The sequence below is a fragment of the Kluyvera sp. CHPC 1.251 genome, from assembly GCF_036759945.1.
GTDB lineage: Bacteria > Pseudomonadota > Gammaproteobacteria > Enterobacterales > Enterobacteriaceae > Kluyvera > Kluyvera sichuanensis.
In genome coordinates, this window is the sequence record NZ_JAPKIC010000003.1 from 286214 (window position 1) to 342640 (window position 56427).

Genomic DNA, 56427 nt, shown 5'->3' on the forward strand with positions numbered 1-56427 from the left:
GGCCGCTTGATGGCGATTGAAGTGTTAACGATAGTGACCCATCCCTCTCAACCACAAAAACGTATTGCCCCGGATCGTTACTTCGCTGCGGTTTCTATCGGCCAGCGCATCCATGTCATCAAAGAACAGGTGACGATGCTGGCAAAAAGGAAGCATTTCTTTGAGCAAAATAAGGTGCTGGCATCGGTCAACGTCGATGCGCCCACGCTGCTGGAAATGCGTCAGGACAGGATCCTGAAAACGATGATTGAAACGCTGCCCTGGCTACGTTTTGAATTGGTGGAGCACATGGCGCTGCCGCAAGATTCCACGGTGGCCTCACTGTGTGAATTTGGCCCGCTGTGGCTGGATGACTTCGGCACCGGTATGGCTAACTTCTCGGCGCTGAATGAAGTGCGCTACGACTACATCAAAGTGGCCCGCGATCTGTTCATTATGCTGCGCAAAACCCCTGAAGGCCGCAAACTGTTTATTCTGCTGATTGAGCTGATGAATCGCTATTGCGAAGGGGTGATTGTGGAAGGGGTTGAAACGCTGGAAGAGTGGCGCGAAATTCAAAACTCACCTGCCGCCGCCGCGCAGGGCTATTTCCTTTCTCGTCCGGTGCCGATGTCGACGCTGGAATCCTTGATGATCAATCTGGTATGAAACTGGCCTACGTGATGTAGGCCAGCTCAATGATTTTAGAGTGATTCGTGACGCGTTTCGTGCGTCAGCAGCAGCGCAATTAGCGTCAGTGCCGCCATGGCTGCCAGATAGACACCCACGTAGAACAACCCATAGCTACTCTGCAACCAGGCCGCGATGTACGGCGCAACGGACGCACCCAGAATCGACGACACGTTGTAGGAGAACGATGCCCCGGTATAGCGCACTTCCGTTGGGAAGAGCTCCGGCAGCAGCGCGCCCATTGGGCCGAAGGTCAGACCCATCAGGCTCAGACCAACCAGCAGATACAGCATAATCAGCGCCGGATTACCGGAGCCCAGCAGCGGCTGGAAGAAGAACAGCGCGAAGATGATAATCAGGCTGGTGATCACAATCATGCTTGGGCGACGACCGAAACGGTCCGCCAGCAGGCCTGCAATCGGCACCATCACGCCAAACCCAATTACTGCCAGCATCAGCATCCACAGGACTTCGTTACGCGGCAGCCCCAGGCCATTCGGCGCGGCGGCGGTGCTGTAAGTCATTGAGTAGACGGTCATGATATAGAACAGCGTATAGGTCGCCAGCATGATGAAGGTGCCAAGCACCGTCACGCGCACGTGCTTGCTGAGCAGGGTGCCCATCGGCACTTTAACCTGTTTCTTGGCGGCAGCGACTTTGGCGAACACCGGCGTTTCATGCAGCGAGACGCGCACGTACAGGCCGATAATCACCAACACGGCAGAGAAGATAAACGGTACGCGCCAGCCCCAGGTCATGAACTGCTCGTCGGTCAGCAGCCAGGAGAGCAGCAGGAAGGTGCCGTTAGCGAAGAAGAAGCCAATCGGTGCGCCCAGCTGCGGGAAGGAACCGTACAGCGCGCGTTTGCGTGGCGGGGCGTTTTCCGTCGCCAGCAGCGCCGCGCCGCCCCATTCACCGCCAAGACCGAGACCCTGGCCAAAGCGCGCCAGCGCCAGCAGGACTGGAGCCATAATGCCGATGGAGGCATAGCTCGGCAGCAGGCCGATAACCACGGTGGAGATCCCCATGGTCAGCAGCGAAGCGACCAGCGTGACCTTGCGCCCAACACGGTCACCGAAGTGGCCAAAGAGCGCGGAACCAATAGGACGAGCGACGAAGGCGATAGCGAACGTTGCCAGCGATTGCAGCGTTGCCGCCGTCGGATCGCCCTGTGGGAAGAAGATATGCGGGAACACGATGACCGCGGCGGTGGCGTAAATATAGAAGTCGAAGAACTCAATGGCGGTGCCGATGAGTGAGGCCACGACGACCTTATTACGCGAGTTAACCGGAGCGGAAGCCTGTTCGTTATCGAGTGTTGTGCTGGTCATAGTCTTTTCTAATATGTATAGCGAACGAAAGGCCATATTAGACATAGCAAAAGCGACATTTCAATCTGTAACAGGATTGTAAAATGGCGCAAAGAGGGGCAAAAAGTGGATAATTTTTATACCAGTAAATTATCAAACATGAAATGCTTCACATTTTTCGTAGATTAGATGATAAAACTGGTTTTTGGTTAAATAAAAGTTACAGGCTGGATTTATATGCTAATTCGGTGGGTTGGGCTGAAATTTTCAGCCCAACCGGGCGGTTAGCGGTGGGTTTTTCCCGGCATTCTCGGGTCGTCCTTGTATTCTGCCGTGGCAATCCACGCGGCGCAGAACAGCGTCAGACGGGCGAAGAAGTAGAAGAACGCCATCAGGCCGAGCACGGAACCAAACGCGGCGCCGGATGGGGATTTCACCAGCGTCGGCAGCGTCCAGGTCATGATGATTTTGATCACCTCAAAGCCGATAGCCGCGATAAAAGTGCCGCGGATCAGCGCCTTTTTACGCGGGCGGTGGCGGGGGAGTCGCCAGAAAATCCAGAAGAACAGCAGGTAGTTGGCGAAGATCGAAATCGCCAGACCTATCAACCGCCAGGCGGGCTTCAGCCACTCAATGCTGTCGAGATAGAGCGCCGAGATAATCAGTTGCTGCGCTGACCCGGCAACCGACGTAATGGAAAGGGTGACAATCAGCGCAATCAGCAGGCCAATCAGCGATACAAAGTCGCGCAGGTATTTAATCCAGATGGCTTCCTGATCCTGCGGCGTGCGTTCCCAGACGTCGCGAGACTGGGCGCGAATGGCCTCGCGCAGGTTGCCCATCCAGTTGATGCCGGAGTAGAGGGCGATACACAGGCCGACAAGGCCGACGGTGGTACGCTGCTGAACGGCGGTGTTGATGGTGCTTTTGAGGGTGGCGGCGAGCGTCGGGTCGCTGACGTTCGCCAGGATCTTATTGAAGATGTCCTGTAGCAGCGTCGGATGTGAGGCAAGAATAAAGCCGGCGGCGGCGAACGACACCATCAGAATGGGGATCATTGATAAGAATGAGAAGTAGGTAATGGCCGCGCCAAACTGATTTCCCAGCCTATCGTTAAAGCGCTCAGCGGCGCGAATCAGGTGGGCGATGACCGGCTGGCGCTGAATCTTCTGCGCCGTGGTGGTGACGCTGTCCAGCGCCTTGCTAGCCTTTTGCTGTAGACGTTTATCGTTGTTTTCCGACGTCATCAGGGAGATTTTCCTTTTTATTGCTTTTACTTAAGTATAGAGGGTTCCCCGGAGTCGGTGCGTTGCACCTCGTCCGGATCGCCTGATGGCGCTACGCTTATCAGGCCTACAACGGATTATCACCGTTTTGTAGGCCGGATAAGGCGTTTACGCCGCCATCCGGCAAGGGCTGGATCAATCCACATATCCCTGCAACACGCCGGTTAACCACTCCATAAACAAATGAACCCGCCGAGAAAGGTTACGGCGGTGCGGGTAAATTAACGACACCGGCATCGGCTCGGCCCGATACTGCGGGAGAATTTCAACCAGCTCACCGCTGTGCAGCGCCTCACGCACGCCCACGCGCGGCACCTGAATAATCCCCAGTCCTGCCAGGCAGGCGGCATGGTAGGTTTCGGTGCTGTTCACCGTCAGTACGCCGCCGGTTTTGACCCACCTGGTGCCGCCATCTTTCGCCACTTCAAACCCCTGTGGGCGCACGCCGAGATTAGCAGCGTAGTGTACCAGCGCATGGTTGCTGAGGTCGTCCAGCGACTCCGGATAACCAAAACGCGACAGGTAGCCTGGACTGGCACAGTTGATGATGGTCAGCTTGCCGAGCGGTCGGGCAATCAGCCCTGAATCCTTCAACGACCCCACGCGCACCACGCAGTCAAATCCTTCGCGAATCACATCGACTAAACGATCGCTACTGCTGAGCTCAAGCTCAATGCCGGGATAGTGCTGCAAAAAGGTCGGCAGCTTGGGGATCACCACCTTACGCGCGATACCTACCGGCATATCCACGCGTAGCCGCCCGCTCACGCTGCTGGGGTCGCTCTGAAACATGCTATCCAGTTCGTCGAGGTTGCTCAGCAAATCTTTAGCGCGCTCGTAGTAGACCATCCCATCCTGAGTCAGCAGCACCCGTCGAGTGGTGCGGTGTAACAGGCGGCAACCCAGATGGTTTTCCAGCGCCTGAATTTGTCGCGATACGCTACCTTTAGGAAGGCCAAGGGTATCCGCCGCACGGGAAAAACTCTCCAGTTCGGCAACGCGGATGAACAGCTGCATTGCGTGAATTTTATCCATCAGCATGCCCTATTGTTGTTCTGAATGAGACAGTGAAGCGTAATCAGGGATATTTATTGTTCTTTTATCACCTAATAAGCTTGTTCTCAACGAACACACCCACTGAAATGAGGTTTCCCATGACTCAACGTATTGCGTTAGTGACCGGCGGTAGCCGCGGACTCGGTAAAAATGCGGTGCTGAAGCTGGCCGCGCAGGGAACGGATATTATCTTCACCTACAATAGCCAACGTGACGCCGCGCTGGAAGTTGTGGCCGAAATTGAGCAAAAAGGGGCGAAAGCCGTGGCATTACAGCTGAACGTCAGCGATGTCGCCAGCTTTGCGGCCTTCACTCAGCAGGTGAAAGAAGCGCTGAATCAGGTCTGGGGTCGCGAGACGTTTGATTATTTAGTGAACAACGCCGGGATTGGCCTGTATGCCTCTTTTGCTGAGACCTCCGAGGCATTATTTGATGAGCTGATGAATATCCACTTTAAGGGGCCATTCTTCCTGACTCAGGCGCTGCTGCCGCTGATAGAAAATGGCGGACGCATCCTCAACGTCTCGACCGGTCTGGCGCGTTTCGCGCTGCCGGGCTACGCCGCCTACGCCTCCATGAAAGGGGCGATGGAAGTGCTCACTCGCTATCAGGCGAAAGAGCTGGGCGCGCGCGGAATTTCGGTCAACAGCATTGCCCCAGGGGCGATTGAAACCGACTTCGGCGGCGGCCGCGTTCGTGATAACGACGATCTGAACAAATACGTGGCGTCGCAAACCGCGCTGGGCCGTGTTGGGCTGCCGGATGACATTGGTGACGCGATTGCTGCGCTGCTGAGCGATAATCTGCGCTGGATGACCGCGCAGCGCATCGAAGTCTCGGGCGGCATGTTCCTGTAAGGCTGCGATAACGCCTTTGCTTTGCAAAGGCGTTATTTACCTATCGTGCGGAAAATAGTCTTAATCAGGAGTTATTATTCCCTTTACTTCCGCCTACCCCCGTAATAACCTACTTTTCCATTCAATTAATATTATCGTGGCGACACGCTTGTCTAATCCATTTCTTAATTAAAATATGATGGTATATGTGAATGCGTAATGGTGATGTGACGGTTGTAAGTATTCATAATTATGATGTTTAGATCGCTCGATATCTACGTAAAATGACCCAGGCCAAACGGCGAGTTCTTATTTAAGGTTGTGGGGATTACTCTGCACGCCATTAGAATTCGTTTTATTTTGATATGGGGAATCCATTATGCAGGTAGTGATGTTTGACAGGCAGTCAATATTTATTCATGGAATGAAAATCAGCTTACAGGAACATATTCCAGGAATTGATATTTCTGCTGTTAGTCAGGCCGATGACCTGTGGCGACAGTTGTTACAGCATCCGGATGCGCTATTGATTCTTGACGGTGGCCTTGACCACGGCTTCTGCCAGTGGCTTCTGCAGGAAAAACACCAGCAGTTTCCTGAGTCAAAGGGCATTATCATTGTGAATGATTATAACCGCGCCTGGCTGAGCGATATGATGGCCTATAACCTACAGGCCATTATCCCCCGGGATGCCAGCGTTGAGATATTTGTACAGACGATCAAAAGCGTCATGCGCGGCCTGATTTGCCTGCCGGGCGATTGGCGGATGGAATATGAGCGGGAAAAACAGGGGCTGGATAATCTGAGCCAGCGCCAACGTGAGATATTATCGCTGCTGGCCAACGGTGAATCGAATAAGGAAATTAGCCGAACGCTGAATATTAGCGCCGGCACCGTGAAAGCGCACCTTGAATCACTGTATCGCCGCCTGGGCGTTAAAAACCGCACGCAGGCCGCTATGCTGATGAATAATCGGGATGCTTCAGCGCATATCGCCACGGAATAACGTCGCTTCAGCCTGGCGCTGCGTCGCCAGGCTGGTCTGCGACGATCCTTGTTGCTGCCAGAGCGCCAGCGCATCCGCCATATGACCCTGGTTCATCTCACGCACGATGGTTGACTGCTGCACGGCTTCCGGCCCCAGGCTGAAGGCCAGCAACATCAGGGCATCGGATTGGTGCTGGTTTAACGGCACCTGCATGCAGCGGTGCAGCACCTGGTGATAATAATCCACGTCCTGCTGAAACAATAGCTCGGCCTGAGTAAGGGTAATCGGCCCATCAAAACGTTCCTGGTCGCGAATCAAATGCCCGTAGCCCACGATCCACAGCCCATCTGCATCCTGATACTTTTCCAGCGACAGCCCCTGAGAGCGCTTAATTAGCTCTAGCCCCAGCAGACTCGGCGTAGCGACATTTGACATCTTTGGTCCTCATTAAATGAAATGAGGAGTGTAAAAGAGTCGTCCGAACGGGACTATTGGCCGGATGTCCGTGACGTATCAAATTCATGGCTCAGTAAGCCGAAAAGCCAGTCGTTTTGCCACTGCCCGGCCAGGAAGTAGCTTTCACGTAGTTCACCTTCCAGCATAAAGCCCTGCTTTTCCAGCGTACGCCGGGAGGCAAGATTGCCCGCGGTGACCGTCGCCGTCAGCCGCCGTATACCGCCATGCCGGAAGGCGTAGTCGCAGACCGCACGCAGTGACTCGCTGCCATAGCCTTGTCCCTGGGCCTGAGGGGAAAATAAAAAACCAACCTCGGCGCAGTCGCTATCACGATGGATATAGCCGGTGATCCCCAGCGGCGTTTGTGCGGCGTCGCGTACCACCAGACACAGCCAGTGTTCGGCACCTGGGGTCCAGGGATGCAGGCGTGCGTCAAATGCCGCCCGGATCTCCTCCTCGCTCCGGCTATCTGCCACATAGCGCATGACCTGCGGGTGCTGCTGTAAGGCCAGGAAAAAGGACCAGTCGCTTTCGGTAATCAGGGTGCAGCTTAAACGTTCGGTGGTGAGCGCGATCATAATTTCTCATTCTGATAGGTGGCGCGGGACTGTTAATTTGCCTGAATTGCTCTATGGTGTAACGACAAAAATAACAAAGCAGTAACATATTAATCCTAAGGCTAAAAAACCTTGCTGTTGATTAAGGAATGGGAAAATGTCGACGTTATCGCGACAGGTTGGCCAGCAGTATGAGCACTGCCTGAGCGTGATTCGCCAGGCCTCGATGGAGATCCTCACGCTGCTTAAGCTGCGCGTGACGGAGGGCAAAGATCCCCGTTGGTTTCTGGAACAGCTCGATCAGGCGCGACTTAACCTTGGTGGCTGGGGCGCGGTGGCCCAGCGGCTCAATATTAATAACAGCCAACTGAGCGAATTTATGCTCCAGCTGCGTCATCTGCAGCAGGGCATTCCCTCTTATGAACATGGGCAGACGGCCACCGAAAATCAGCTGATTGCGGCCGAACGCTTTGTTGTGACGCTGGAACAGATAAAACAGCAGCAGCCGTTGCTGATGTTTAATACCGGTTACGCCAGCGATGCGGAACAGCTACAGGAACAGGCTGTACGACAGATTCGCGCCATTCAGTTGACCCTGCGCGGGTTGGTGATGCAGGTGTGGCCGGATGCCCCGCATCTTCAGCACGCGCTTAGCGTGCAGTTTGGGGCTCACGAAGTGATGCGCTGGCGCTCGCGCAGCCCGACGGAAAACATACTCGACGGTATGGCGTTTAGCGAGCTGGTACAGCTAGTTGTAGACAAGAAGGCTTTTTCCCGTCACTACTCTTCGCTGTTTAACTCTGCGGGATGGCTGACTTTTCTCGCCGAGCAGCGCCTGACGCTGCATACCTTTCTCGAAGACGTTCGCCGGATGCGTAATAAGGTATTGGCGCATCATCCTCTGACGGAGGTGGAGTGTCTGCTGCTGGATCTCTACGCCCAACAGGTCACTGCTCCTGTACAGCACGCCTACGAACAGGGACGTACACGCGTTAACCCTGCCAGCCTGATGGCGGCGGACGGCAGCGAAACCCAGCGCTTCTGGGCGCAGGCTGCCGACTATGCGCATACCTGGGGTGTGGATGCCAGGCCAATAGCCGACAGCATTGAACGCCTCCATCATAAAGCGCAGGAAAAGGCAGACACTCGCGAACGCATTGCGGCCGTGGTGCTGTGGGGTGCGGTGGGGGTAACGGTGCTGGGGATGGCGCTGGGTGGGATCAGCCTGCTGACCTCTGAGTCGACGCTGCGGCCTTACGTTGAGCCGCCACCGCCGGTTACCGTGGCGCAAGCGGAGGGGACAGCGACGGCTTCTCCTCGCGATCTGCTGGCCAGACGTGGGATCTTATGGGATCGCAACGCGCTGCGGGCGGCTATCGATCGTAATGATCTTGAGGTGACAACGCTATTTTTACGCGGTGGAATGACCTGGCAACTCGCCTGGACGGACTCGGCGATGGCGGCCCAGCATGAAGAGGTGCTGAACCTGCTGCTGCGCTACCACCTGCAAATGGATGAGCTAAAACCCTGCCGACGGTTTATCAATACGCTTACGCTCGAGCTGTCGCGCGGCGCTCAGCTCAGCGCGATTCGAAAATCTTATCTACAGGCGTTTTGTACCACTCCCGCCGTGGTGGCGCGCCAGCGTCTGGCGGTGGATAACGCTCAGCAGCGCAGTAAAGCGATGGGCGATGCCGAAAGCAAAAAATGGCTGACGATTCAGAAGTCGGTCTACGATGTCATCCGTTGAAAACAGGCACCATAACGTGCCCTCTCCCCCGTAGGGAGAGGGCTAGGGTGAGGGGGAAACCTCAAATCAGCCGGTAGTTTGCGTCCGGCGACATTTTTGTCGGTATCAGGTTGTCCTTCATCATCTCCCGCAGGTCTATCTCAATCGCATTGCAAATCGCGTTAAGCGGCAGGTCGTTATCCTCAGTACCGAATGGGTCTTCCAGCTCGGTCGCGATAGCGTCGAGCGCCAGCAACGCGTAGGTGGTGAAGATAGAAAACAGCAGGGTCAAAAAGCCAAAATCATGAATCAGCAGCAGCGGATATACGGCGCAAAAAATGCCTACCGTTCGGTGCAGCAACAGCGAGTAGGCATAGGGAATCGGCGTGTTGCTGATGCGCTCGCAGCCGCCCTGAATAGTGCTCATCTGATTGAGATAATGATTGAAATTGCGATATATAAACTCATTGGGCCGATGCAGATACAGCCACTGCCCAATATTTTGCAGCAGGGCGTTGCAGGGGGTGGTGAGATGCTGATAGTCCAGCGCACGAGAAACCGGCACCGGTCCATGACGTAGCTTGGCTTTTAACGTTGCGCAGTAGGTGACAATCAGATCCAGTACCACCATTTTCTCTTCTGGACTTGCCTTGGTCGTATTGATGACCTCGCGCATTAGCGACCGGCTCACGATGAGCAGGTCGCCCCATAGTTTGCGTGCTTCCCAGTAGCGCAGCCAGGCCGTGTTGTTACGAAAGCCGATAAACACCGATATAGAAATCGAGATACCGATAAAGTAAAACGAGCTCTCCTTGGCGATAATGCCGTGCAGGTGCAAGAGCGGCAGCACATACAGATAGACGATATTCAGCATGATAAAGAAACAGAGCTGGGGAGAGATTTTTCTCATGATGGAACCGCGCCATGAGAATAATTTCCGCAGCCAGGTTTGCTCCGGCCTGACGATCATGATTTACGCCTTCTCTGGGGACAGCGCTAAAATAGTGTCGTAAACCACCTGCAGGCGCTCCAGGTAATGGGCAAACACGCTGGCTTTGTCATTAATGGAAATGTGGCGGTCCAGGTTACCCTGCATGTCGATACAGGCGGATGGAAGTTCAATGCGGCCAAGCTCGGCGGATTCCGCTTCGAAATGGATCTCGATTTCACCAAAAATACGTGAGCGGATAATATTGATGTAGACGCCATCGAAAACGCACACGCAGAGACGGCCTTTTTCGCTGGGCTGAATATAGTGATGATACTGCCGTCCGGTCGTGGTGATTTGCGTGATAAGCTCCATGGAATAGAGATTCCAGTATTTATCCATTTTATTTTTCTGATTAAAAATGAGCAGCGATTTTTCTTCTGGCGAAATAGTACAAATAGTCATTATCTTAACTTATCGAGATGAGTGGTTGGAAAAACAGTTAATATCGCCACGGGAAATTACATGGCATTTTGTATCACGTTATACTGGGTTACAAAGTTGATATAGTCGCGAAGCACCGCAGGGTTATGCGTTTTGCTCTGGTAGATCATCCAGAGATCTATTTTCTGAACATCCCACTGCGGTAATAGCGTGACCAGTTGGGCGCTTTGCAAATACGGCTTAACAATATATTCGGGTAAAATTGCTACCCCGGTTCCCTGCAACGTTTGCTGCAAAATGTAGGTCAGGTTGTCGCTGGTATGGCGCAACGGCATCGCTAATTCATAAGACTCATCGTGCTGGAATAGCGCAATGCTTTTCCAGGTCTGATGCGTAATCAGTTCACAGGACTGTAGCGCCTCAGGGTGCTGAATATCGTGTGCGGCCTTATACTGCGGCGTACAGACGATAAAACGGTTAAACGTCCCGAGGAAGCGGCCAATACAGGTGTCATCAGAAGGCTTACCGATACGGTACGCCACATCAAACTCACTGCCAACGTTGCCATAGAAAGAGTCTGCGGTAATTAGCTGTAGCTCAATATTGGCATGCGTTTGCAGGAACTGATGGTGCACGGCGGGTAAAATGCTCGCCATAAATCCCGGTGGGGCAATAATCTTTAGCTTGCCGCCGGTCTGATTATGCAGAGCCTGCACTGTTTTATCACCGCGTACGCTGGCATCGACCACTTCATGGCAGTAGGCCAGATAGCGCTCACCGTCGGCGGTCAGCGATATTTTCCGCGTCGTGCGATTCAGCAATCTGACGTTGAGATACTCCTCAAGGGCACTAATTCGCTGGCTGATACGCGACTTTGTCATACCCAGTTCAGCGGCGGTTTTGGTAAATGAACCGTTTTCTACGAGAAGCGCAAAAAGCGCCATATCCTGAACGTGCTTGAGCATAACTTAACCTTAATGTACGACAGCGCGAAATTATACGGAGGGGGCATGGCGCTGTATATACCGGATTGTTTAATAAAGAAGACCGAATTGTTTAATTATTTGCGTATACAAAATAACATACTTCAGATATGAGCGGCATGGCAATAAGCATCAATAATAAAGTATTAACCGAATGCCTCTAATGGGTTATAAAAATAATCAATGATGATTATTTTAGCTGATTATTATCCTGGCGGTGATGGTGGGGTTAAAAAACGGTATAAAAGAAAGCGAATAATAAACGCATGTTTCTAAAGCGTAAATAATGTAGGCCGGGTGAGCGAAGCGCCATCCGGCACGATGTTGCACCGTACCGGATGGGCCAGTCTGCCAGGCTAGTTCAGCGCAATACGCGCTACGCTATCCGGCCCCTTCGTCGAGTAGTCTTTATTAAAGTCCTGCTTCAAGGTCACGTACAGCGTGTTGCCATCATCGGAAAGCAGCAGGCTGTTTGGGTGAGTGGTAAAGTCCCAGCTCTGCTTCACGGCATAGCTGGTGGCATCCAGGCGCAGTACCTTCTTCGACTCACGCTGGCTAATGAAAATCTCATTGCGCTTAGCGTCAAACTTGATGCCCAGCGCATCGCCCTCAATGCGTTTAATGACTTTACCGGTGTGCTCATCAAAGACCAGGGTGGTTTTGGCTTTCGAATCATCAGTGACGAACAGACGACCGGTTTTTGGGTCTTCCGCCATATTCAGCAGCAGGTACTCTTTGCCGTCGCCCGGCGTCCAGCGCTGCTCAATGTTATAGCTTTTCGGGTTGATCACCAGCACTTCGCCAGCGCCGTTGGTGGCGTAAATACGTTTTGTCACCGGTGAGTAGATGATGCCGGTAACCCATTTCCCCGCGTTATCAATACGCGCCTTCTGGATCATGGTTTTGGCATCTACCACCGAGATAAAGCCCGGATCGGCCACGCGACCGATAAACAGCATGCCGTTATGGAACAGCACTTCACGTGCGCCTGCCGGGTTGCCGTCTTTGCCTTTTCCATCCAGCGTCAGGCGCTGCAGTACCTTGCCGCTTTTGGCATCAACTTTCGACACGGCACCGTCCAGCGAGTTAGTGACGTAAAACGTTTTGCCGTCGTCATCGACCGCCGTGCCAAAGTTTTTCAAGTCGGTATGGGTGGTACCCGTGACGGCAAGGGTAGTGGGGTCGAGGCGATAAATCACGCCGCCGTTGACGTCTTTAAAGCTCTGCGCGCTGGCAACAAACAGCGATTTCTCACCGGAGAACAGCGCCATTTCGTACAGACCATCCCCCAGCTCATGTTGAGTGACGGAAGCGGCTGTTTTAAGCGCAACGGCGCCTTCGGCAGGCTGTGCATTTTCGGCGAGGACAGGCAATGCAGGGAGGGTAAAAGCGGCGATAAGCGCGGCGCAGAGCGCCGTTTTTCGCGGGCTGAATAACGATACCATTCGAAACTCCATCATTGGATAAACGGTTCCCGACCGGGGTGGAGCGACGGCGGGATTTTTTAATAAGAATGAGAATTGTTATTGTTTATCACAAATAAGGCGTTTCGACGACCGCCATTTTTCGGCGGCGTGGGTGAGGAGGGTTTTTGAACCGCGTTAAAACGAGCGGTTTATCCCTGTCGTGGCTGCGCCACCTGGCGACGAAGCTCCTCCAGAACCTCATCCAGAATAAACTGCACTCGCCACGGCTGATACTCACGTTTGCGGTAAATAGCCACCAGATCGAGCCACCATTCGTACTGTTCGGCGAAGCAGGGGGCGAGCACCCCGGATTGAATATCGGCCTGTACGCTACTTTTCGGAGCAAATACAATCCCAAGCCCGTTGCGCGCCAGTTCCAGCGCTGACTGCGTGTTATCGCAGATATAGTTGCCGGTGACGCGAAAATCACGGATCTCCTGGCTTCCAGCGAGGCTAAAACGCCAGATATTGGCGTCATTAATCAGCATCGAATCCATCAGAATGCAGGAGTGCTTGTCGAGGTCATCCGGCGAGGTGATTGGGTGTTCCATCAGATACTGGGTGCTGGCGTAGGCGCTGACCGCATATTTCGCGATAAAGCTCGCCACCAGAGATTCATTTTTTGGCTGAACGCAGGAAATTAAAATGTCGCAATCATCGGGGAATTCGGAACCTTCATAAAATGATTTTCGTTCCAGATTAAACGTTTTCAAATATAAGCTGATATTGCCGATGTCTTTTATGGTATTTACCACGTTACGTGCCAGATAGGCGTTAATCATTGTTGGCGAGTAAATTGTGACGCGGCCATTTTTCTCATGCTTATAGTCAGCCACGAAATTATTAAGCTGGTTTTCTTTTTCTAGCAGATCGTTAACGTAGGGAAGCAACGACTCACCAAAGCGGGTTAGCGTGAGCTTACGCGAAGAGCGCTCAAAGATTTTAAGCCCAACTTTTGCTTCAACATCAGAGAGGTAACGACTGACATTGGCCTGCGCCATGCCCAGCACGGTGGCGGCGTGGCTGATATTTTCGCTGGCGGCCACCACCGATATTATTTTTAATTCCTGAGGCTTAATCTGAAGTTTCTTCATTGCCCGACTCTATATATAAATTGATATAGATCTATATAAATATTGAGATTGCATCAATATTAATACGAACATTATCATATTTGACATCAGGATATTATATTAGGTTGGAACAACGGGAATGTCAATTAAGCGTAATGCTGCGCTACTTTTATCGCTATCTTTTATTTCAGGTGCATCATCAGCGGCGCTATCGGTTGGGGCGGGTGCAGTATTTAATGAGTCTATTTACCGCGGATATAATGAAAATACTCACGCGGTGCCTATCGTTAATTATGAAGGTGATTCGTTTTATATTCGTCAAACCACGTTAGGCTATGCGCTATTTAAAAATAAGCGCGATGAAGTCAGCCTGACGGCTTCCTGGCTGCCGCTAACCTTCGACCCATCGGATAACGACGATAGCGCGATGAAGCAGCTGGATAAGCGCAATAGCACCGCAATGGCCGGTGCGGCGTGGTACCACCATGAAAAGTGGGGCAGTCTGAAAGTTTCGGCGGCGGCAGATATTCTGGATAACAGTAACGGCTGGGTCGGTGAGCTCTCTTATTTCCACGTGCTGCCAATGGGCAGGCTGGCGATTATCCCTTCGCTGGGGGTTTATTACTATGACGACAGCTTCAACCGTTATTACTACGGCGTGTCGGGGGCGGAATCCCGCCGCAGCGGGTTAGCGCAATGGTCACCAGGCAGCAGCTGGATGCCGTACGTTGGGTTGACGATGAAGTACCCGCTGACCAACAACCTGATGCTGACGGCAAATGCGAGCTATAGCGTGCTGCCGGATGAGATTAAAAATAGCCCGATGGTTGATCGTGATGGGAGTTTTACCGTGTTGACGGGGGTGAGTTGGCGGTTTTAGAGACGGCGGTGCAGTCCCGGCGGCGCTTCGCTTGGCCGGGCTACATTGTTTCGTGCCGAACCACGGGAAACGTCCATAAAAAAAGCCAGACATCCGTCTGGCTTTTTGTCGTTCGGGCAATCTGCCTTAGCGCATGGTGACGAACTCTTCCGCCGCCGTAGGGTGAATCGCTACGGTGTTGTCGAAGTCTTTCTTGGTAGCGCCCATCTTCAGCGCCACGGCGAAGCCCTGCAGGATTTCATCCATGCCGAAGCCAATACCGTGAATACCAACGATCTTCTCTTCCGGGCCAACGCACACGAGCTTCATGCGGCACGGCTGGCGGTGCGAGGTTACGGCGGTGTACATGGCGGTGAAGGAGGATTTATAGACCTTCACAGCGTCGTCGCCATACTGCTCGCGCGCCTGCGGCTCGGTTAAGCCTACGGTGCCGATTGGCGGGTGGCTGAAGACCACGGTCGGGATGTTGCTGTAGTCCAGATGCTCATCCGGCTTGTTGTTAAACAGACGCTCGGAGAGGCGACGGCCTGCGGCCACTGCCACCGGGGTCAGCTCTACCGCACCGGTGTTATCGCCCACGGCATAAATGCCAGGAACGCTGGTGTTCTGGAACTTATCAACGACGATATAGCCTTTATCGTTGGTTTTCACGCCCGTAGCGGCCAGGTTGAAGTTATCGTTCGCCGGTTCGCGACCGATCGCCCAAATCAGGCAATCAACGGTCTGGCTGCGGCCATCTTCCAGCTCCAGGGTCAGACTGCCATCGGCATTTTTAACCACGGCTTTTGGAATGGCGTTAGTGTGCAGCTGCGGGCCTTCGGCGTTCATCACCTCAACCAGTGTCTCGACGATTAACGGGTCGAAGCTACGCAGCGGCGCGTGTTTACGCACGAACAGATGGGTTTCAGCACCCAGGCCGTTGATCACGCCCGCCAGTTCCACGGCGATATAGCCTGCGCCCACCACGGCAACGCGCTTCGGCAGCGCTGGCAGTTCGAAGAAACCATCGGAGTCGATGCCGTATTCCACGCCCGGAATGTTCGGGTGGCTCGGACGGCCGCCGGTGGCGATCAGGATATGATCGGCGGTGATCGTCTCACCGTTCACTTCGATGGTTTTAGCGTCAACAAAGCGTGCAAAGCCTTTGATCACGTCAACCTTGTTCTTACCCAGCACGTTGTCGTAAGAGGTATGAATACGGTCGATGTAGGCGGTGCGGCTGGCAACCAGCTTGTCCCAATCGAAGTTGTTGATGGTGGTGTCGAAACCGTAGTCTGGGCCATACATGTGAATCGCTTCGCGGATCTGCGCGGCATGCCACATCACTTTTTTCGGTACGCAGCCGACGTTAACGCAGGTACCGCCGAGATCTTTGGCTTCGATTAACGCGCACTTCTGGCCATACATGGCTGCGCGGTTAATGGAGGCGATACCGCCGCTGCCGCCGCCAATGGCGATGTAGTCGTAATGTTTGGTCATGGCCGCTCCTGAATGTTCAATGTTGAGCGGGTGAGCATCATGCTACCCGCCAAAATACTCGCGATTGTATACCTGAAGCTGATAGGTTCCACCGATGCCTGCGATTACTCCGGCACGATCCAGTTTACCAGCGTGTGTCCGGTACCTGCCGGAACCAGCTTGCTGTGCAGCCACGGCAGTACGTTGTTCATCTGCGCTTCCAGCTTCCACGGCGGGTTAATCACAATCATGCCTGAGGCGGTCATACCGCGCTGATCGCTGTCCGGGCGTACCGCCAGCTCAATTTGCAGGATTTTGCGAATGCCGGTCTCTTCGAGGTCGCGGATCATACGCTTGATTTGCTGGCGCAGCACGACCGGGTACCACAGGGCATAGGTGCCGGTGGCAAAACGCTTGTAGCCATCGTTGATCCCGCTCACGACCGCCTGATAGTCGGTTTTAATCTCGTACGGCGGGTCGATAAGGATCAGGCCGCGGCGAGAAACCGGCGGCAGCTTGGCTTTCAGCTGCTGGTAGCCGTCGGCACGGTCAACGCGGGCGCGGTTATCTTTCTGGAATTCAGAGCGCAGCAGCGGGAAGTCGCTTGGGTGCAGCTCGGTCATCTGCAGGCTGTCCTGCTCGCGCAGCAGCTGGCGGGCAATCAGCGGGGAGCCTGGGTAGTAGCGCAGCTGGTCGGTGCGGTTGAAGTGTTTGACCACGGAGATATACGGCACCAGCTCTTCCGGCAGGTCGTCCTGTTGCCAGATGCGGGCAATCCCTTCCAGGTATTCCCCGGTTTTTTCGGCGTGCTCGCCACTCAGCTGATAGCGGCCTGCCCCGGCGTGGGTGTCCAGATAGAGAAACGGTTTTTCTTTCTCTTTCAGCGATTCAATGATCAGACTCTGAACGGTGTGTTTTAAAACGTCGGCGTGGTTGCCTGCGTGAAAGCTGTGGCGATAACTGAGCATGGGTGCGGATATTCCGGGAATTAAACAAGATAGCTGACAGTTTACCGCAGATCCGGGCAGATTACCGCTGTAGCGCGGTGTCGTTTCCATTTGTGGCAATAATGTTGCAAAACATGAATGTGTCATAAAAGCGTCAAGTGACGGGTTTAGCGTCAACGGCAGGCAAGGTAATTGTTTGAATAAAAGGAAAATAATGAAACTGCAAATCACACTGCTGGCCGCCGCGATGGCGCTGGCAATGCCGGTACTGGCAAAAGACGTGTCCGTGAATCAGGCGGCAGCTATCGCCACCACCGTAACTCCAACGGCGGTTAGCCCAGCGTTTGACGCGCTGGAAGGGCAATCACTGACGGCGCTGCGTGCGGCGCTGAAAGGGGACGCGTCGGCGCTCACCCGCGACCAGCTGGAAAAAGCGAAACAGAACAAAACGCAGGCCGATAAAGCCTGGCTGAAGGCCAGCGGCTATGACTTCCAGACCAAAGCCAACCAGCAGGCCGGTATCGAACTGCTCTCGGCGTTCAGCGCTCTGCCGGAGACGGTGGTGAAGCAGAACCTGGCGACGGTGACCGAGATTAACCGTGATGCGACCCAAACGGCCCGCCACCAGGCGCTGGCGGATGCGGAAGGCATCAACCACCTCTACTTCCTGAGCGACGCGATGGGCCCACGGCTGGGCAAAGCGTTTATCGCGGCCTACAACAAAGGTGAACTTGGCAAAGCGGCGGCGCTGATTAAAGCCTCTGAAGTGAGCACCAGCGCGGCGAAAAAACACTTCAACAACCCGCGTCCGTTCCTGATTCAGGGCAACACTATCCACCTGGTGCCGGACGACGTGGTGATTAAAGATAACCATCCGTATACCGCTGACGGCGGCTCATTCCCAAGCGGCCATACCAATACCGGCTACACCGACGCGCTGCTGATGGCGGAGATGATTCCGGAGCGTTTTGATGCGCTGGTCACTCGCGGTGCGCGCTATGGCTACTCGCGTATCGTGCTCGGCGTGCACTACCCGCTGGACGTGATGGGCTCCCGTATGGTGGCGCAGCGTAACGTCGCCCACTACCTGAACGACGCGAAGTACCGTGCGCTGTTTAATGAAGCTCGCGACCAGTTACGTGCCGCGCTGGAGAAAGAGTGCGGCACGACGCTTGCCGAATGCGCGAAAACGGCGGGGAAAGATGACCCGTACCGCGCCCCGGCGATGCGTGACTTCTATCGCTTCACCATGACCTATGACCTGCCGCAGCAGAAGGGTGAAAAACAGAGCATCACGGTGCCGCAGGGCGCTGAAGTGCTGCTGGAAGCGGCGCTGCCGAATCTCTCTGCCGCACAGCGTCGTGCGTTGATGGTGAAAAGCGCGCTGCCGGCGGGTTATCCGCTGTCAGGCACCACCGCTGACCAGCAGTTCTGGCAGCGTCTGAATCTGCCTGCCGCCTATGAAATGGCGAAAAAACCGCACTAATTAGCGCAGCATATTGAGGGAAGGCGGTACCGGGTGCGGTATCGCCTTTTTTAAATGTTCATGTAGCTTTTCAATCTCCGGCGATTGCGCCGAACCCTGCGGCCACACCAGCCAGTAGCTATCCCCCGTGGCCACAGCATCGTTAAAGGGTAACGTCAGTAGCCCGCTGGCGAGCGCTTCCTGACTCAACAGTAAATCACCCATGGCGACGCCATGCCCGCCAATCGCCGCCAGATAGCCGTGCTCAAGGGTATCGAACACCTTACCGCGCGCGGTATTCAGCGTCGGGAATTGCCCGGTTCGTTTTAGCCAGCGTCGCCAGTCGCGGCGATCCGGGGAGGGGTGAATCAGCTCGCAGTGCTCGAGATGTTCCCTGGCCTGCGTGGTGAGTTGGGGGGCGCAGATAGGCACCAGCCACTCTTCAAACAGCAACTGACTTTGCGTTCCGGGGCCGAATTGACCGTCGCCTAATAGAATCGCGCAGTCGTAGGGTTCGCGGCTGAAATCAACCGTATCGGTATCCATCCACACGCTGGAGAGCGCGATTTGCGGTGAAGCCAGCGGTGAAAGCGCGGCTAGCAGCCAGCGCATGGTCAGCGTGGAGGGCGCCTTTAAGCGAAGCTCGCGGCGGTGACGGCCAAAGGCTTCGCAGGCCCGCTCCAGACTTTGAAAACCTTCGCTGAGCTGTGTTGCCAGCGTCTGCCCGGCGGCGGTCACGGTGACTCGCGGCCCGTGTCGCTGAAAAAGGGCGCAGTCAAACCACTGCTCCAGCGTACGGATATGGCGGCTTACCGCGCCGGGCGTCACGTTGAGTAATTCAGCGGCTTTGCTGAATGAACCTAAGCGAGCAGCGGCTTCAAAAGCGCGCAGGGCGTACAGCGGCGGTAGCGACATGGCGATCATCTATTGTGAGTTTTACTCACATTGAAGCGTAGTTTTTTCCGTTTTTCAACGCGTAGCCCCCGCCGAATAATGGCGGGTACAGGCTTATTCATCGAAGGGAAAAACCATGAATCTAACGTTACTTGCCGCCTATATGCTGGCGGTACTCTTGCTGCTGGCTACGCCCGGCCCGGTGGTAGCGCTGGTCACGGGAACCGCCGCACGTGAAGGCAGTCGCCGGGCGTTTATCACGGTGATAGGCACCAACGCCGCGTCTCTGGTGCTGATTGTGCTGGCAACCTTGATGCTGCTCGGCGTGGTGGCATTGTCGCCGGTCATGCTATCGCTGCTGGGGGGAGCGGGTTCGCTCTATATCGGCTGGAGCGCTATCAGCAACTTGATGCACAAGGCGCAGGAGGCGCAGATTACCCCTGCGCGCGGCGGCCTGCTGAAGGGCTTTCTGATGGGTATTTCAAACCCGAAAGACATTCTCTTTTTTGTCGCCTTCTTCCCGCAGTTTATTGCCGTCACGCAGGACTTCACGCTGAGCATGCTGACGCTCTCGCTAGTGTGGGTGGTGTTTGATATTACCGTTCTGTCGCTCTATATCCTGACGGTTCAGCGCTTGTTGTCGGGAAGGTATGCTCTCCGCCTCGAACGCCTCTCAACGCTGTTTTTACTGGCGGTTGCGCTGTTCGGCATTGTTTACAACGTCGGTGAAATGAGTACCCACTATCATTGAAATTCCCCCAACTATCCCCCATTCTAGATCTATCGCTAAAGCGCCGCTGAGCGCTTCATTTCTTTCTTAGACCAGGACTGCGCATATGACCAATCCATTACTGACCCCCTTCGACCTACCGCCGTTTTCCCAGATTCATCCCGAACATGTTGTCCCTGCCGTGACCAAAGCACTGAACGACTGTCGTGAGAATGTGGAACGGGTAGTCGCGCAGGGCGGGCCGTATAGCTGGGAAAACCTCTGCCAGCCGCTGGCGGAAGTGGACGACGTGCTGGGGCGCATCTTCTCGCCGGTGAGCCATCTGAACTCGGTCCAGAACAGCCCGGAACTGCGTGAAGCCTATGAGCAAACGCTGCCGCTGCTGTCGGAATACAGCACCTGGGTCGGTCAAAATGAAGGGCTGTACAACGCCTACCGCGACCTGCGCGACGGCGATAACTACGCCACGCTGAATACCGCGCAGAAAAAAGCGGTCGATAACGCGCTGCGTGATTTTGAATTGTCCGGCATCGGCCTGCCGAAAGAGAAACAGCAGCGCTACGGCGAAATTGCGACCCGTCTGTCCGAGCTTGGCAACCAGTACAGCAACAACGTGCTCGATGCCACCATGGGCTGGAGCAAGCTGGTGACCGATGAAGCCGAACTCTCCGGCATGCCGGAAAGCGCGCTGGCCGCGGCGAAAGCTCAGGCTGAAGCCAAAGAGCAGGAAGGTTACCTGCTGACGCTGGATATCCCGAGCTACCTGCCGGTAATGACCTACTGCGACAATCAGGCGCTGCGTGAAGAGCTGTACCGCGCCTACTCCACTCGCGCCTCCGACCAGGGGCCGAACGCCGGTAAGTGGGATAACACCCCGGTGATGGAAGAGATTCTGGCGCTGCGTCACGAGCTGGCTCAGCTGTTGGGCTTTGAAAGCTACGCCTTTAAATCGCTCGCCACCAAAATGGCGGAAAACCCACAGCAGGTACTCGACTTCCTGACGGATCTGGCCAAACGCGCCCGTCCGCAGGGTGAAAAAGAGCTGGCCCAGCTGCGCGCCTTCGCTAAAGCTGAATTTGGCGTCGACGAACTGCAACCGTGGGATATCGCCTACTACAGCGAAAAACAGAAACAGCATCTCTACAGCATCAGCGATGAGCAGCTGCGCCCATACTTCCCGGAAAACAAAGCCGTTAACGGCCTGTTCGAAGTGGTTAAGCGCATTTACGGTATCACCGCTAAAGAACGTACCGACGTTGACGTCTGGAACCCGGAAGTGCGCTTCTTCGAGCTGTATGACGAAAGCAACGAACTGCGCGGCAGCTTCTACCTTGACCTGTATGCCCGCGAACACAAACGCGGCGGGGCGTGGATGGATGACTGCGTCGGCCAGATGCGTAAAGCTGACGGCACGCTGCAAAAACCGGTTGCTTACCTGACCTGTAACTTTAACCGCCCGGTGAACGGCAAACCGGCGCTGTTTACCCATGATGAAGTGATCACCCTGTTCCACGAGTTCGGTCATGGCCTGCACCACATGCTGACCCGCATCGAAACCGCCGGTGTTTCCGGTATCAGCGGGGTGCCTTGGGATGCCGTCGAGCTGCCAAGCCAGTTTATGGAAAACTGGTGCTGGGAGCCGGAAGCGCTGGCGTTTATCTCCGGTCACTATGAAACCGGCGAACCGCTGCCGAAGGAACTGCTGGACAAAATGCTGGCGGCGAAAAACTACCAGGCCGCGCTGTTTATTCTGCGTCAGCTGGAGTTCGGTCTGTTCGACTTCCGCCTGCACGCCCAGTACAACCCGCAGCAGGGCGCGAAAGTGCTCGAGACGCTGGCCGAAATCAAGCAACAGGTCGCCGTGGTACCGGGCCCAACCTGGGGCCGCTTCCCGCACGCTTTCAGCCACATCTTTGCGGGTGGCTACGCGGCGGGCTACTACAGCTACCTGTGGGCCGACGTGCTGGCGGCAGATGCCTTCTCTCGCTTTGAGGAAGAGGGGATCTTCAACCGTCAGACCGGGCAGTCGTTCCTCGATAACATCCTGACCCGCGGTGGTTCTGAAGAGCCAATGGCGCTGTTCAAACGCTTCCGTGGCCGTGAACCTCAGCTGGATGCGATGCTTGAGCATTACGGGATTAAAGGCTGATTGTTGTCGTGAAAATCTGCTTACTTGATGAAACGGGCGCCGGAGACGGCGCCTTATCTGTTCTTGCTGCCCGTTGGGGGCTGGAACAGGATGACGACAACCTGATGGCGCTGGTCATGACCCCGGAGCATCTGGAACTGCGTAAACGCGATGAGCCCAAACTTGGCGGCATCTTCGTCGATTTTGTCGGCGGGGCGATGGCGCACCGACGCAAGTTCGGCGGTGGCCGCGGTGAAGCGGTGGCGAAAGCCGTAGGCGTGAAAGGCGGTTATCTGCCGGACGTGGTGGATGCGACGGCGGGGCTGGGGCGCGATGCTTTTGTGCTGGCCTCCGTTGGCTGCCGCGTTCGGATGCTGGAGCGTAACCCGGTGGTGGCGGCGCTGCTTGATGATGGCCTGGCGCGCGGCTACGCGGACTCGGAGATCGGCCCGTGGTTGCAGGAACGGCTACAGCTAATTCATGCGTCCAGCCTGACAGCGTTAACCGATATCAGCCCGCGTCCGCAGGTGGTGTATCTTGACCCGATGTTCCCGCATAAGCAGAAAAGCGCGCTGGTGAAGAAAGAGATGCGCGTGTTTCAGTCGCTGGTGGGGCCGGATTTGGATGCGGATGGCCTGCTGGAACCGGCACGTCAGTTGGCAACCAAACGCGTAGTAGTGAAACGCCCGGATTACGCACCGCCGTTGGCGGACGTGGCGACGCCGAATGCGGTGGTCACCAAAGGGCATCGGTTTGATATTTATGCGGGGACGGCGGAATAATTTCCCCCTCACCCTAACCCTCTCCCCTGGGGGGAGAGGGGACCGATCGTGCGGTTTGCACTCTCTGTCTTTCCCCTCGCCTTAAGGGGAAGAGGGCTCTGTCTTTCCCCCTCGCCCCTTTGGGGAGAGGGCCGGGGTGAGGGGCTTACACAATCTTAAACAAACGGCGCCAGCGGATCCGCAATCTCAAACGCCACAGCACGATCCGCTTTCGGTGGGTAAATCAGCTCGCTGACAATCGACACTTTCAGCTTCTTCGCCTCTTCACGCTTCAGCTTCACCTGCTGATCCCAGCCTTCACTGTACACCGCACCCCATGCACCCAGATCCAGACAGGTGACATACATCTCCTGGCGATACGGCAGTGGTGCCACGTCCAGCACGCTTGCCGCCGCATTGTTACCCGCAAATTTGCCCAGCAGAATGGCGTGCTGGCAGGTCATCAGCGCATGGTTGCCTTTATCATCGGTGGCGGCGTAAGCCACATCGCCAGTCGCGTAGATATCGTCATGGCCCAGCACCTGCAGATTACCGTTCACGTGCAGACGACCCTGGCGATCGCGCGGCGCATCAATCTGCGCGGTCAGGCCATTAGCCTGAACGCCGACGGTCCAGATAACGGTCTGGGAGGCGATAACCTGCCCATCTTTCAGCGTGACGCCGGACGCATCCACGCTTTCCACTTCCGCATTCACCAGCCACTCCACGCCCAATTCGGCAGAGGCTTCGATAATCACATCGCGTAATTCCTGGCTCCAGCGACCGCCCGGCTGCGCACCGCGCTCAACTACGACAACTCTGGTCTTAGCATCTTCACCCAGAATTTCACGCAGACGGCCAGGAAGCTCCAGCGCCATCTCAATCCCGGTGAACCCGCCGCCGCACACCACCACGGTGTTACGCGCTTCGCTCTCCGGCTGGTCAGCCAGATCTTTCAGATGCTGTTCCAGCACCGTCGCGCTTTCCAGCTGGTCGAGGTCGAACGCGTGCTCGGCGGCACCGGCAACGATATCGCGGTTGACGTGGCTACCGCTGGCAAGTACCAGGCGGTCGTAGCGGCGCAGACGGACTTCACCGTTCTCATCTTTCCAGCTCACTTCCTTCGAGGCGGGAAGGATCTGCTCAACGGTGCCGCGAAGGAACTTAACGCCGGTGACGTCGAACAGCGGCATCAGTGGGGAAACCAGCGTCTGAACGTGGCTTTCATAAAAACGCGGACGAACGCGCAGCTCTGGCTGTGGCGCAATCACCGTAATATCAACGGCCTGCTGGTGTTTGTCTGCCAGACGTGCGGCGCTCAGCGCTGCCCACATACCGGCAAAACCGGCACCGACGATCAGAATTTGTTTACGCATTAGGTTTGTCTCACTGGTGACTACGATTAATTGACTCGGATTTTATTAGTCGTAGTTAAAGATTGCAACGTGATTCGCTTTAGCAAACGCACCAGAAGCGACATTTTTAAATTATCTATTTGATATTTAATTGATTAAATTTTTATGTGTTCAGTATTTATGCTTGCTATCTGGAATGCATCAGATGAAAAAGCTACAATAACTCAGATTAATTTTGGCTGAGATAAGAGCGCATGGCATTCTACAGTTCTGGGGTTGAGTACGGCATACATAGTCTGATGTGCATGGTGGACGGCAAAGGTGACGCCCGCGATATGAGCGTGCGCGAAATTGCCGAGCTGCAAAGCGTGCCCTACGACTATCTGGCCAAAATCTTTACTCGCCTGTCGAAGGCCGGCCTGGTGCGCAGCATTGAAGGGAAGGGCGGCGGTTTTCAGCTGGCGAAACCGGCTGAAGACATTACGGTGCTGGACGTGGTCAATGCGATCGATGGCGATAAGCGTATTTTTGAGTGCCGGGAAATTCGCCAGCGTCTGGCGGTGTTTGATGAGCAGCCACCGGAATGGGCCTGCGAAGGTATCTGCGGCGTACGTTCGGTGATGGATATGGCGCAGCAGCGGATGGAAGAGGCGTTAGGCCAACACACGATTCTCGACCTGGCGCGTAAGATGTACCGCAAAGCACCGGATACGTTCGTGATAGAGGTGCAGGAGTGGATTGCCGGGCGGAAAGGCGAGAAATAAAAACGCCTGCATGGGCAGGCGTTTCACGATGCTCGATGAGAGACTTATTCTTCTTCGTCGTCACGCAGTGGAACAATCAGCATATCAACGTGAACGGTGTTGATCAGCTGACGAGCAGAAGACATCAGTTTGCTCCAGAAATCCTGGTGATGACCGCAAACAACCAGGTCCATATCGTATTTCTTGATAGCATCAACCAGCACCTGACCCAGGTCGCCGCTACCGCTCAGGGTTTCGGTGATTGGGTAGCCCGCACCGGTAGAGAGTTCGCTCAGCGCGTGATGGGTCTCTTCAGAGATACGTTTCTGCATATCGCCCAGATTGACATCAATCAGCCCGGTGTAGAGATCGGAATAGTTCACGTCAACGTGAATCAGAGAGACTTTCGCATTGTAAGGGCGAGCCATTGATACCGCTTTCTCCACCAGAACTTTGCTCTCTGGTGAAAGGTCGACGGCGATAAGAATGTGTTTGTAAGCCATAGTGTTACTCCTTCCATAAAGTTGTCGATGACTGTTGGACCAGACAGCCCATGCGCTGTCCCTTGCCCGCGTCCTGCGTGCTATCCGCGCGGGGTTTGCCCTTAAAGACCTAATTGTAGAAGATATTTCTACCTTATAGTGGCCTTGGGGCGCCGTCAATGCATCCGGTTCGCCAATTAGTTAAACAAATTTTTCAATCTTACGTATTGATAACGATTAACCTTGTGGTAAAAAATTTAACTGATCTTCTACACTATTTAATGAGCCGATCGAATAAATAAACGTGATCGGAATCGCACTCTTTTACTGAGGTGTTGGTGGGAAATTGGGGAGCGGTATGCCCTGGGGAATATCTCTGAGGGCTGGTCGCCGGGGAGGAGTTATGATCAGCACGATTGCGCTGTTTTGGGCCCTGTGTGTCGTTTGTGTGGTGAATATGGCACGTTACTTCTCGTCACTACGTGCGCTATTGGTGGTACTACGAGGTTGCGATCCCTTGCTCTATCAGTATGTCGATGGCGGTGGTTTTTTCACTTCCCACGGCCAGCCGGGCAAGCAGATGCGCCTGGTCTGGTACATTTACGGGCAGCGTTACCTCGACCATCACGACGATGAGTTTATTCGTCGCTGCGAACGCGTTCGCCGTCAGTTTATTTTGACCAGTTCGCTCTGTGGATTGGTGGTCATCAGCTTAATTGCGTTGATGATTTGGCACTAAGTAAAAAAAAACGGGCCAGTTTCCTGACCCGTTTTTATGTTTTTATCGCCGCTGACTTAGATAAGCTTCAGCGAGATCCAGTACAGCACGCCGGACAGAATGATAGAGGCCGGCAGGGTGAAGACCCAGGCCATCAGAATGTTGGTCACGGTTTTACGCTGTAACCCGCCGCCATCGACCAGCATGGTACCCGCCACGGAAGAGGAGAGTACGTGAGTCGTGGAGACCGGCATCCCGGTATAGCTTGCCAGACCGATGGACACCGCAGAGGTCATCTGTGCGGACATACCCTGAGCGTAGGTCATGCCTTTCTTACCGATTTTTTCACCGATAGTGGTGGCAACGCGACGCCAGCCGATCATGGTACCAATGCCCAGCGCCAGTGCGACCGCCATAATAATCCAGACTGGTGCGTACTCAATGGTGCTCAGCATGTCGGTTTTCAGTTTCTTCAACAGACGCTGATCGTCGGCATTCACTTCCGGCATCTTGGCCACTTTATCGGTGGTATCAGAGATGCAGAGCATGATGCGACGGAGCTGGCCACGCTGCTCTACCGAGAGTTTATCGTAGCTCTCGATTCCCGACAGCATCGCCTTAGTACGCTCAAGTGCGTTCATGGTGTTAGCCGGGTGGCAATGGAACTCAGTGGCTTCCAGTGCTGCAGGGGTTAACGGGTCAGCGCTGTTCTGTACTTTCAGCAGCAGTTCAGGACGCTGCTGGAAGAAGGTTTCAACGTTGTTGACCGCATCGCGGGTACGGGTGATTTCGTAGCCGGAAGCGTTCATGTTAACCACGAAGCCTGCCGGAGCAACGCCAATCAGTACCAGCATCACCAGGCCAATGCCTTTCTGACCATCGTTCGCGCCGTGGGAGAATGCCACGCCAATTGCGGAGAGGATCAGAGCAATACGGGTCCAGAACGGCGGCTTTTTCTTACCGTCTTTCTTTTCACGTTCAGCAGGAGTCAGGTGGATGCGAGCGCGTTTTTTGGTGCCGCTCCAGAAACGACGCAGCAGGAAAATCAGACCGCCAGCAAACACCAGACCCACAATTGGCGACACGATCAACGAGGCGAAAATGTTAATCACTTTCGGGATGTTGAGTGCATCAACCACGGACGTTCCGGTCATCATCGCATTGGTTAAACCAATACCGATAATGGCACCGATAAGCGTGTGGGAGCTGGACGCAGGCAGACCAAAATACCAGGTGCCGAGGTTCCAGATAATAGCCGCCAGCAGCATGGAAAAGACCATGGCGAGGCCGTGAGCGGAGCCCATATTGAGCAACAGATCCGTCGGCAGCATATGCACAATGGCATAAGCTACACTCAGGCCGCCCAACAGAACGCCGAAGAAGTTAAAGATCGCGGCCATCGCCACAGCAAGCTGTGAACGCATAGCGCGAGTATAAATTACGGTAGCCACTGCGTTAGCCGTATCGTGGAAGCCGTTAATCGCTTCGTAGAAAAGAACAAACAACAGTGCCAGTACTAACAACAGCCCGGTATGTAAATCCAGACCAGCAAACAAATGTAACATAGGACGTTACGCCATTTTGAGGACATGAACGCGCGGCATTATCAGGGACATTGGCGGCGCGGGCAAAGTGAAATCTCTATTTTTTTTGATATTTATCCATGTAATTTTAAAGGTCGAAAAGAATTATTTATTTTGTATCAATCGGATAAGTCGGGTTTGTCTATATTTCACTGGTACGACTTCGGTGAAAAATTTACAATTCCCGACAATACCTAAGTTGAGGATAGTGCGTGGAAAGGTTTGATGCCATTGTAGTAGGTGCCGGAGCGGCAGGAATGTTTTGTGCCGCCATGGCGGGGCAGGCAGGGCGCCGCGTTTTGCTGCTGGATAACGGTAAAAAACCGGGGCGTAAAATCCTCATGTCCGGCGGCGGTCGCTGCAATTTTACTAACCTTTATGTCGAACCCGCGGCATATCTGAGCCAAAACCCGCATTTTTGCAAATCTGCGCTGGCGCGCTATACCCAATGGGACTTTATCGACATGGTCGGCAAGCACGGTATTGCCTGGCATGAAAAGACGCTCGGGCAGCTTTTCTGCGATGACTCCGCCGATCAGATCGTGGCGATGCTGGTCGCTGAGTGTGAAAAGGGCAACGTGACCACGCGCCTGCGTAGCGAAATCCTGAGCGTGACCCGCGACGACGAAGGCTACACCCTTCAGCTCAACGGCGATGAAGTGTCGGCGGATAAGCTGGTGATTGCCAGCGGCGGCCTGTCGATGCCGGGCCTTGGAGCGACGCCTTTCGGCTATAAGGTTGCCGAGCAGTTTGGTCTGAAGGTGCTGCCAACCCGCGCGGGCCTGGTGCCGTTTACTTTGCATAAACCGATGCTCGAACAGCTACAGGTATTGTCTGGCGTGTCGGTGCCGTCGGTCATCACCGCGCAGGACGGCACGGTGTTCCGTGAAAGTCTGCTTTTCACCCACCGTGGCCTATCTGGCCCCGCAGTGCTGCAAATCTCCAGTTATTGGCAGGCGGGCGAGTTCGTGAGCATTAATTTGCTGCCGGATATCGACCTGGCGGACTTCCTCGACGTCCAGCGTGCCGAGCACCCGAACCAGAGCCTGAAAAACACGCTGGCGATGCAGCTGCCAAAACGGCTGGTTGAATGCCTGCAACAGCTTGGACAAATTCCTGACGTCACCCTGAAGCAGCTGAACGTTCGCGAGCAGCAAACGCTGGTCGATACCCTGACCGACTGGCGCGTACAGCCAAACGGCACCGAAGGCTATCGTACGGCGGAAGTGACGCTGGGCGGCGTTGATACCAATGAACTCTCTTCACGCACCATGGAAGCGAAGAAAGCGCCGGGGCTCTATTTTATCGGCGAAGTGATGGATGTGACCGGCTGGCTGGGGGGCTATAACTTCCAGTGGGCGTGGTCCAGCGCCTGGGCATGCGCGCAGGCGCTGGCGGAATAAACGATCAATTCTGCTGGCTAAAGAGCCGCAGCAGCATCTCCACCTGTTCGTCGAGCGGGGCCAAATCCCGTTTGACGATCAGATGCAGCGGCGTGGCGCGCCTTACGCCGTGGCTGAGCGGCAGCGTTTTTAACATCCCCTGCGCCAGCTCGTTCTGAATTCTCTCCTCCGGCAGCCAGCCGTACCCTACCTGATACATCACCGCGTCAATCGCGGCATCAATGGTTGAAAAGGTCCACGCGTCGCGCCCGGCCTGGCTGTCGCTGTCGTTATCGGCAATGCGGATCAGTGGCCAGGGGCGCAGCTGCTCGTCGTTGAGCGGGCCTTCCTGGTTGAAGAGAGGATGATCGCGATGGGCGACGGCGACAAAGTCGATGTTCATCAGCCATTCGCCGCGCCCGGTGATGTCCTGACGGCGGGTCAGCACCATCACGTCCGCCTCAGCCTGAATGACATCGTTACCGCTGGCGTTTTCCAGCACTTCGGTTAAGCGCACCTGCGTTTGCGGATAGCGCTGCTGAAACTGGCGCAAAATGGCGAATAGCCGCTCGCGCGGGAAAATACTGTCGACCACTAAATCCAGCCGGGTGCGCATGCCTTCACGCAGCGTGGCGGCGCGGGTCTCTACCCAGGCGAAGGCCTTGAGCAGCGGTTTGACCTGTGCGAGCAGCAGCTCACCGGCCGGGGTTAACACCGCACGGCGGCCTTCCGGGATAAGCAGCGCCACGCCAAGACGTTCCTGCAATAGTGCCAGGTTGTAGCTCACCGACGACTGGCTGCGGTGCGTCTCTTCAGCCGCTTTTGCAAAGCTGCCCAGCTCCACCACCTTCTCCAGCAGCGCCCATTGTTCCAGCGTCGTTTTATGCATAATTGATTTAAAAATTAGATGAATTTCATTAAAACATAGCGTTATTCATTTACTTTTTAAAGCAATAAGATCTCTGCATCGACACAAGGAGATTTCATTATGAGCAACTTTGATAAACACGATCTGAGCGGTTTCGTTGGCAAACATCTGGTATATACCTACGATAATGGCTGGAACTACGAGATTTACGTTAAAAACGACCGCACCCTTGATTACCGTATTCACAGTGGCATCGTGGCGAATCGTTGGGTGAAAGATCAGCAGGCCTACATTGTTCGCGTTGGCGAAAGCATCTACAAAATTTCCTGGACCGAGCCGACCGGTACTGACGTCAGCCTGATTGCGAATCTGGGCGACAAACTGTTCCACGGCACCATCTTCTTCCCACGTTGGGTGATGAACAACCCGGAAAAAACCGTCTGCTTCCAGAATGAGCACATTCCGCTGATGAACGCCTACCGTGACGCAGGCCCGGCTTACCCAACGGAAGTGATTGATGAATTCGCGACCATTACCTTCGTTCGCGACTGCGGGGCCGATAATGACAGCGTCATTAACTGCGCGGCGAGCGAATTGCCAACAGATTTCCCTGCTAATTTACGCTAGGGTTTACCAGCGCTTTACGCGTTATTTATTACACTAATATGCAACGGATATTAAAACGGATCATAAATAAAGTCTTTGTTTAGAAAACGTTGAATTATGTGAACCAGAGCCCAGTTGCAATGCAAGCTGGGCTTTTTTTTACAAAAATTCAGCGAGAACAATGACCTTTATAAAGTATTGATTTTGTTTATTAATCATTTATTGTGCGAATGCGCATTTCTTTCTTAATCTTATCCTAAGATAACACTGATACTTTTACCGCAATTCAATGTTGTAGGTTTAACTATCACATCTATCTATTCCTGATTTTAACAACATCGCGATAGCACCGTTTTATTCACGAATCAGGCGTACTCATTTGCGTTATAGGGTAAGGAACATTCATGAGTGATTTTCTGCCGTTTTCACGTCCCTCTATGGGCGAGGCGGAGTTCGCAGCGCTGAAAGAGGTGCTGCAATCTGGTTGGATCACCACCGGGCCAAAAAACCAGGCGCTGGAAGAGGCGTTTTGCGCCCTGACGGGCAACCGTTTCTCGATTGCCGTGAGCTCCGCGACCGGTGGTATGCACGTCACGCTGATGGCCCTCGGTATTGGTCCTGGCGATGAAGTTATCACCCCTTCGCAAACCTGGGTTTCCACCCTCAATATGATCGTGCTGCTGGGCGCTACGCCGGTAATGATCGATGTCGATCGTGACAATCTGATGATTACCCCTGAGGCGGTCGAAGCGGCGATTACTCCGCGCACTAAAGCCATCATTCCCGTGCACTATGCCGGCGCGCCTGCGGATATCGACGGTATTCGCGCGGTCGCTGAACGTCACGGTATTCCGATGATTGAAGACGCGGCGCATGCGGCGGGTACCTACTACAAAGGCCATCATGTTGGCTGGCAGGGAACGGCGATTTTCTCCTTCCACGCCATTAAAAACATGACCAGCGCTGAGGGCGGGCTGATTGTCACTGACGACGAACAGCTGGCAAACCGCATTCGCAGCCTCAAATTCCACGGTCTCGGCGTTGATGCCTATGACCGCCAGACCCATGGTCGCGCTCCGCAGGCGGAAGTAATTAGTCCGGGCTTTAAGTACAACCTGGCCGACATCAACGCCGTCCTGGCGCTGGTTCAGCTGGGTAAGCTGGGTCAGGCCAACCAGCGTCGCAACGATATTGCGCAGCGCTACGTGCAGGAACTGGCCGACACGCCATTCCAGCCGCTGTCCGTACCGAGCTGGCCGCACCTGCACGCCTGGCATCTGTTTATTATTCGCGTGGACGAAGCGCGCTGCGGTATCAGCCGTGATGCGCTGATGGAGCAGCTCAAGTCGCAAGGTATTGGAACCGGGCTGCACTTCCGCGCGGCGCATACGCAGAAATATTACCGCGAGCGCTTCCCGGAACTCTCCCTGCCGAATACCGAATGGAACAGCGCACGTATCTGTTCATTACCTCTTTTCCCGGATATGACCGATGACGACACCACCCGTGTCATTACGGCGCTCCACCAGTTAGCAGGCCGTTGATATGTTTGAGTACCCGTTAGTCAAGAAAGTCTCCGTCGTGATCCCGGTCTACAACGAGCAGGATAGCCTGCCTGAGCTTCTCCGCCGTACCGACGCGGCCTGCGCGACCCTGAATCGTGACTATGAAATTCTGCTGGTTGATGACGGCAGCAGCGACGACTCTGCACGCATGCTGGTTGAAGCGGCAGAAGCCCCTGAAAGCCATATCGTCGCGGTACTGCTGAACCGTAATTACGGCCAGCACTCGGCGATTATGGCGGGCTTCAGCCACGTCACCGGCGACCTGATCATCACCCTTGATGCTGACCTGCAAAACCCGCCGGAAGAGATTCCGCGCCTGGTCGAAAAAGCGGACGAAGGCTATGACGTGGTCGGCACCGTGCGCCAGAACCGTCAGGACAGCATCTTCCGTAAAACCGCGTCGAAGATGATTAACCGTCTGATCCAACGGACCACCGGTAAAGCGATGGGTGACTACGGCTGCATGCTGCGCGCCTATCGCCGCCACATCATCGACGCGATGCTCAACTGCCACGAACGCAGCACCTTTATCCCGATTCTGGCGAATACCTTTGCTCGCCGTGCCGTGGAGATCCCAGTGATGCACGCCGAGCGTGAGTTCGGCGACTCGAAATACAGCTTTATGCGCCTGATCAACCTGATGTACGACCTGGTGACCTGTTTAACCACCACGCCGCTGCGTCTTCTGAGCGTGGTTGGCAGCGTCATCGCCATGCTCGGCTTTGCCTTCTCCATTCTGTTAGTGGTACTGCGCCTGGCGCTGGGCCCGGAATGGGCGGGGGACGGGGTGTTCATGCTGTTCGCCATTCTGTTCATGTTTATCGGGGCCCAGTTTATCGGCATGGGTCTGCTCGGGGAGTATATCGGCCGCATCTACAACGACGTGCGCGCCCGTCCTCGTTACTTTATTCAACGTGTTGTTCGCCAGGAAAATCTGGAATCTGAAGAGGAAAATCGTTAATGAAAGCTGTTGTATTTGCCTATCACGACATGGGTTGCACCGGTATTCAGGCACTGCTGGACGCCGGATACGACATTGAGGCGATCTTCACTCACCCGGATAATGCCGGTGAAAACAACTTCTTTGGCTCCGTCGCCCGTCTGGCAGCCGAGCAGGGCATTACCGTCTATGCGCCGGAAGATGTGAACCACCCGCTGTGGGTTGACCGTATTCGTGCGATGGCACCGGAAGTGATTTTCTCTTTCTACTATCGCAACCTGCTGAGCGACGACATTCTCAATCTGGCACCAAAAGGCGCCTTCAACCTGCACGGCTCGCTGCTGCCTAAATACCGTGGCCGCGCGCCGCTGAACTGGGTGCTGGTGAACGGTGAGAAAGAGACCGGCGTTACCCTGCACCGCATGACCCACCGCGCTGATGCGGGCGACATTGTGGCGCAGCAGACCGTAGCCATTGCCGATTCTGACGTAGCGCTGTCGCTGCATCGTAAGCTGTGCGCGGCTTCCCAGACTCTGCTGGGCGATGCGCTGCCAAAAATTCGCAGTGGCCAGACTCAGGAACGTGCGCAGGACGATACTCAGGCAACCTACGTGGGTCGTCGTACCCCTGATGACGGTCGCCTGACCTGGGAAAAACCGGCGCAGGAACTGCACAACCTGGTGCGCGCGGTGAGCGATCCGTGGCCGGGCGCGTTTGGCTATGTCGGCACCAACAAATTTATCGTCTGGAAATCCCGCGTGCGTACCGATATGGCCGCCGCGAAGCCAGGTACCGTGCTGTCCGTGGCCCCGCTGGTGGTTGCCTGCGGTGAAGGCGCGCTGGAAATCGTTACCGGTCAGAGCGCTAACGGCGTTTACATGCAGGGCACTCAGCTGGCGCCAGCAATGGGCCTGGTGGCCGGTGCGCTGCTCTCCAGCCGTCCATTTGTGGCGGTAAAACGTCGTACTCGCGTGCTGATTCTGGGCGTGAACGGCTTTATCGGTAACCACCTGACTGAGCGCCTGCTTGAGGACGACAACTACGAGATTTACGGCCTGGATATTGGCTCTGACGCCATCAGCCGCTTCCTCGACTGCCCGCGTTTCCACTTTGTGGAAGGCGACATCAGCATCCACTCCGAGTGGATCGAATACCACATTAAGAAATGTGACGTAGTGCTGCCGCTGGTGGCGATTGCGACCCCTATCGAATACACCCGTAACCCGCTGCGCGTGTTCGAGCTGGACTTCGAAGAGAACCTGAAGATTATTCGTGACTGCGTGAAGTACAACAAACGCATCATCTTCCCGTCGACTTCCGAAGTGTACGGCATGTGCACCGACGCCAACTTCGATGAAGACACCTCCAACCTGGTGGTGGGGCCAATCAGCAAACAGCGTTGGATCTACTCGGTTTCGAAGCAGCTGCTGGACCGCGTGATTTGGGCCTACGGTGACAAAACCGGCCTCAAATTTACCCTGTTCCGTCCGTTTAACTGGATGGGCCCGCGTCTGGATAACCTGAACGCCGCGCGTATCGGCAGCTCCCGTGCTATCACCCAGCTGATCCTCAACCTGGTTGAAGGGTCACCGATCAAACTGATCGAAGGCGGCAAGCAGAAACGCTGCTTTACCGACATCAGCGACGGTATCGAAGCGCTGTTCCGTATTATCGAAAACAAAGATGGCCGCTGCGATGGGCAGATCATCAACATCGGTAACCCGGACAATGAAGCAAGCATCAAAGAGCTGGCGGAAATGCTGCTCGACTGTTTCGAACGTCACCCGCTGCGCGACCGCTTCCCGCCGTTTGCTGGCTTCCGTGAAGTGGAAAGCAGCGACTACTACGGTAAAGGCTATCAGGACGTGGAGCACCGTAAGCCGAGCATCCGTAACGCCAAACGTTGCCTTGACTGGCAGCCAACGGTAGAAATGCAGCAGACCGTTGAAGAGACGCTGGACTTCTTCCTGCGCACGGTTGAACTGACGGATGAAAAATCATCATGAAAAAAGTAGGTTTGCGCGTTGATGTGGACACCTTTCGCGGCACTCGCGAGGGCGTACCACGGCTGATGGCGGTGCTCAAAAAGCACCGCGTACAGGCCAGTTTTTTCTTCAGCGTCGGGCCGGATAACATGGGGCGCCACCTGTGGCGCCTGGTAAAACCGAAGTTCTTGTGGAAGATGCTGCGCTCGCGCGCGGCATCGCTGTATGGCTGGGATATTCTCCTCGCCGGCACGGCCTGGCCTGGACGACGTATCGGTGCAGCGAACGCGGAGATTATCCGCAGCGTTGCGCAGGTGCATGAAGTCGGGCTACACGCCTGGGATCATCACCGCTGGCAGCAGTGGAGCGGCGTGTGGAAGGAGCAGCAGCTGGTGGAAGAGATTGGGCGCGGCTTGCGTGAGCTGGAGTCTATTCTCGGCCGTCCAGTCTCCTGTTCTGCGGTGGCGGGCTGGCGTGCGGATCAGCGCGTGGTGAAGGCCAAAGAGTCGTTTGATTTTCACTACAACAGCGACTGTCGCGGCACGCAGCCGTTTCTTCCACAGTTGGCCAATGGGGAGACGGCTACCGTGCAGATCCCCGTTACCCTGCCAACCTGGGATGAAGCCGTCGGCACCGTGGTCAGCGCGGAAGGCTATAACCGCTGGCTGTTGGAGCAGATCCGCAAAGATACCGGTACGCCGGTTTATACCATTCATGCAGAGGTTGAAGGCGGTGTGTGCGCCGAACAGTTTGATTATCTGCTGACCCTGGCGGCGCAACAGGAAATTCTGTTTTGCCCGCTGAGCCAGCTTCTTCCGGATGACTTCCGTCAGCTCCCGGTCGGGAAGGTGGTACGGGGAGAATTGGCTGGCCGTGAAGGCTGGCTTGGTTGCCAACAACTCTTGAGCCCCGATGTATGAAATCCCTTCGCTACGGTATTTCGTTAGTTGCATTGTTCGTTCTTTACTACCTTCTGCCCCTCAACTTCCGGTTGCTGTGGCAGCCGGATGAAACCCGCTATGCCGAGATAAGCCGTGAAATGCTGGCCACTGGCGACTGGGTTGTGCCGCACTTCCTCGGCCTGCGTTATTTTGAAAAGCCGATTGCGGGCTACTGGATCAACAGCATTGGTCAGTGGCTGTTTGGGCATAACAACTTCGGCGTACGCTTTGGCTCGGTGTTCTCTATCACCGTGTCTGCACTGCTGGTGACCTGGCTTGCCTGGCGTATCTGGCGCGACAAAAAAGTGGCGGTACTCTCCGGCGTGATCTTCCTGACGGCGTTCCTGGTCTACGGTATCGGCACCTACGCGGTGCTCGACCCCATGATCACGCTGTGGATGACCCTGGCGATGTTCAGCTTCTGGCTGGCCGCGTCGGCGAAAACCACCGGTGAACGCTTCTGGGGCTATGTGCTGCTCGGTATCGCCTGCGGTATGGGGGTGATGACCAAAGGGTTCCTGGCGCTAGCGGTGCCGGTTATCGGCGTGCTGCCGTGGGTTATCGCCCAGAAGCGCTGGCGGGAAGTCCTTATCTGGGGCTGGCTGTCGGTGCTGGTGTGCGTGCTCACCGTGCTGCCGTGGGGGCTGGCGATTGCGCAGCGTGAAGGCGACTTCTGGCGCTACTTCTTCTGGGTCGAGCATATTCAGCGTTTTGCGCAGAGCGACGCTCAGCATAAAGCGCCGTTCTGGTACTATCTGCCGTTCCTGATTGCCGGGAGCCTGCCGTGGCTGGCGCTGCTGCCGGGCGCGTTGAAGCTCGGCTGGCGCGATCGTCAAGGGCAGGGCAGCGCGTTCTATCTGCTGGGCTGGATAGTGATGCCGTTCCTGTTCTTCAGCATCGCGAAAGGCAAGCTGCCGACCTATATTCTGCCGTGCTTTGGGCCGTTGGCGATGCTGATGGCGCGCTATGCGGTGGATGCAGCGAAAGTGGGCGCGAAGGCGCTGCGAGTCAATGGGCTTATCAACATCGCTTTTGGTGTCGTTGGCCTGGTGGCGGTGGTTGTGGTGTCGCCCTGGGGGCCGATGAAGCATCCGGTGTGGATGCAGATCGAGCTGTATAAGTGCGTGCTGGCGGCGGTGGCGTTCTTTGTCTGGGCGCTGATGGGCTGGCTGTCTATCAAATCGGCTACGCCGCGCTGGACGCTGGCGGCACTCTGCCCGATGGGGTTAGCGCTGCTGGTCGGCTTTGCGATTCCTGACCGCGTGACCGACAGTAAACAGCCGCAGTTCCTGGTGGATATTGTGAGCGAGTCGCTGGCTCCGAGCCGCTACGTGCTGAGCAACAGCGTCGGTATCGCCGCAGGACTTGCCTGGGAACTGAACCGCAGCGACGTCATCATGTATTCGCAGACGGGAGAGCTGAAATACGGTCTTTCTTATCCGGATGCTAAAGGGCGCTTTATCTCCAGCGAAGATTTCCCGCAGTGGCTGGAAACGCATCGTCAGGAGGGGCCAATCTCTCTGGTATTACAGCTGCAGCGCAATACCAAAGTGGTGGATCTGCCGTTACCAAAACCGGATGAGGTGTATGTGATGGGTCGTACCGCGTTTATTCAGTACCGTCCGCAATGATCACCTGGGCCTGCCTGCTGCTCGCCAGCTTATTAAGCTGCGTCGGGCAGCTCTGCCAGAAACAGGCCACGCGCCCGGCACCCGCCGGGCAGCGTGGGCGTCATCTGCTGACCTGGCTTGGGCTCGCGCTGGCGATGCTCGGGCTGGGGATGCTGCTGTGGCTACTGGTGTTGCAGCAAATCCCGGTCAGCGTGGCCTACCCGATGCTGAGTCTGAACTTTGTCTGGGTGACGCTGGCGGCCCGTACTATCTGGCGTGAGCCGGTCAGCCGCCGTCACTGGGCGGGCGTTGGGCTGATTATTGTCGGCATTATGTTGCTAGGGAGCAGCGCCTGATGGGGCTTATCTGGGCATTAATGAGCGTTGGGCTGGTCAGCGCTGCCCAACTGACGCTGCGGGTGGCGATGACCACGCTGCCACCGGCAGAACAGCCGCTGGCGTTCCTTCTCCACCTGCTGCATTTCGGCGACGGCACGCTGGCGCTTTTCCTCGGTCTGTTCGGCTACGTCGCGTCGATGGCCTGCTGGTTCTTCGCCCTGAAGCGCCTGCCACTGGCAAAAGCCTACGCACTGCTGAGCCTGAGCTATATGGTGGTGTGGTGCGCCGCTATCTGGTTGCCGGGCTGGCACGAACCTTTCTCCTGGCGCGGTCTGCTGGGCGTGGTGGTGATTATCGCCGGTGTGATTACCATCTTCTGGCCAAACAAACCTTCCCCTACCCCGTAGCCCGGCCAAGCGCAGCGCCGCCGGGGTTAGCTCCGAGCCTCCCCCGGGGTCGACGTAAACGCCTCGCCCGGGCTACAAAATGTGCAATAATGCCTTTTTCGTTGCATCTATAAGGGATTATCTATGCCAGCAGCTGACGCCGAGGAATCGCTTAGCGGCCTGCGCCTCAACCTGCGTATTGTCTCCATCGTTATCTTCAACTTCGCCAGTTACCTCACCATTGGCCTGCCGCTGGCGGTGCTGCCTGGATACGTCCACGACGTCATGGGATTCAGCGCCTTCTGGGCGGGGCTGGTTATCAGCCTGCAATATTTCGCCACGCTGTTAAGCCGCCCGCATGCCGGGCGCTATGCCGACCTGCTGGGGCCAAAACGGATCGTGGTGATGGGGCTATGCGGCTGCTTTCTCAGCGGGTTGAGCTACCTGCTGGCAGCAACGGGCAGCGGCTGGCCGCTGCTCAGTCTGGTGCTATTGTGCCTGGGACGCGTGATCCTCGGTATAGGTCAAAGTTTTGCTGGCACTGGCTCGACGCTCTGGGGCGTGGGCGTCGTGGGTTCGCCGCATATTGGCCGGGTCATCTCATGGAATGGGATTGTTACCTATGGGGCGATGGCGATGGGCGCGCCGCTTGGCGTGGTGTGCTATCGCTACATTGGTCTACAGGGGCTGGCATTGGCAATTATGGCGGTAGCCGCCGTCGCCATTCTGTGCGCGCAGCCGCGCGCGGAAGTGAAAGCGAAAAAGGGCAAACCGATGTCCTTTCGCGCGGTGCTGGGCCGCGTCTGGCCTTACGGAATGGCGCTGGCGCTGGCCTCCGCGGGCTTTGGGGTGATCGCCACCTTTATCACCCTGTTTTATGATGCAAAAGGCTGGGACGGTGCGGCGTTTGCGCTCACGCTTTTTAGCTGCGCATTCGTAGGGACGCGTCTGCTGTTCCCGAACGGCATTAACCGGCTGGGCGGCCTGAACGTAGCGATGATCTGCTTCTCGGTAGAGATTGTTGGCCTGCTGCTGGTGGGCGTGGCTGATACGCCGATGATGGCAAAAATCGGCACTTTCTTCGCCGGGGCTGGATTCTCACTGGTGTTCCCGGCGCTAGGCGTGGTGGCGGTGAAAGCCGTGCCGCAGCAGAATCAGGGCTCTGCGCTGGCAACCTATACCGTATTTATGGATCTATCGCTGGGTATTACCGGGCCGCTGGCCGGATTGATGATGGCGTGGATGGGCATTTCGACGATTTACATTGCCGCCGCGGGGCTGGTGGCGGTGGCGCTGCTGCTGGGGTGGCGGCTAAAAAAACGGCCTCTGGCGTAAGCACGCGAGAGGCCGTTTATCGGTCAGCAAAACTTAGTTGATGACCAGGGTATTGATGATTTTCTCAGCGTCAGACTGCGCCTGCTGCTGGTTGTCCGCTGGCAGCGTGATCTGCATGGTCAGCAGCTTGCCATCGATCTTACCCAGTACGACGGAAGAGTACGCGGTCTGCCCTTTAGCAGAGATGATGCTGTCGAGCTGCTGCAGCGTGTGGCCCTTCACGTCGATAGATTTATTGGTCACTACCTGCAGCTGCGGGTCGCGGCTGCGCTGCTGATCTTCAAGACGTTTTGCCAGCACCGCTAAATCTTCGGTGGTGTCGTCGCCAACGATGACGATGACCGCTTTCATGCCGGTAGCGTCAGAGTAGACGTGCATGTTGTTGCTCTGGGTGCCCAGCTTACCGCTCTGGTCGGTCATCCCGGCCGGCAGCGTAAAGTTCAGCTTACCGTCTAACAGATTGATAGCCTGACCTGCGGCATCGCTTGCGGCTGCAGAACCTTGTGCAGGGGTGCTGGTGTCGCTGTTGTCACAGGCCGCAAGGCCCATTACCAGCAGGCCAATACCAGCATATTTCACCAATTTGCGCATTGACATCTTCCTTTCGATAAATAGCCATAACGGCTCATCTGCGTATCTTATCACAACCCGTGTAATGAACCCTTAACCAGGCTGCATTGCTGACAAATCAGATTTATCTGCCAGCCTTTTCAATAGCATATTCAGCAGCACGCCGTACATCGGCAGGAAGAAAACAATGCTGATCAGCACTTTAAAGCAGTAGTCCACGAGGGCAATTTCTACCCAGTGCGTTGCCATAAACGGGTCGGTGCTGCGCCAGAAAGCGATAAAGAAGAACGCCAGGGTATCGCTGATGTTACCGAACAGCGTGGAGGCCGTCGGTGCAAGCCACCAGTGGCGGCTTTGACGCAGGCGGTTGAACACGTGCACGTCAAGGATCTGCCCCAGGGCATAGGCCATAAAGCTGGCGGCGGCGATACGGGCCACGAACAGATTAAAGTGCGCCAGCGCGCCGAAGCCCTGCCATTCGCCCATATAGAACAGCGATGAAATGACGTAAGAGATCAGCAGCGCCGGGGCCATCACCGCGAAAACGATACGGCGAGCCAGCGGTGCGCCAAAGATTCGCACGGTTAGATCGGTCGCAAGGAAGATAAACGGAAAGCTAAACGCGCCCCAGGTGGTGTGGAAGCCGAAGATAGAAACCGGCAGCTGCACCAGATAGTTACTGGAGGTGATCACCAGCAGGTGAAATAGCGATAGCCAAACCAGCGCATGTCGGCGCTGTAAGGAGGTAAAGGGAGTCATATTGTACCTTTTTAGTGGTTGGGGTGAGGGAACCCAATAAGTCTGCAAACCCATTGCAGGGGCGGAATGATACTGCTTTCCCGTTTCATTGCAATGGTTGTTTTTCGCGCAATCGTTAACCTGGTTGCGTTGAGGCAGGGTCAGCGTAAACTAAGCGCGTTTTTTCTGACGACGAGATTCTCATGACCGATTTGTTTTCCAGCCCCGACCACACCTTAGACGCGCAAGGGCTGCGCTGCCCGGAACCGGTAATGATGGTGCGTAAGACCGTGCGGACGATGCCGGTGGGGGAAACGCTGCTGATTATTGCCGACGATCCCGCCACCACGCGCGATATCCCTGGTTTTTGCCGCTTTATGGAACATGAGCTGATTGCTCAGCAGACCGAGTCAGTGCCGTACCAGTATTTGCTGCGTAAGAGCCATTAATCGGTACCAATAACCCGTAGCCCGGCCAAGCGAAGCGCCGCCGGGAATGGCATCGAGCCAACCCGGGGTCGGCGTAAACGCCTCGCCCGGGCTACAGGGTTACGCACTAAACTTCCCGCGCAACAGTCGCAGCGCGTTCAACGTCACCAGCACCGTCGCACCGGTATCCGCCAGTACTGCTAACCACAATCCGGTCATGCCGAGCAGCGTGGTGATAAGGAAAATCCCCTTCAGCCCCAGCGCAATGGCGATGTTTTGGCGAACGTTAGCGTGGGTGGCGCGAGCCAGGCGAATCATCTGCACCAGCCCGGTCAGGCGGTTATGCGTCAGCGCCGCATCGGCGGTTTCCAGCGCCACGTCGGTGCCGCTACCCATCGCAATACCCATCGCCGCTGCTTTCATCGCCGGGGCGTCGTTAATTCCGTCGCCCACCATCGCCAGCGGCCCCTGAGCGTTCAGCGCCGTCACTTCACTGACTTTATCGGCAGGCAGCAGGTTCGCGCGATAGGCCATACCTAACTCATCAGCAATGGCGGCAGCGGCGCGTGGGTTGTCCCCGGTCAGAATGATGCCCTGAATGCCTAATTCACGCAGGCCATCGACCGCCTGACGCGCTTCCTGACGGACGGTGTCTCGCAGTGCTACGATGCCCAGCAGGGTATCGTCACGAGTGACGAGCACCACGGTGTTACCCTGGCTTTCCAGCCGTTGGATCTCAGCCTGACGATCCGGTGTTGGGAACTTGCCTGCTGCACAGATAACGATACGTTGCCCGTCTATGTTGGCTTCAATACCGGAACCGACGAGCGTACGCTGATCGGCGGCTTGAGGAATGACAAGCCCACGCTGCTGCGCCTCGCGCACCACGGCCTGCGCCAACGGGTGAGTAGAGCCTTGTTCCACCGCAGCGGCCAGCATCAGCAGGTTGTCTTCACTGAGTTCGGCGGTTGGGATAATCGTGGTCACCTGCGGTTTGCCGAGCGTCAGGGTACCGGTTTTATCAAAGGCCATCTGGGTGATGCGGCCCAACTGCTCCAGCGCCGCACCGCCTTTAATCAGCGCGCCGTGGCGCGCAGCGGTGGCGAGGCCTGAGGTAATCGCTGCCGGAGTCGAGATAACCAGTGCACACGGGCAGCCAATCAGCAGCAGCGTCAGCCCTTTGTAGATCCACTCCTCCCACGAGGCGGCAAACAGCAGCGGCGGCACCAACGTCACCAGCAGCGCGACGGCCATAATCGCCGGGGTATAGATGCGGCTGAAGCGGTCGATAAAGCGCTCGATAGGCGCGCGACGTTCCTCGGCCTCCTCAATCAGACGCAGAATACGGTCGATGGCGCTGTCGCCAGGTTTTGAAATAACGCTCAGCTGTACCAGGCGGTCGGCGCTGGTGGCCCCTGCCGGGACGCTCTCGCCCGCGCTGCGTTCCACTGGAATGGACTCGCCGGTTAACGCGCTCTCATCAAAGCTGGCGAACGGGGTTATGAGCTTCCCGTCGGCAGGCAAGCGCCCACCGGCGGCGACTTCAATCACATCGCCCGGCTGGAGATCCTTCTGCGCCACGGTTTCGCGCTGGCCGTCGCGTACGCGCACGGCGGTGTCTGGCTTCAGCGCCATCAGCGCGCTCACGCCCTGGCGGGCGCGGTTTGCGGCCCAGCCTTCCAGCCTTTCACCGATTAAGAACAGCAGCAGCACCATCGCCGCTTCCGCCGTCGCGCCGATAAACAGCGCGCCGATGGCCGCGACGCTCATCAGCGTTTCAATGGCGAACCAGCTGCCACTTTTCATCAGGCGCAGCGCCTGGCGGGCGATAGGGTAAAGGCCAACCAGCGTGGTGGCGATAAACGCCAGGTTGCCGAGCGGATGGTTGAACTGCTCCAGCCCCCAGCTCATCGCCATCATCATGGCAAGCGCGATAAGCGGCAGGTTCTCCCGCCAGCGCGGGCTGTTCTCTTCCGCCTTTGGTTCGCTGTCGCTACGCAGCGAATAGCCTGCGGCGCTCACCGCTTTCTCCACCTGAGCGCGGATGTCGTCATCGGCATCAACCAGCAGCTTTTCAGTGGCGAACAGCACTTTAACCTGCTTCACGCCAGCGACCTGGCTTACCGCCGTTTCGACTTTACGGGCGCAGGCGGCGCAGTCCATGCCGTTGACGACCCAGCTGTAGCGGGCGTCCAGCGTCGGTACTACGGCGGGTTCAGCCGTTGCGCATTGGCTTTCGCAGCAGCAGTCGTCCTGCGGTTGTGGCGCAGGCGCGAGCTTAAAAGATGAGAATTGGGGGGCTTTATTGTTACGTGTCTCTGGAGTCGACATCGTATCCTCCGATTAATGATCGTTGCTTCATTAAGCGCAGCATACACTCTGGAGTCGACTCCAGAGTCAAGCAGGAAATTACAGGTAAAGCGCGCGAACGATAAAGAAGTGCCCGGCAAAGTAGCAGGCGGCGTAAATAGCCGTATCCGCGCGGAAGCGGCAGCGATATTTACTCACCAGCCAGATAATGTTACCCAACAGCAGTAAACCGGCGCCGAAGAAACCGGAGAGCGCGGTGTCCGTTGGGCGCATAAACCACAGCTCGCCTGCGACCCAGACCATCATCAGCGTCATCGCGATAAAGGCCAGCACCGGTAGACGCATCTCTTCAAGCCGTGTCCAGATAACCGCCAGCCAGAGCACGCCAATCACCAGCAGCACCACCGGCAGCGGCCAGAAGAAGGTGAAGGTCAGCTGTCCGGCAAACCAGATGGTGTACAGCAGATGCGATAGGAAAAATGCGCCGATGGCGTACAGCATGCGCTGACGTGGCAGCAGCGTGAGGGCATCGCCGACCAATGAGGCGCACAGGCCCGCTAGTACCAGGTAGCTGATGGCGTTAAACATCGGCGCCTGCCAGGCGAGAAACAGGAGTAAAATTAAGGTGATAGGTTTGAATGCCCAGCGCTGCCAGGCGGGCCCACGATAGGCGGCATCCACGTAGAGCCAGCCTGAGAAGAATACTGCGATAAACGACCAAAGCATAATAAGTCCCTGTATCTGTTATCTTAATGGGTACTGTACTGCCAGTCTTGAATGTCCAGTGTAGTAGCCGCAGCCGCCAGATGACAATGGCAGACTGCGACGTTTACTATGATTTGCGTAAATTCTTAAGAGAACCTGAAATGAGCAAGATGCCGCTTTTTTTCATCGTCGTTGTCGCCATTATCGTCGTGGCCGCGTCGTTCCGCTTCGTCCAGCAGCGCCGGGAAAAAATGGATAACGATGCCGCCCCGCTGATGCAAAAGCGGGTGGTGGTGACGAACAAGCGCGAAAAGGTGCTGAACGATCGCCGTTCGCGTCAGCAGACGGTGACGCCAGCCGGTAGCGACATGCGCTATGACGTGAGCTTTAAGCCGGAGCAGGGCGGGCTGGAGGTGAGTTTTCGCGTCGAGGCCGAGCAGTATCATCAGCTGACGGTGGGGGATAAGGGAACGCTGAGCTACAAAGGCTCGCGCTTTGTCGACTTTAAGGCCGAACCGTAAAACAGGGCCTGGCGGAGAGCCAGGCCTGGAAATCACTTCTTCTTCAGGCTCGCGCCAATTTTCTTCTGCCACACCAGCAGTTCAAACACGCCGAACAGGAAGATACGGACTTTCTCGCCACGGCTCATCTGCGGGCCATCTTTCGGCATCGTCGACTGTAGCAGCGCCATCTGCATACCGTGCATCAGCACCATAAAGATCAGCGCGACGTTAACGAAGATATTCAGCGGGCGGGGGAACGGGTGAACCAGGTTCAGCACCAGAAACGCCCATACGCACAGCATCAGCGCGCGTCCAAGATTAATCAGCATCACTTTCTCCCTGCACTTCACGATGATAGAGACGATAGGCAACCTGACCGGCAATTTTTTCCCGATGCAGATCCCAACTGACCGGCACCGACGGTAGGCCATTTTCGACTTCGCTTTCGACGTAGATCAGCGCGTTATCGGCCAGCCAACCGTTGGTTTCCAGTAAGTTTAACGTCTCTTCCAGTAATCCTTTACGGAATGGTGGATCGACAAAAATAATATCATGTGGCGTGCCGCTCTGAGCGAGGAATGCAAGGGTGTTGGTATTCACCACTTTACCCTGCGCGGCGTTCAGCGTGGCGAGGTTCTTTTGCAGCTGTTGGGCAACTGACCGCTCCATCTCCAGCAGCGTGGCGCTGGCGGCATAACGGGAGAGCGCTTCCAGCCCTAACGCACCGCTTCCGGCGAAGCAGTCCAGGCAGCGGGCATCTACCATTGAGGGTGCCAGCCAGTTGAAGAGGGTCTCACGCACGCGGTCGGTGGTGGGCCTGAGGCCTGGGCTATCAGGTACGGGAAGTTTACGGCCGCGCCACTGCCCGCCAATAATGCGGATCTGGCCCATGCCGCCGGAAGTTGGTTTTTTCATTTGCTTGCTCTGGTCGCTCTTTCGGCCTGCTATTCTAGCTTTCTGTCCTGCCGGGTGAAAGCGGTGAAGCCAGGGAAGTTAAGTGGTAGACTAACCGACTAATTTCATCATTATTTTAGCCTTCGCGTCGATTATGGCGAAGTGGCGCCATCAAAAACAGCGGGGAGTGTGGTTGCAAATGGCAAAAGAAAAAAAACGTGGCTTTTTTTCCTGGCTGGGCTTTGGGCAGAAAGAACAGGATCAGGTCGTTGAATCAGAAGAAAAAATTGAAGAGCAGCCGGTAGCTGAAACACCGACTGCTGAGCCTGAAACGGTTGCAGAAGAGACGCCGCGCGTCGAAGAAATGCAGGCACCTGCTGAGGAAAGCGCTGAACCACACACCCTCGCGGAAAGCGAAGCGTTCGCAGAAGAGGTAGTGGAAGTCACCGAACAGGTTGTTGAACGCGAAATCGCGGAAACCGCAGCGGTTGAAGATATTCAGCCAGAAGTGATTGAAGCCGTTGAACCGGTTGTCGAAGCACAGCCGGAAGTGGTTGAAGCCATTGAACCGGTTGCTGAAGTGCAGGCAGAAGTGGTTGAAGCCGTTGAGCCAGTTGCTGAAGTACAGCCAGAAGTGGTTGAAGCCGTTGAACCGGTTGCCGAAGCACAGCCGGAAGTGGTTGAAACCGTTGAACCGGTTGCTGAAGAACAGCCGGAAGTGGTTGAAGCCGTTGAGCCGGTAGCGGAAGTACAGCCGGAAGTGGTTGAAACCGTTGAACCGGTTGCCGAAGTACTGCCAGAAGTGGTTGAAGAGAGCGAACCTGAGGCCGTTGACGAGCTGACCGACGAGGAACTGGAAGCGCAGGCGCTTGCCGTCGAGTCGGAAAACGAAGCGGTGGAAGAAGAAGCGGCCGTAGAAGCACCGGCGGATGACGCACAGCAAGAACAGGAAAAGCCAACCAAAGAAGGTTTCTTCGCGCGTCTGAAACGCAGCCTGTTAAAAACCAAAGAAAACCTCGGTTCCGGATTTATCAGTCTGTTCCGCGGCAAGAAAATCGACGACGATCTATTTGAAGAACTGGAAGAGCAGCTGCTGATTGCCGACGTCGGCGTGGAAACCACTCGTAAGATCATCAATAGCCTGACCGAAACCGCCAGCCGTAAACAGCTGCGTGATGCCGAAGCGCTGTACGGTCTGTTAAAAGATGAAATGGGTGAAATTCTCGCAAAAGTAGATGAACCGCTTAATATTGAAGGCAAAACGCCATTCGTTATTTTGATGGTCGGCGTGAACGGTGTGGGTAAGACCACCACCATCGGCAAGCTGGCGCGTCAGTTCGAGCAGCAGGGCAAAACGGTCATGCTGGCGGCGGGCGATACCTTCCGTGCGGCAGCGGTTGAACAGCTGCAGGTCTGGGGCCAGCGCAACAATATTCCGGTTATCGCGCAGCACACCGGCGCGGATTCCGCATCGGTCATTTTCGATGCCATCCAGGCGGCGAAAGCGCGTAACGTTGATGTACTGATTGCTGATACCGCAGGGCGCTTGCAGAATAAATCGCACCTGATGGAAGAGCTGAAGAAAATTGTTCGCGTGATGAAAAAGCTCGACGTCGACGCACCGCATGAAGTCATGCTGACCATCGACGCCAGCACCGGGCAGAACGCCATCAGCCAGGCCAAACTGTTCCACGAGGCCGTTGGCCTGACCGGTATCACGTTGACTAAACTCGACGGTACCGCCAAGGGCGGGGTGATATTCTCCGTGGCGGATCAGTTCGGCATTCCGATTCGCTATATCGGCGTCGGTGAACGTATTGAGGACTTACGTCCGTTTAAAGCGGGCGATTTTATTGAGGCACTTTTTGCCCGAGAGGATTAATCATGATTCGCTTTGAACACGTCAGCAAAGCCTATCTCGGCGGGAGACAAGCGCTGCAGGGAGTCACATTCCATATGCAGCCAGGCGAGATGGCATTTCTGACCGGTCACTCCGGCGCGGGTAAAAGTACCCTGCTGAAGCTTATCTGTGGGATCGAGCGGCCGAGTGCAGGGAAAATTTACTTCGGCGGGCACGACATCAGCCGCCTGAAGAACCGTGAGGTGCCGTTCTTACGTCGCCAGATCGGCATGATTTTCCAGGATCACCATCTGCTGATGGACAGAACCGTGTTTGATAACGTGGCGATCCCGCTGATCATCGCGGGCGCCAGCGCGGACGATATTCGTCGTCGCGTCTCGGCAGCGTTGGACAAAGTCGGGCTGCTTGATAAAGCGAGAAACTTCCCGATTCAGCTCTCCGGCGGTGAACAACAGCGCGTCGGCATTGCTCGTGCGGTAGTGAACAAGCCTGCGGTACTGCTGGCGGATGAACCGACGGGTAACCTGGATAACGCACTGTCGGAAGGCATTTTGCGACTGTTCGAAGAGTTTAACCGCGTTGGGGTAACGGTGCTGATGGCGACGCACGACATTGGGCTTATCTCCAGCCGCTCTTACCGCATGCTGACGCTGAGCGACGGTCACTTGCATGGAGGCCACACCGGTGAATAAGCGCGACGCAATCAACCAAATTCGCCAGTTCGGCGGGCGACTCGACCGCTTGCGTAAATCGGTCTCCTCATCAGGTGACGGCGGACGCAATGCGCCGAAGCGCGGTAAACCGGCGCCGAAACCGAACTCGCGTAAAACCAACGTCTTCAACGAGCAGGTGCGCTATGCCTGGCAGGGCGCGCTGCAGGATCTGAAAAGCAAACCGCTGGCGACCTTCCTGACGGTGATGGTGATTGCCATCTCCCTGACGCTGCCAAGCGTCTGCTATATGGTCTACAAGAACGTCAACACGGCGGCTTCGCAGTACTATCCATCTCCGCAGATCACCGTCTATCTGGAGAAAACGCTGGATGACGATGCGGCGGCGAAAGTGGTGGGGCAACTGCAGGCCGAGCAGGGCGTGGATAAGGTGAACTACCTCTCCCGCGACGAAGCGCTGGGTGAATTCCGCAACTGGTCGGGCTTTGGCGGCGCGCTGGATATGCTGGAAGAGAACCCGCTGCCTGCGGTGGCGGTCGTTATCCCGAAAATCGACTTCCAGACCACCGACGCGCTGAACACGCTGCGTGACCGCGTGGCGCAGATTCAGGGCGTTAACGAAGTGCGCATGGATGACAGCTGGTTTGCGCGTCTGGCGTCCATTACCGGGCTGGTGGGCCGCGTGTCGGCGATGATCGGCGTGCTGATGGTGGCGGCGGTGTTCCTCGTCATCGGTAACAGCGTGCGTCTGAGCATCTTTGCGCGTCGTGATACCATCAACGTGCAGAAGCTGATTGGGGCAACCGATGGGTTTATCCTGCGACCGTTCCTTTACGGCGGTGCGCTGCTTGGCTTCTCCGGTGCGTTCCTGTCGCTGATTCTGTCGGAAATTCTGGTGATGCGACTGTCGTCGGCGGTCACCGAAGTGGCGCGTGTCTTCGGTACCCAGTTTGAGCTGAGCGGCCTGTCGTTTGATGAGTGCCTGCTGTTGCTGCTGGTTAGCTCGATGATCGGTTGGGTGGCAGCCTGGCTTGCCACGGTACAACATTTACGCCACTTTACTCCCGATTAAAAAAGTTCTGTTATACTCTTCCCCTGCGACGACTTCCGTCCGCAGGGGATGCGTTTTAAACCCCATCTTTCTGCCCTCGCGGCCTATCGCGTGTCACATTTTGTGCGTAATTTATTCACACTGTTGCATTGAACTTGTGGATAAACTCACTGTCTGATAAAAGAGCGGATGATATTCTCGTTGCTCATAGAGCCTGGCATGTTTGTTGCGTTCGGGGACAAGCCGCCGCCAGTATGAAGTGAATTGAGAGGATTTGAATGACCAAAGAAATGCAAAATTTAGCGTTAGCCCCTGTTGGTAACCTGGAATCTTATATCCGGGCTGCGAACGCATGGCCGATGTTGACGGCTGATGAAGAAAAGGCGCTTGCTGAACGGCTGCATTACCAGGGCGATCTGGAAGCAGCTAAAACGCTGATCCTGTCTCACCTGCGCTTTGTTGTTCATATTGCTCGTAATTACTCGGGCTATGGCCTGCCGCAGGCGGACTTGATTCAGGAAGGCAATATCGGCCTGATGAAAGCCGTACGTCGTTTTAACCCAGAAGTGGGCGTACGTCTGGTCTCCTTTGCGGTGCATTGGATCAAAGCGGAAATTCACGAATACGTACTGCGTAACTGGCGTATCGTTAAAGTCGCGACCACCAAAGCGCAGCGTAAGCTGTTCTTCAACCTGCGTAAAACCAAGCAGCGTCTGGGCTGGTTCAATCAGGATGAAGTGGAAATGGTTGCCCGTGAACTGGGCGTTTCCAGCAAAGACGTTCGCGAGATGGAATCCCGTATGGCGGCGCAGGACATGGCGTTTGATATGTCCTCAGACGATGAGTCTGAAAGCCACTCGGTTGCTCCGGTGCTCTATCTGCAGGATAAATCGTCCAACTTTGCCGACGGCATCGAAGATGATAACTGGGAAGAGCAGGCAGCGAATAAGCTGACCGACGCCATGCAGGGCCTGGACGAACGTAGCCAGGACATCATTCGCGCCCGCTGGCTGGACGAAGACAACAAGTCTACGCTGCAGGAACTGGCCGATCGTTACGGCGTATCCGCCGAGCGTGTACGTCAGCTTGAAAAGAACGCGATGAAAAAACTGCGCGCAGCTATCGAAGCCTGATTTTTGCGGCGCACCCAATAAACCCTCGAATGCAAATTCGGGGGTTTTTGTTTTTGTAGGCCGGATAAGGCGTAACCGTCACCCAGATAATCCCACTGTCATCACGCTTTCCTCTGCTTATTTCACGTTTGCCGCTGGCGCTAATGCAGGCGATGGCAAAGACTGAATAGACTTTTCGTCATTTCAACGGCAGGGGGTTTACCGTGAGTAACGAGTCACTGAATCATCGGCGTTTACAGGCCACGCCGCGCGGTGTGGGCGTGATGTGCGGCTTCTACGCGGAGCGCGCTGAGAACGCCACGCTGTGGGATATTGAAGGTAACGAATACATCGACTTTGCCGCTGGCATTGCGGTGCTGAATACCGGGCATCGCCATCCTCAGGTCATTGCCGCCGTTGAAAACCAGCTGCAGGCTTTTACCCACACTGCCTATCAGATAGTCCCCTATGAAAGCTATGTATCATTAGCAGAACGTATTAATGCCGCCGTGCCTATTGCCGGAAACGCCAAAACCGCGTTCTTCAGTACCGGCGCGGAAGCGGTTGAGAATGCGGTGAAAATTGCTCGTGCCTATACCAAACGTCCTGGACTGATTACCTTCGGCGGTGGCTTTCACGGCCGCACCTTTATGACGATGGCGCTGACCGGCAAAGTCGCACCGTACAAAATCGGTTTCGGCCCGTTCCCCGGCTCGGTGTATCACGGTGTCTATCCTAATGCCGCCCACGGCGTGACCACCGAGATGGCGCTCAAAAGCCTGACCCATATTTTCAAAGCCGATATCGCTCCGGATCAAGTGGCGGCGATGATTATCGAACCGGTGCAGGGCGAGGGTGGCTTTAATGTTGCCCCTGCTGATTTTATGCAGGCGTTGCGCCAGCTTTGCGATACCCACGGCATTTTGCTGATTGCCGACGAAGTGCAGACCGGCTTTGCCCGTACCGGCAAGCTGTTTGCCATGGAGCACTACAGCGTGAAGCCTGACCTTATCACCATGGCGAAAAGCCTGGCGGGCGGTTTCCCGCTCTCGGGCGTCGTGGGGCGCGCCGAGGTGATGGATGCCCCGGCGCCCGGCGGCCTTGGCGGTACCTATGCGGGCAACCCGCTGGCGATTGCCGCCGCGCATGCAGTGTTGGATGTCATTGAGGAAGAGGCGCTCTGCACTCGCGCAAACCATCTGGGCCAGCATCTGATTGAGGTGCTAAATAAGTTACGCGAAAGCTGCCCGGAGATTGCCGACGTGCGCGGCGTGGGGTCGATGGTGGCCGTAGAGTTTGTGAACCCGCGAACCGGAGAGCCGTCGCCGGAGTTTACTAAATTGGTGCAGGATCGCGCACTGGCGGAAGGTGTGCTGCTGCTGAGCTGCGGCGTGTACGGCAACGTCATTCGCTTCCTGTACCCGCTTACCATCCCTGAGAAGCAGTTCCAGCAGGCGCTGGAGGTGGTTCGTCGGGCGATATCTGAATAGACCGAGCACTTCCCGGCGAAGCGCCGCTGGGGATGCACCCAACTCCCAAGCCACTCCGATGAGTGGCTTTTTTTTGTCATTTTTGCGTTACAAATCCGTCAAATTTAACGTTTCAATTCCACAAAAATGGGGTATGTTTTAGCAGAGTATGCTGAAAAAGCACGGTCAGCATCCCTTAATATTAATATCTTATACTTACCACGCGTGTGATATAAGAATAATGTGCTAAATAACAACATCACAACAAATGCAACAACCATAACAATGGGGAACCTCAGGATGAAAATGAAGGGTAAAGCGTTACTGGCAGGATGTATTGCGCTGGCATTCAGCAATATGGCATTAGCAGAAAATATTAAAGTTGCTGTTGTTGGCGCGATGTCCGGCCCGGTTGCGCAGTACGGTGACCAGGAGTTCAGCGGTGCGACTCAGGCAGTTGCCGACATTAACGCCAAGGGCGGTATCAAGGGCAATAAACTGGAAATCGTAAAATACGATGATGCCTGTGACCCGAAACAAGCGGTTGCGGTAGCGAACAAAGTGGTGAATGACGGGATCAAATACGTTATCGGTCACCTCTGCTCCTCCTCTACGCAGCCTGCATCTGATATTTATGAAGATGAAGGTATTCTGATGATCACCCCGGCGGCAACGGCTCCTGAGCTGACCGCGCGTGGCTATAAGCTGATTCTGCGTACCACCGGTCTGGACTCCGATCAGGGCCCAACTGCGGCGAAATACATCCTCGAGAAGGTGAAACCGCAGCGTATCGCGGTCGTTCACGATAAGCAGCAGTACGGTGAAGGTCTGGCGCGTGCAGTGCAGGACGGCCTGAAGAAAGGCGGGGCGAACGTCGTCTTCTTCGACGGCATCACCGCGGGTGAGAAAGACTTCTCCACCCTGGTGGCGCGTCTGAAGAAAGAGAACATCGACTTTGTTTACTTTGGCGGCTATCACCCGGAAATGGGCCAGATCCTGCGTCAGGCTCGTGCTGCTGGCCTGAAAACCCAGTTTATGGGGCCGGAAGGCGTGGCGAACGTTTCACTGTCTAACATCGCGGGTGATTCTGCGGAAGGTCTGCTGGTGACTAAGCCTAAGAACTACGACCAGGTTCCGGCGAACAAACCTATCGTAGACGCGATCAAAGCGAAGAAAGAAGATCCAAGCGGTGCATTCGTATGGACTACCTACGCTGCGCTGCAGTCTCTGCAGGCGGGTCTGAACCATTCAGACGACCCGGCTGAGATTGCGAAATACCTGAAAGCCAATACCGTGGATACCGTTATGGGTCCGCTGTCGTGGGATGAGAAAGGTGACCTGAAAGGCTTCGAATTCGGCATCTTTAACTGGCACGCTAACGGTACGGCGACCGACGCGAAGTAAGAGATTATTGCGCGACGGAACCGCATAAAATGTAGGCCGGATAAGACGTATGCCGCCATCCGGCAATGTGTGCAGCGCTGCCTGATGGCGCTGCGCTTATCAGGCCTACACGAGATGTAGCCCGGCCGAGGCGTTAGCCGACGCCGGGATCGGCACTACCCTCGAACCCAGCCCTCAGCATGCACCGTAAAGTCCAGCGCTTTGGCAAACGCGGCCATTTCCAGGCTCTCTTCTGCGCCAGCTTTGCTCAGCGTCCAGCGGCTGACCTGCGGGTTATCGCGCATCACCTCTTCGACCAGATACTGCCCCACGCCGCGACGGCGGGTGACCTCGCGTACGCACAGACTGTTAAGCGTCCCCTGGCTACCGTTGATCGTCACCTTTACCGCTGCCAGCAGGCGTTCGTTAAAGCGGGCGGCATACAGGCGGTGGTTCTCATCAAGGTGCTGTTCGTCGGGGGTCTGAGCGGGCCAGATCTTACCGAGGCAGATGCGGTCCTGATCGCTAAAGGTGTCTAAACGAATGATGGTCAGCTTCATGGGCAGTTTGCTCAAATCTCGAAAATGGTGGCCAGTGTACTCAATTTATTCTGCCGGACGCTTTCTCTTTTTTGGCTTGTTCAGTAGGGGATTAAGTTTTCGATATCTTCACAGACAGTTTGAAACATCATGGATCGAAAAATAGTCAGAACTTTAACCTGAAAACCAGCGTTTTATTCGGCTTATTATGTCGTTATTTTATGCTGCCGTTCGGGCTTTTTTTTGTTTATCTATGGCAAAAATCAGAATATTATCTTTTCTTAATAGACTGAAAAATAGAGAATTTAGTCTGTTTTTAGCCAAAAAGCTGCGCTAACTCATTAAAGATAATGGCAAAAGTAGCGTTGTATATTAAAAGTACAGAATGCTTTTTAACCACCACACAACAAAATATATGCACGCCACGACGTGTAAATACGACATCACGAATGGGGATCCCGAAGTATGAAAAGGAATACAAAAACAGTAATCGCAGGGATGATCGCGCTGGCTATGTCTCACGCGGCGATGGCAGACGATATTAAGGTAGCGGTTGTCGGTGCGATGTCCGGCCCGGTTGCTCAGTGGGGCGACATGGAGTTCAACGGTGCGCGCCAGGCCATTAAAGACATCAATGCCAAAGGTGGTATTAAAGGTGACAAGCTGGTCGGCGTTGAGTACGACGATGCCTGTGACCCGAAACAAGCGGTGGCGGTTGCGAACAAAATCGTTAACGACGGCATCAAATACGTGATTGGCCACCTCTGCTCCTCCTCCACGCAGCCCGCGTCTGACATCTATGAAGACGAAGGCATTCTGATGATCTCCCCGGGTGCGACTAACCCAGAGCTGACCCAGCGTGGCTACCACTACATCATGCGTACCGCTGGTCTGGACTCCTCACAGGGCCCAACCGCGGCGAACTACATCCTGAATAAAGTGAAGCCGCAGCGCATCGCGATCATTCATGACAAACAGCAGTACGGTGAAGGTCTGGCGCGTTCCGTTCAGGACGGGCTGAAAGCGGGCAAAGCTAATATCGTCTTCTTCGACGGGATTACTGCCGGTGAAAAAGACTTCTCCGCGCTGATTGCCCGTCTGCAAAAAGAGAACATCGACTTCGTTTACTACGGCGGTTATTACCCGGAAATGGGACAGATGCTGCGCCAGGCGCGCGCGGTTGGCCTGAAAACGCAGTTTATGGGACCAGAAGGCGTAGGTAACGCTTCGCTGTCGAACATCGCCGGCAAAGCAGCGGAAGGCATGCTGGTTACCATGCCAAAACGCTATGACCAGGATCCAGCAAACAGCGCTATCGTCGATGCCCTGAAAGCGCAGAAGAAAGATCCAACCGGCCCGTACGTGTGGATCACTTACGCTGCCGTGCAGTCTCTGGCGACTGCCATGGAGCGTACCGGTAGCGATGATCCGCAAGCGCTGATTAAAGACTTAAAAGCAAACGGTGCGAAAACCGTGATTGGGCCGCTGAGCTGGGACGACAAAGGCGATCTGAAAGGATTTGAATTTGGGGTCTTCCAGTGGCATGCCGACGGCTCATCCACCGTGGCGAAGTAACCTTCATTTCCCCCTGGCGGGCGTAGACCCGCAGGGGTAGCAAAAGGCTAATTTATGTCAGAGCAGGTTCTCTACTTTGTGCAGCAGATGTTTAACGGCGTTACGCTGGGAAGCACCTATGCACTGATCGCCATCGGTTACACCATGGTGTACGGGATTATCGGCATGATCAACTTCGCCCACGGCGAGGTATACATGATCGGTAGTTATGTCTCCTTTATGATTATCGCCGCATTAATGATGATGGGCATCGACACCGGCTGGCTTCTGGTGGCGGCCGGATTCATCGGGGCGATTGTGATTGCCAGCGCCTATGGCTGGAGCATCGAACGGGTGGCCTACCGCCCGGTGCGTAGCTCCAAGCGTCTGATTGCGCTGATCTCCGCCATCGGGATGTCCATCTTCCTGCAGAACTACGTCAGTCTGACCGAAGGCTCGCGCGATATCGCGCTGCCAAGCCTGTTTAACGGCCAGTGGATTGTCGGCAGCAGCGAAAACTTCTCCGCGTCCATCACCACCATGCAGTTGGTTATCTGGATTGTGACCTTTGTTGCCATGCTGGCGCTGACGCTGTTTATTCGCTACTCCCGCATGGGCCGCGCCTGCCGCGCTTGCGCGGAAGACCTGAAAATGGCGAGCCTGCTCGGCATTAACACCGACCGCGTGATTGCCCTGACGTTTGTCATTGGCGCAGCGATGGCGGCGGTGGCGGGCGTGCTGTTGGGTCAGTTCTACGG

At 55.6% G+C, this 56427-nt stretch carries 55 protein-coding genes (2 of these 55 only partly in view); 31 read left to right on the top strand and 24 right to left on the bottom strand.

The window, feature by feature from the left end; translation table 11 throughout:
* Positions 1 to 648, top strand: the 3' portion of a protein-coding gene (pdeH, locus tag V6940_RS08115) for a cyclic-guanylate-specific phosphodiesterase (RefSeq protein ID WP_185667407.1). 126 nt of this gene lie to the left of the window's left edge; 648 of the gene's 774 nt are visible here — the last part of the coding sequence; the start codon falls outside the window, past its left edge; the stop codon is at positions 646 to 648.
* A 35-nt stretch (positions 649 to 683) separates the two neighbouring features.
* Here pdeH and V6940_RS08120 read toward each other — a convergent pair whose 3' ends face one another.
* The 3 genes from V6940_RS08120 to V6940_RS08130 all read right to left on the bottom strand — a co-directional run bounded on the left by V6940_RS08120 (position 684) and on the right by V6940_RS08130 (position 4300).
* Entirely contained in the window at positions 684 to 2000 is a 1317-nt protein-coding gene (locus V6940_RS08120) for an MFS transporter (RefSeq protein WP_185667406.1), read from the bottom strand.
* 263 nt (positions 2001 to 2263) lie between these two features.
* A complete protein-coding gene (yhjD, locus tag V6940_RS08125; protein ID WP_370631778.1) occupies positions 2264 to 3226 on the bottom strand; it encodes an inner membrane protein YhjD in 963 nt (320 codons plus the stop codon).
* Between the two features lie 174 nt (positions 3227 to 3400).
* Positions 3401 to 4300, bottom strand: a complete 900-nt coding sequence (locus V6940_RS08130; protein ID WP_333495504.1) for a LysR family transcriptional regulator — start codon at positions 4298 to 4300, stop codon at positions 3401 to 3403.
* Between the two features lie 119 nt (positions 4301 to 4419).
* On the opposite strand from V6940_RS08130, the gene V6940_RS08135 reads away from it, so the two are divergent.
* Both V6940_RS08135 and V6940_RS08140 read left to right on the top strand, forming a co-directional pair.
* Positions 4420 to 5178, top strand: a complete 759-nt coding sequence (locus V6940_RS08135; protein WP_333495505.1) for an SDR family NAD(P)-dependent oxidoreductase — start codon at positions 4420 to 4422, stop codon at positions 5176 to 5178.
* A 358-nt stretch (positions 5179 to 5536) separates the two neighbouring features.
* Positions 5537 to 6163, top strand: a complete 627-nt coding sequence (locus V6940_RS08140) for a response regulator transcription factor (RefSeq protein ID WP_333495506.1) — start codon at positions 5537 to 5539, stop codon at positions 6161 to 6163.
* Here the strand turns inward: V6940_RS08140 and V6940_RS08145 are convergent.
* Both V6940_RS08145 and V6940_RS08150 read right to left on the bottom strand, forming a co-directional pair.
* Positions 6140 to 6580: a lysozyme gene (locus V6940_RS08145; RefSeq protein ID WP_333495507.1), complete on the bottom strand. Its 441-nt coding sequence runs from the start codon at positions 6578 to 6580 to the stop codon at positions 6140 to 6142. The two genes, V6940_RS08140 and V6940_RS08145, sit on opposite strands and share 24 nt — an antisense overlap.
* Positions 6581 to 6633: 53 nt before the next feature.
* The gene (locus V6940_RS08150; protein WP_333495508.1) at positions 6634 to 7179 is read right to left on the bottom strand and encodes a GNAT family N-acetyltransferase; all 546 of its coding nucleotides are present in this window, start codon (positions 7177 to 7179) and stop codon (positions 6634 to 6636) included.
* Positions 7180 to 7315: 136 nt separating this feature from the next.
* Between V6940_RS08150 and V6940_RS08155 the strand changes: the two genes are divergently transcribed.
* Positions 7316 to 8908, top strand: a complete 1593-nt coding sequence (locus tag V6940_RS08155) for an STY4199 family HEPN domain-containing protein (protein WP_333495509.1) — start codon at positions 7316 to 7318, stop codon at positions 8906 to 8908.
* Positions 8909 to 8969: 61 nt separating this feature from the next.
* Here V6940_RS08155 and V6940_RS08160 read toward each other — a convergent pair whose 3' ends face one another.
* The 5 genes from V6940_RS08160 to V6940_RS08180 all read right to left on the bottom strand — a co-directional run bounded on the left by V6940_RS08160 (position 8970) and on the right by V6940_RS08180 (position 13802).
* Complete coding sequence (locus V6940_RS08160) at positions 8970 to 9857, bottom strand: bestrophin family protein (RefSeq protein WP_333495510.1); 888 nt, start codon at positions 9855 to 9857, stop codon at positions 8970 to 8972.
* 3 nt (positions 9858 to 9860) lie between these two features.
* Positions 9861 to 10280: a hypothetical protein gene (locus tag V6940_RS08165; protein WP_333495511.1), complete on the bottom strand. Its 420-nt coding sequence runs from the start codon at positions 10278 to 10280 to the stop codon at positions 9861 to 9863.
* A gap of 56 nt (positions 10281 to 10336) precedes the next feature.
* Positions 10337 to 11224 (bottom strand): LysR family transcriptional regulator, encoded by an 888-nt coding sequence (locus V6940_RS08170; protein WP_333495512.1) that lies wholly within the window; start codon positions 11222 to 11224, stop codon positions 10337 to 10339.
* Between the two features lie 374 nt (positions 11225 to 11598).
* Complete coding sequence (locus V6940_RS08175; protein ID WP_333495513.1) at positions 11599 to 12687, bottom strand: YncE family protein; 1089 nt, start codon at positions 12685 to 12687, stop codon at positions 11599 to 11601.
* Between the two features lie 170 nt (positions 12688 to 12857).
* Entirely contained in the window at positions 12858 to 13802 is a 945-nt protein-coding gene (locus tag V6940_RS08180) for a LysR family transcriptional regulator (RefSeq protein ID WP_333495514.1), read from the bottom strand.
* Positions 13803 to 13920: 118 nt separating this feature from the next.
* Here V6940_RS08180 and V6940_RS08185 point away from each other — a divergent pair, with 118 nt between their 5' ends.
* Positions 13921 to 14661 carry a MipA/OmpV family protein gene (locus tag V6940_RS08185; protein WP_333495515.1) on the top strand — a complete coding sequence of 247 codons (741 nt, stop codon included), beginning with the start codon at positions 13921 to 13923 and terminating at the stop codon, positions 14659 to 14661.
* Between the two features lie 126 nt (positions 14662 to 14787).
* Here V6940_RS08185 and gorA read toward each other — a convergent pair whose 3' ends face one another.
* Both gorA and V6940_RS08195 read right to left on the bottom strand, forming a co-directional pair.
* Positions 14788 to 16140, bottom strand: coding sequence for a glutathione-disulfide reductase (gorA, locus tag V6940_RS08190; protein WP_333495516.1), 1353 nt, complete (start codon positions 16138 to 16140; stop codon positions 14788 to 14790).
* Positions 16141 to 16244: 104 nt separating this feature from the next.
* Positions 16245 to 17087, bottom strand: coding sequence for a 23S rRNA (adenine(2030)-N(6))-methyltransferase RlmJ (locus V6940_RS08195; RefSeq protein WP_333495517.1), 843 nt, complete (start codon positions 17085 to 17087; stop codon positions 16245 to 16247).
* Positions 17088 to 17280: 193 nt separating this feature from the next.
* On the opposite strand from V6940_RS08195, the gene V6940_RS08200 reads away from it, so the two are divergent.
* A complete protein-coding gene (locus tag V6940_RS08200) occupies positions 17281 to 18552 on the top strand; it encodes an acid phosphatase (RefSeq protein ID WP_333495518.1) in 1272 nt (423 codons plus the stop codon).
* Here V6940_RS08200 and V6940_RS08205 read toward each other — a convergent pair whose 3' ends face one another.
* Entirely contained in the window at positions 18553 to 19446 is an 894-nt protein-coding gene (locus tag V6940_RS08205) for a LysR substrate-binding domain-containing protein (protein WP_333495519.1), read from the bottom strand.
* Positions 19447 to 19561: 115 nt separating this feature from the next.
* On the opposite strand from V6940_RS08205, the gene V6940_RS08210 reads away from it, so the two are divergent.
* From V6940_RS08210 to rsmJ, 3 genes are all read left to right on the top strand, one after another.
* Positions 19562 to 20176: a LysE family translocator gene (locus V6940_RS08210; protein ID WP_333495520.1), complete on the top strand. Its 615-nt coding sequence runs from the start codon at positions 19562 to 19564 to the stop codon at positions 20174 to 20176.
* Between the two features lie 85 nt (positions 20177 to 20261).
* On the top strand, positions 20262 to 22304 hold the full coding sequence (gene prlC, locus V6940_RS08215; protein ID WP_333495521.1) for an oligopeptidase A: 2043 nt from the start codon (positions 20262 to 20264) through the stop codon (positions 22302 to 22304).
* An 8-nt stretch (positions 22305 to 22312) separates the two neighbouring features.
* Complete coding sequence (rsmJ, locus tag V6940_RS08220; RefSeq protein WP_333495522.1) at positions 22313 to 23065, top strand: 16S rRNA (guanine(1516)-N(2))-methyltransferase RsmJ; 753 nt, start codon at positions 22313 to 22315, stop codon at positions 23063 to 23065.
* Between the two features lie 155 nt (positions 23066 to 23220).
* Here rsmJ and V6940_RS08225 read toward each other — a convergent pair whose 3' ends face one another.
* On the bottom strand, positions 23221 to 24420 hold the full coding sequence (locus V6940_RS08225) for an NAD(P)/FAD-dependent oxidoreductase (protein ID WP_333495523.1): 1200 nt from the start codon (positions 24418 to 24420) through the stop codon (positions 23221 to 23223).
* A 233-nt stretch (positions 24421 to 24653) separates the two neighbouring features.
* Here V6940_RS08225 and V6940_RS08230 point away from each other — a divergent pair, with 233 nt between their 5' ends.
* Entirely contained in the window at positions 24654 to 25163 is a 510-nt protein-coding gene (locus tag V6940_RS08230) for an RrF2 family transcriptional regulator (protein ID WP_333495524.1), read from the top strand.
* Positions 25164 to 25207: 44 nt separating this feature from the next.
* Here V6940_RS08230 and uspA read toward each other — a convergent pair whose 3' ends face one another.
* Complete coding sequence (uspA, locus tag V6940_RS08235; RefSeq protein WP_035894835.1) at positions 25208 to 25645, bottom strand: universal stress protein UspA; 438 nt, start codon at positions 25643 to 25645, stop codon at positions 25208 to 25210.
* A 382-nt stretch (positions 25646 to 26027) separates the two neighbouring features.
* On the opposite strand from uspA, the gene uspB reads away from it, so the two are divergent.
* Positions 26028 to 26363: a universal stress protein UspB gene (uspB, locus tag V6940_RS08240; protein WP_185667385.1), complete on the top strand. Its 336-nt coding sequence runs from the start codon at positions 26028 to 26030 to the stop codon at positions 26361 to 26363.
* 56 nt (positions 26364 to 26419) lie between these two features.
* Here the strand turns inward: uspB and pitA are convergent, their stop codons facing one another.
* On the bottom strand, positions 26420 to 27907 hold the full coding sequence (pitA, locus tag V6940_RS08245; RefSeq protein ID WP_333495525.1) for an inorganic phosphate transporter PitA: 1488 nt from the start codon (positions 27905 to 27907) through the stop codon (positions 26420 to 26422).
* A gap of 230 nt (positions 27908 to 28137) precedes the next feature.
* On the opposite strand from pitA, the gene V6940_RS08250 reads away from it, so the two are divergent.
* Entirely contained in the window at positions 28138 to 29328 is a 1191-nt protein-coding gene (locus tag V6940_RS08250; RefSeq protein ID WP_333495526.1) for an NAD(P)/FAD-dependent oxidoreductase, read from the top strand.
* A 4-nt stretch (positions 29329 to 29332) separates the two neighbouring features.
* Here V6940_RS08250 and V6940_RS08255 read toward each other — a convergent pair whose 3' ends face one another.
* Positions 29333 to 30196 carry a LysR family transcriptional regulator gene (locus V6940_RS08255; RefSeq protein WP_333495527.1) on the bottom strand — a complete coding sequence of 288 codons (864 nt, stop codon included), beginning with the start codon at positions 30194 to 30196 and terminating at the stop codon, positions 29333 to 29335.
* Between the two features lie 96 nt (positions 30197 to 30292).
* Here V6940_RS08255 and V6940_RS08260 point away from each other — a divergent pair, with 96 nt between their 5' ends.
* The 9 genes from V6940_RS08260 to V6940_RS08300 all read left to right on the top strand — a co-directional run bounded on the left by V6940_RS08260 (position 30293) and on the right by V6940_RS08300 (position 39881).
* A complete protein-coding gene (locus V6940_RS08260) occupies positions 30293 to 30802 on the top strand; it encodes a phenolic acid decarboxylase (RefSeq protein WP_333495622.1) in 510 nt (169 codons plus the stop codon).
* 383 nt (positions 30803 to 31185) lie between these two features.
* A complete protein-coding gene (gene arnB / locus V6940_RS08265; RefSeq protein WP_333495528.1) occupies positions 31186 to 32325 on the top strand; it encodes a UDP-4-amino-4-deoxy-L-arabinose aminotransferase in 1140 nt (379 codons plus the stop codon).
* 1 nt (position 32326) lies between these two features.
* Positions 32327 to 33307: an undecaprenyl-phosphate 4-deoxy-4-formamido-L-arabinose transferase gene (gene arnC, locus V6940_RS08270; protein ID WP_333495529.1), complete on the top strand. Its 981-nt coding sequence runs from the start codon at positions 32327 to 32329 to the stop codon at positions 33305 to 33307.
* On the top strand, positions 33307 to 35292 hold the full coding sequence (arnA, locus tag V6940_RS08275; protein ID WP_333495530.1) for a bifunctional UDP-4-amino-4-deoxy-L-arabinose formyltransferase/UDP-glucuronic acid oxidase ArnA: 1986 nt from the start codon (positions 33307 to 33309) through the stop codon (positions 35290 to 35292). Before arnC ends, arnA begins: the two co-directional genes overlap by 1 nt.
* Complete coding sequence (gene arnD / locus V6940_RS08280; protein ID WP_333495531.1) at positions 35289 to 36191, top strand: 4-deoxy-4-formamido-L-arabinose-phosphoundecaprenol deformylase; 903 nt, start codon at positions 35289 to 35291, stop codon at positions 36189 to 36191. Before arnA ends, arnD begins: the two co-directional genes overlap by 4 nt.
* Complete coding sequence (gene arnT / locus V6940_RS08285; protein ID WP_333495532.1) at positions 36188 to 37843, top strand: lipid IV(A) 4-amino-4-deoxy-L-arabinosyltransferase; 1656 nt, start codon at positions 36188 to 36190, stop codon at positions 37841 to 37843. Before arnD ends, arnT begins: the two co-directional genes overlap by 4 nt.
* Entirely contained in the window at positions 37840 to 38178 is a 339-nt protein-coding gene (gene arnE, locus V6940_RS08290) for a 4-amino-4-deoxy-L-arabinose-phosphoundecaprenol flippase subunit ArnE (RefSeq protein ID WP_333495533.1), read from the top strand. The genes arnT and arnE overlap by 4 nt, the downstream gene beginning before the upstream one ends.
* Entirely contained in the window at positions 38178 to 38567 is a 390-nt protein-coding gene (gene arnF / locus V6940_RS08295; protein WP_333495534.1) for a 4-amino-4-deoxy-L-arabinose-phosphoundecaprenol flippase subunit ArnF, read from the top strand. The genes arnE and arnF overlap by 1 nt, the downstream gene beginning before the upstream one ends.
* 123 nt (positions 38568 to 38690) lie before the next feature.
* Positions 38691 to 39881: an MFS transporter gene (locus V6940_RS08300; protein WP_333495535.1), complete on the top strand. Its 1191-nt coding sequence runs from the start codon at positions 38691 to 38693 to the stop codon at positions 39879 to 39881.
* A gap of 33 nt (positions 39882 to 39914) precedes the next feature.
* Here the strand turns inward: V6940_RS08300 and V6940_RS08305 are convergent, their stop codons facing one another.
* Both V6940_RS08305 and V6940_RS08310 read right to left on the bottom strand, forming a co-directional pair.
* Positions 39915 to 40472 (bottom strand): DcrB family lipoprotein, encoded by a 558-nt coding sequence (locus tag V6940_RS08305; protein WP_185667372.1) that lies wholly within the window; start codon positions 40470 to 40472, stop codon positions 39915 to 39917.
* A 72-nt stretch (positions 40473 to 40544) separates the two neighbouring features.
* A complete protein-coding gene (locus V6940_RS08310; RefSeq protein WP_185667371.1) occupies positions 40545 to 41210 on the bottom strand; it encodes a 7-cyano-7-deazaguanine/7-aminomethyl-7-deazaguanine transporter in 666 nt (221 codons plus the stop codon).
* Positions 41211 to 41392: 182 nt separating this feature from the next.
* On the opposite strand from V6940_RS08310, the gene tusA reads away from it, so the two are divergent.
* Positions 41393 to 41638, top strand: a complete 246-nt coding sequence (tusA, locus tag V6940_RS08315) for a sulfurtransferase TusA (protein ID WP_333495536.1) — start codon at positions 41393 to 41395, stop codon at positions 41636 to 41638.
* Between the two features lie 99 nt (positions 41639 to 41737).
* On the opposite strand, the gene zntA is transcribed toward tusA, so the two are convergent.
* Together zntA and V6940_RS08325 are read right to left on the bottom strand one after the other, a co-directional pair.
* The gene (gene zntA / locus V6940_RS08320) at positions 41738 to 43948 is read right to left on the bottom strand and encodes a Zn(II)/Cd(II)/Pb(II) translocating P-type ATPase ZntA (protein WP_333495537.1); all 2211 of its coding nucleotides are present in this window, start codon (positions 43946 to 43948) and stop codon (positions 41738 to 41740) included.
* Positions 43949 to 44026: 78 nt separating this feature from the next.
* Complete coding sequence (locus V6940_RS08325; protein ID WP_333495538.1) at positions 44027 to 44653, bottom strand: lysoplasmalogenase; 627 nt, start codon at positions 44651 to 44653, stop codon at positions 44027 to 44029.
* Positions 44654 to 44793: 140 nt separating this feature from the next.
* Between V6940_RS08325 and V6940_RS08330 the strand changes: the two genes are divergently transcribed.
* The gene (locus tag V6940_RS08330) at positions 44794 to 45153 is read left to right on the top strand and encodes a DUF2500 domain-containing protein (protein WP_333495539.1); all 360 of its coding nucleotides are present in this window, start codon (positions 44794 to 44796) and stop codon (positions 45151 to 45153) included.
* A 32-nt stretch (positions 45154 to 45185) separates the two neighbouring features.
* On the opposite strand, the gene V6940_RS08335 is transcribed toward V6940_RS08330, so the two are convergent.
* Together V6940_RS08335 and rsmD are read right to left on the bottom strand one after the other, a co-directional pair.
* A complete protein-coding gene (locus tag V6940_RS08335; protein WP_035894809.1) occupies positions 45186 to 45464 on the bottom strand; it encodes a DUF1145 family protein in 279 nt (92 codons plus the stop codon).
* Positions 45454 to 46050 (bottom strand): 16S rRNA (guanine(966)-N(2))-methyltransferase, encoded by a 597-nt coding sequence (gene rsmD / locus V6940_RS08340; protein WP_333495540.1) that lies wholly within the window; start codon positions 46048 to 46050, stop codon positions 45454 to 45456. Before rsmD ends, V6940_RS08335 begins: the two co-directional genes overlap by 11 nt.
* A 178-nt stretch (positions 46051 to 46228) precedes the next feature.
* Between rsmD and ftsY the strand changes: the two genes are divergently transcribed.
* The 6 genes from ftsY to livJ all read left to right on the top strand — a co-directional run bounded on the left by ftsY (position 46229) and on the right by livJ (position 53597).
* Positions 46229 to 47911: a signal recognition particle-docking protein FtsY gene (gene ftsY, locus V6940_RS08345; RefSeq protein WP_333495541.1), complete on the top strand. Its 1683-nt coding sequence runs from the start codon at positions 46229 to 46231 to the stop codon at positions 47909 to 47911.
* Between the two features lie 2 nt (positions 47912 to 47913).
* Positions 47914 to 48582 (top strand): cell division ATP-binding protein FtsE, encoded by a 669-nt coding sequence (ftsE, locus tag V6940_RS08350; protein WP_185667363.1) that lies wholly within the window; start codon positions 47914 to 47916, stop codon positions 48580 to 48582.
* The gene (ftsX, locus tag V6940_RS08355) at positions 48575 to 49633 is read left to right on the top strand and encodes a permease-like cell division protein FtsX (RefSeq protein ID WP_220440221.1); all 1059 of its coding nucleotides are present in this window, start codon (positions 48575 to 48577) and stop codon (positions 49631 to 49633) included. The genes ftsE and ftsX overlap by 8 nt, the downstream gene beginning before the upstream one ends.
* A gap of 257 nt (positions 49634 to 49890) precedes the next feature.
* Positions 49891 to 50745 (top strand): RNA polymerase sigma factor RpoH, encoded by an 855-nt coding sequence (rpoH, locus tag V6940_RS08360; protein ID WP_064541362.1) that lies wholly within the window; start codon positions 49891 to 49893, stop codon positions 50743 to 50745.
* Positions 50746 to 50948: 203 nt separating this feature from the next.
* The gene (locus tag V6940_RS08365; RefSeq protein WP_333495542.1) at positions 50949 to 52214 is read left to right on the top strand and encodes a 4-aminobutyrate--2-oxoglutarate transaminase; all 1266 of its coding nucleotides are present in this window, start codon (positions 50949 to 50951) and stop codon (positions 52212 to 52214) included.
* Positions 52215 to 52493: 279 nt separating this feature from the next.
* Entirely contained in the window at positions 52494 to 53597 is a 1104-nt protein-coding gene (gene livJ, locus V6940_RS08370) for a branched chain amino acid ABC transporter substrate-binding protein LivJ (protein ID WP_185667360.1), read from the top strand.
* 155 nt (positions 53598 to 53752) lie between these two features.
* Here the strand turns inward: livJ and panM are convergent, their stop codons facing one another.
* Positions 53753 to 54136 (bottom strand): aspartate 1-decarboxylase autocleavage activator PanM, encoded by a 384-nt coding sequence (gene panM / locus V6940_RS08375; RefSeq protein WP_333495543.1) that lies wholly within the window; start codon positions 54134 to 54136, stop codon positions 53753 to 53755.
* Between the two features lie 444 nt (positions 54137 to 54580).
* Here panM and livK point away from each other — a divergent pair, with 444 nt between their 5' ends.
* Together livK and livH are read left to right on the top strand one after the other, a co-directional pair.
* Positions 54581 to 55690, top strand: coding sequence for a high-affinity branched-chain amino acid ABC transporter substrate-binding protein LivK (gene livK / locus V6940_RS08380; protein ID WP_333495544.1), 1110 nt, complete (start codon positions 54581 to 54583; stop codon positions 55688 to 55690).
* Between the two features lie 54 nt (positions 55691 to 55744).
* Positions 55745 to 56427, top strand: the 5' portion of a protein-coding gene (gene livH / locus V6940_RS08385; protein ID WP_035892178.1) for a high-affinity branched-chain amino acid ABC transporter permease LivH. Its footprint extends 244 nt past the window's final position; 683 of the gene's 927 nt are visible here — the first part of the coding sequence; its start codon is at positions 55745 to 55747; its stop codon lies off the right edge, out of view.

Excerpts from the sequence above, each read along its gene's own strand:
- V6940_RS08120 (WP_185667406.1), bottom strand. The coding sequence starts at position 2,000 with ATGACCAGCACAACACTCGATAACGAACAGGCTTCCGCTCCGGTTAAC.
- yhjD (WP_370631778.1), bottom strand. The coding sequence starts at position 3,226 with ATGACGTCGGAAAACAACGATAAACGTCTACAGCAAAAGGCTAGCAAG.
- V6940_RS08130 (WP_333495504.1), bottom strand. The coding sequence starts at position 4,300 with ATGGATAAAATTCACGCAATGCAGCTGTTCATCCGCGTTGCCGAACTG.
- V6940_RS08135 (WP_333495505.1), top strand. The coding sequence starts at position 4,420 with ATGACTCAACGTATTGCGTTAGTGACCGGCGGTAGCCGCGGACTCGGT.
- V6940_RS08140 (WP_333495506.1), top strand. The coding sequence starts at position 5,537 with ATGCAGGTAGTGATGTTTGACAGGCAGTCAATATTTATTCATGGAATG.
- V6940_RS08145 (WP_333495507.1), bottom strand. The coding sequence starts at position 6,580 with ATGTCAAATGTCGCTACGCCGAGTCTGCTGGGGCTAGAGCTAATTAAG.
- V6940_RS08150 (WP_333495508.1), bottom strand. The coding sequence starts at position 7,179 with ATGATCGCGCTCACCACCGAACGTTTAAGCTGCACCCTGATTACCGAA.
- V6940_RS08155 (WP_333495509.1), top strand. The coding sequence starts at position 7,316 with ATGTCGACGTTATCGCGACAGGTTGGCCAGCAGTATGAGCACTGCCTG.
- V6940_RS08160 (WP_333495510.1), bottom strand. The coding sequence starts at position 9,857 with ATGATCGTCAGGCCGGAGCAAACCTGGCTGCGGAAATTATTCTCATGG.
- V6940_RS08165 (WP_333495511.1), bottom strand. The coding sequence starts at position 10,280 with ATGACTATTTGTACTATTTCGCCAGAAGAAAAATCGCTGCTCATTTTT.
- V6940_RS08170 (WP_333495512.1), bottom strand. The coding sequence starts at position 11,224 with ATGCTCAAGCACGTTCAGGATATGGCGCTTTTTGCGCTTCTCGTAGAA.
- V6940_RS08175 (WP_333495513.1), bottom strand. The coding sequence starts at position 12,687 with ATGGTATCGTTATTCAGCCCGCGAAAAACGGCGCTCTGCGCCGCGCTT.
- V6940_RS08180 (WP_333495514.1), bottom strand. The coding sequence starts at position 13,802 with ATGAAGAAACTTCAGATTAAGCCTCAGGAATTAAAAATAATATCGGTG.
- V6940_RS08185 (WP_333495515.1), top strand. The coding sequence starts at position 13,921 with ATGTCAATTAAGCGTAATGCTGCGCTACTTTTATCGCTATCTTTTATT.
- gorA (WP_333495516.1), bottom strand. The coding sequence starts at position 16,140 with ATGACCAAACATTACGACTACATCGCCATTGGCGGCGGCAGCGGCGGT.
- V6940_RS08195 (WP_333495517.1), bottom strand. The coding sequence starts at position 17,087 with ATGCTCAGTTATCGCCACAGCTTTCACGCAGGCAACCACGCCGACGTT.
- V6940_RS08200 (WP_333495518.1), top strand. The coding sequence starts at position 17,281 with ATGAAACTGCAAATCACACTGCTGGCCGCCGCGATGGCGCTGGCAATG.
- V6940_RS08205 (WP_333495519.1), bottom strand. The coding sequence starts at position 19,446 with ATGTCGCTACCGCCGCTGTACGCCCTGCGCGCTTTTGAAGCCGCTGCT.
- V6940_RS08210 (WP_333495520.1), top strand. The coding sequence starts at position 19,562 with ATGAATCTAACGTTACTTGCCGCCTATATGCTGGCGGTACTCTTGCTG.
- prlC (WP_333495521.1), top strand. The coding sequence starts at position 20,262 with ATGACCAATCCATTACTGACCCCCTTCGACCTACCGCCGTTTTCCCAG.
- V6940_RS08225 (WP_333495523.1), bottom strand. The coding sequence starts at position 24,420 with ATGCGTAAACAAATTCTGATCGTCGGTGCCGGTTTTGCCGGTATGTGG.
- V6940_RS08230 (WP_333495524.1), top strand. The coding sequence starts at position 24,654 with ATGGCATTCTACAGTTCTGGGGTTGAGTACGGCATACATAGTCTGATG.
- uspA (WP_035894835.1), bottom strand. The coding sequence starts at position 25,645 with ATGGCTTACAAACACATTCTTATCGCCGTCGACCTTTCACCAGAGAGC.
- uspB (WP_185667385.1), top strand. The coding sequence starts at position 26,028 with ATGATCAGCACGATTGCGCTGTTTTGGGCCCTGTGTGTCGTTTGTGTG.
- pitA (WP_333495525.1), bottom strand. The coding sequence starts at position 27,907 with ATGTTACATTTGTTTGCTGGTCTGGATTTACATACCGGGCTGTTGTTA.
- V6940_RS08255 (WP_333495527.1), bottom strand. The coding sequence starts at position 30,196 with ATGCATAAAACGACGCTGGAACAATGGGCGCTGCTGGAGAAGGTGGTG.
- arnB (WP_333495528.1), top strand. The coding sequence starts at position 31,186 with ATGAGTGATTTTCTGCCGTTTTCACGTCCCTCTATGGGCGAGGCGGAG.
- arnC (WP_333495529.1), top strand. The coding sequence starts at position 32,327 with ATGTTTGAGTACCCGTTAGTCAAGAAAGTCTCCGTCGTGATCCCGGTC.
- arnA (WP_333495530.1), top strand. The coding sequence starts at position 33,307 with ATGAAAGCTGTTGTATTTGCCTATCACGACATGGGTTGCACCGGTATT.
- arnD (WP_333495531.1), top strand. The coding sequence starts at position 35,289 with ATGAAAAAAGTAGGTTTGCGCGTTGATGTGGACACCTTTCGCGGCACT.
- arnT (WP_333495532.1), top strand. The coding sequence starts at position 36,188 with ATGAAATCCCTTCGCTACGGTATTTCGTTAGTTGCATTGTTCGTTCTT.
- arnE (WP_333495533.1), top strand. The coding sequence starts at position 37,840 with ATGATCACCTGGGCCTGCCTGCTGCTCGCCAGCTTATTAAGCTGCGTC.
- arnF (WP_333495534.1), top strand. The coding sequence starts at position 38,178 with ATGGGGCTTATCTGGGCATTAATGAGCGTTGGGCTGGTCAGCGCTGCC.
- V6940_RS08300 (WP_333495535.1), top strand. The coding sequence starts at position 38,691 with ATGCCAGCAGCTGACGCCGAGGAATCGCTTAGCGGCCTGCGCCTCAAC.
- V6940_RS08305 (WP_185667372.1), bottom strand. The coding sequence starts at position 40,472 with ATGCGCAAATTGGTGAAATATGCTGGTATTGGCCTGCTGGTAATGGGC.
- V6940_RS08310 (WP_185667371.1), bottom strand. The coding sequence starts at position 41,210 with ATGACTCCCTTTACCTCCTTACAGCGCCGACATGCGCTGGTTTGGCTA.
- tusA (WP_333495536.1), top strand. The coding sequence starts at position 41,393 with ATGACCGATTTGTTTTCCAGCCCCGACCACACCTTAGACGCGCAAGGG.
- zntA (WP_333495537.1), bottom strand. The coding sequence starts at position 43,948 with ATGTCGACTCCAGAGACACGTAACAATAAAGCCCCCCAATTCTCATCT.
- V6940_RS08325 (WP_333495538.1), bottom strand. The coding sequence starts at position 44,653 with ATGCTTTGGTCGTTTATCGCAGTATTCTTCTCAGGCTGGCTCTACGTG.
- V6940_RS08330 (WP_333495539.1), top strand. The coding sequence starts at position 44,794 with ATGAGCAAGATGCCGCTTTTTTTCATCGTCGTTGTCGCCATTATCGTC.
- V6940_RS08335 (WP_035894809.1), bottom strand. The coding sequence starts at position 45,464 with ATGCTGATTAATCTTGGACGCGCGCTGATGCTGTGCGTATGGGCGTTT.
- rsmD (WP_333495540.1), bottom strand. The coding sequence starts at position 46,050 with ATGAAAAAACCAACTTCCGGCGGCATGGGCCAGATCCGCATTATTGGC.
- ftsY (WP_333495541.1), top strand. The coding sequence starts at position 46,229 with ATGGCAAAAGAAAAAAAACGTGGCTTTTTTTCCTGGCTGGGCTTTGGG.
- ftsE (WP_185667363.1), top strand. The coding sequence starts at position 47,914 with ATGATTCGCTTTGAACACGTCAGCAAAGCCTATCTCGGCGGGAGACAA.
- rpoH (WP_064541362.1), top strand. The coding sequence starts at position 49,891 with ATGACCAAAGAAATGCAAAATTTAGCGTTAGCCCCTGTTGGTAACCTG.
- livJ (WP_185667360.1), top strand. The coding sequence starts at position 52,494 with ATGAAAATGAAGGGTAAAGCGTTACTGGCAGGATGTATTGCGCTGGCA.
- panM (WP_333495543.1), bottom strand. The coding sequence starts at position 54,136 with ATGAAGCTGACCATCATTCGTTTAGACACCTTTAGCGATCAGGACCGC.
- livK (WP_333495544.1), top strand. The coding sequence starts at position 54,581 with ATGAAAAGGAATACAAAAACAGTAATCGCAGGGATGATCGCGCTGGCT.